At 36.3% G+C, this 57,671-nt stretch carries 49 protein-coding genes and 2 riboswitches (1 of these 51 running past the window's edge); of the genes, 9 read left to right on the top strand and 40 right to left on the bottom strand.

Going from position 1 to position 57,671, the window contains the following annotated elements; genetic code table 11:
- Positions 1-78: 78 nt before the first annotated feature.
- Complete coding sequence (dnaG, locus tag I3217_RS07340) at positions 79-2,037, bottom strand: DNA primase (protein ID WP_435049100.1); 1,959 nt, start codon at positions 2,035-2,037, stop codon at positions 79-81.
- 167 nt (positions 2,038-2,204) lie between these two features.
- On the opposite strand from dnaG, the gene I3217_RS07335 reads away from it, so the two are divergent.
- On the top strand, positions 2,205-4,037 hold the full coding sequence (locus I3217_RS07335) for a Xaa-Pro dipeptidyl-peptidase (protein WP_435049099.1): 1,833 nt from the start codon (positions 2,205-2,207) through the stop codon (positions 4,035-4,037).
- Positions 4,038-4,079: 42 nt separating this feature from the next.
- On the opposite strand, the gene I3217_RS07330 is transcribed toward I3217_RS07335, so the two are convergent.
- The 4 genes from I3217_RS07330 to I3217_RS07315 form a co-directional block, all read right to left on the bottom strand.
- Positions 4,080-5,171 carry a hypothetical protein gene (locus I3217_RS07330; RefSeq protein WP_435049098.1) on the bottom strand — a complete coding sequence of 364 codons (1,092 nt, stop codon included), beginning with the start codon at positions 5,169-5,171 and terminating at the stop codon, positions 4,080-4,082.
- A 94-nt stretch (positions 5,172-5,265) separates the two neighbouring features.
- Positions 5,266-6,012: a hypothetical protein gene (locus tag I3217_RS07325; protein WP_435049097.1), complete on the bottom strand. Its 747-nt coding sequence runs from the start codon at positions 6,010-6,012 to the stop codon at positions 5,266-5,268.
- Entirely contained in the window at positions 5,999-6,574 is a 576-nt protein-coding gene (locus tag I3217_RS07320) for an RNA polymerase sigma factor (protein ID WP_435049096.1), read from the bottom strand. Before I3217_RS07320 ends, I3217_RS07325 begins: the two co-directional genes overlap by 14 nt.
- Before the next feature lie 54 nt (positions 6,575-6,628).
- Complete coding sequence (locus I3217_RS07315) at positions 6,629-7,606, bottom strand: polyprenyl synthetase family protein (protein ID WP_435049095.1); 978 nt, start codon at positions 7,604-7,606, stop codon at positions 6,629-6,631.
- Positions 7,607-7,986: 380 nt separating this feature from the next.
- Here I3217_RS07315 and I3217_RS07310 point away from each other — a divergent pair, with 380 nt between their 5' ends.
- Entirely contained in the window at positions 7,987-8,814 is an 828-nt protein-coding gene (locus tag I3217_RS07310; RefSeq protein ID WP_435049094.1) for a T9SS type A sorting domain-containing protein, read from the top strand.
- A gap of 16 nt (positions 8,815-8,830) precedes the next feature.
- On the opposite strand, the gene I3217_RS07305 is transcribed toward I3217_RS07310, so the two are convergent.
- The 13 genes from I3217_RS07305 to I3217_RS07245 all read right to left on the bottom strand — a co-directional run bounded on the left by I3217_RS07305 (position 8,831) and on the right by I3217_RS07245 (position 23,385).
- Positions 8,831-9,769 (bottom strand): TIGR01212 family radical SAM protein, encoded by a 939-nt coding sequence (locus I3217_RS07305; protein WP_435049093.1) that lies wholly within the window; start codon positions 9,767-9,769, stop codon positions 8,831-8,833.
- 76 nt (positions 9,770-9,845) lie between these two features.
- Positions 9,846-10,886 carry a 23S rRNA (adenine(2503)-C(2))-methyltransferase RlmN gene (gene rlmN / locus I3217_RS07300; protein ID WP_435049092.1) on the bottom strand — a complete coding sequence of 347 codons (1,041 nt, stop codon included), beginning with the start codon at positions 10,884-10,886 and terminating at the stop codon, positions 9,846-9,848.
- A gap of 121 nt (positions 10,887-11,007) precedes the next feature.
- A complete protein-coding gene (queA, locus tag I3217_RS07295) occupies positions 11,008-12,057 on the bottom strand; it encodes a tRNA preQ1(34) S-adenosylmethionine ribosyltransferase-isomerase QueA (RefSeq protein ID WP_435049091.1) in 1,050 nt (349 codons plus the stop codon).
- Between the two features lie 171 nt (positions 12,058-12,228).
- Positions 12,229-13,464, bottom strand: coding sequence for a 3-phosphoshikimate 1-carboxyvinyltransferase (locus I3217_RS07290; RefSeq protein ID WP_435049090.1), 1,236 nt, complete (start codon positions 13,462-13,464; stop codon positions 12,229-12,231).
- 6 nt (positions 13,465-13,470) lie between these two features.
- On the bottom strand, positions 13,471-13,797 hold the full coding sequence (locus I3217_RS07285; protein WP_435049089.1) for a nucleotide pyrophosphohydrolase: 327 nt from the start codon (positions 13,795-13,797) through the stop codon (positions 13,471-13,473).
- 128 nt (positions 13,798-13,925) lie between these two features.
- The gene (locus tag I3217_RS07280; protein WP_435049088.1) at positions 13,926-15,962 is read right to left on the bottom strand and encodes a DUF3857 domain-containing protein; all 2,037 of its coding nucleotides are present in this window, start codon (positions 15,960-15,962) and stop codon (positions 13,926-13,928) included.
- Entirely contained in the window at positions 15,962-17,872 is a 1,911-nt protein-coding gene (locus tag I3217_RS07275; RefSeq protein ID WP_435049087.1) for a DUF3857 domain-containing protein, read from the bottom strand. The genes I3217_RS07280 and I3217_RS07275 overlap by 1 nt, the downstream gene beginning before the upstream one ends.
- 65 nt (positions 17,873-17,937) lie before the next feature.
- Positions 17,938-18,390, bottom strand: a complete 453-nt coding sequence (gene dtd, locus I3217_RS07270) for a D-aminoacyl-tRNA deacylase (protein WP_435049086.1) — start codon at positions 18,388-18,390, stop codon at positions 17,938-17,940.
- 5 nt (positions 18,391-18,395) lie between these two features.
- Positions 18,396-19,358 carry a ribosome small subunit-dependent GTPase A gene (rsgA, locus tag I3217_RS07265; protein ID WP_435049085.1) on the bottom strand — a complete coding sequence of 321 codons (963 nt, stop codon included), beginning with the start codon at positions 19,356-19,358 and terminating at the stop codon, positions 18,396-18,398.
- 93 nt (positions 19,359-19,451) lie between these two features.
- On the bottom strand, positions 19,452-20,534 hold the full coding sequence (locus I3217_RS07260; RefSeq protein ID WP_435049084.1) for a chorismate mutase: 1,083 nt from the start codon (positions 20,532-20,534) through the stop codon (positions 19,452-19,454).
- A gap of 11 nt (positions 20,535-20,545) precedes the next feature.
- Positions 20,546-21,397, bottom strand: coding sequence for a prephenate dehydrogenase (locus I3217_RS07255; protein ID WP_435049083.1), 852 nt, complete (start codon positions 21,395-21,397; stop codon positions 20,546-20,548).
- Between the two features lie 6 nt (positions 21,398-21,403).
- Positions 21,404-22,561 carry a pyridoxal phosphate-dependent aminotransferase gene (locus I3217_RS07250; protein WP_435049082.1) on the bottom strand — a complete coding sequence of 386 codons (1,158 nt, stop codon included), beginning with the start codon at positions 22,559-22,561 and terminating at the stop codon, positions 21,404-21,406.
- Positions 22,558-23,385 (bottom strand): prephenate dehydratase, encoded by an 828-nt coding sequence (locus tag I3217_RS07245; protein WP_435049143.1) that lies wholly within the window; start codon positions 23,383-23,385, stop codon positions 22,558-22,560. The genes I3217_RS07250 and I3217_RS07245 overlap by 4 nt, the downstream gene beginning before the upstream one ends.
- A 290-nt stretch (positions 23,386-23,675) precedes the next feature.
- Here I3217_RS07245 and gldA point away from each other — a divergent pair, with 290 nt between their 5' ends.
- The 3 genes from gldA to I3217_RS07230 are packed head-to-tail and all read left to right on the top strand — an operon-like array spanning position 23,676 to position 26,932.
- The gene (gene gldA / locus I3217_RS07240; protein WP_435049081.1) at positions 23,676-24,572 is read left to right on the top strand and encodes a gliding motility-associated ABC transporter ATP-binding subunit GldA; all 897 of its coding nucleotides are present in this window, start codon (positions 23,676-23,678) and stop codon (positions 24,570-24,572) included.
- A 39-nt stretch (positions 24,573-24,611) separates the two neighbouring features.
- Positions 24,612-26,057, top strand: coding sequence for an MBOAT family O-acyltransferase (locus I3217_RS07235; protein WP_435049080.1), 1,446 nt, complete (start codon positions 24,612-24,614; stop codon positions 26,055-26,057).
- Positions 26,058-26,062: 5 nt separating this feature from the next.
- Positions 26,063-26,932, top strand: coding sequence for a hypothetical protein (locus I3217_RS07230; RefSeq protein ID WP_435049079.1), 870 nt, complete (start codon positions 26,063-26,065; stop codon positions 26,930-26,932).
- 329 nt (positions 26,933-27,261) lie between these two features.
- Here I3217_RS07230 and I3217_RS07225 read toward each other — a convergent pair whose 3' ends face one another.
- From I3217_RS07225 to I3217_RS07150, 16 genes are all read right to left on the bottom strand, one after another.
- Entirely contained in the window at positions 27,262-28,011 is a 750-nt protein-coding gene (locus tag I3217_RS07225; RefSeq protein ID WP_435049078.1) for a head GIN domain-containing protein, read from the bottom strand.
- 2 nt (positions 28,012-28,013) lie between these two features.
- Entirely contained in the window at positions 28,014-29,105 is a 1,092-nt protein-coding gene (locus tag I3217_RS07220; protein ID WP_435049077.1) for an acyloxyacyl hydrolase, read from the bottom strand.
- A gap of 33 nt (positions 29,106-29,138) precedes the next feature.
- Positions 29,139-30,095, bottom strand: a complete 957-nt coding sequence (gene metF, locus I3217_RS07215; protein ID WP_435049076.1) for a methylenetetrahydrofolate reductase [NAD(P)H] — start codon at positions 30,093-30,095, stop codon at positions 29,139-29,141.
- Positions 30,096-30,349: 254 nt separating this feature from the next.
- On the bottom strand, positions 30,350-30,598 hold the full coding sequence (locus tag I3217_RS07210) for a hypothetical protein (RefSeq protein ID WP_435049075.1): 249 nt from the start codon (positions 30,596-30,598) through the stop codon (positions 30,350-30,352).
- A gap of 9 nt (positions 30,599-30,607) precedes the next feature.
- Positions 30,608-33,283, bottom strand: a complete 2,676-nt coding sequence (gene metH, locus I3217_RS07205; RefSeq protein ID WP_435049074.1) for a methionine synthase — start codon at positions 33,281-33,283, stop codon at positions 30,608-30,610.
- A gap of 3 nt (positions 33,284-33,286) precedes the next feature.
- On the bottom strand, positions 33,287-34,294 hold the full coding sequence (locus tag I3217_RS07200) for a homocysteine S-methyltransferase family protein (protein WP_435049073.1): 1,008 nt from the start codon (positions 34,292-34,294) through the stop codon (positions 33,287-33,289).
- A 51-nt stretch (positions 34,295-34,345) separates the two neighbouring features.
- Positions 34,346-34,463: riboswitch (SAM riboswitch) on the bottom strand.
- Positions 34,464-34,540: 77 nt separating this feature from the next.
- Entirely contained in the window at positions 34,541-35,434 is an 894-nt protein-coding gene (gene cysM / locus I3217_RS07195) for a cysteine synthase CysM (protein ID WP_435049072.1), read from the bottom strand.
- A complete protein-coding gene (gene epsC, locus I3217_RS07190) occupies positions 35,427-36,197 on the bottom strand; it encodes a serine O-acetyltransferase EpsC (RefSeq protein ID WP_435049071.1) in 771 nt (256 codons plus the stop codon). The genes cysM and epsC overlap by 8 nt, the downstream gene beginning before the upstream one ends.
- Positions 36,198-36,284: 87 nt before the next feature.
- Entirely contained in the window at positions 36,285-37,334 is a 1,050-nt protein-coding gene (locus I3217_RS07185; protein ID WP_435049070.1) for an NAD(P)/FAD-dependent oxidoreductase, read from the bottom strand.
- 37 nt (positions 37,335-37,371) lie between these two features.
- Entirely contained in the window at positions 37,372-38,154 is a 783-nt protein-coding gene (gene cobA, locus I3217_RS07180; protein WP_435049069.1) for a uroporphyrinogen-III C-methyltransferase, read from the bottom strand.
- The gene (locus tag I3217_RS07175; protein WP_435049068.1) at positions 38,141-40,246 is read right to left on the bottom strand and encodes a HEPN domain-containing protein; all 2,106 of its coding nucleotides are present in this window, start codon (positions 40,244-40,246) and stop codon (positions 38,141-38,143) included. Before I3217_RS07175 ends, cobA begins: the two co-directional genes overlap by 14 nt.
- Before the next feature lie 12 nt (positions 40,247-40,258).
- Entirely contained in the window at positions 40,259-40,885 is a 627-nt protein-coding gene (locus I3217_RS07170) for a phosphoadenosine phosphosulfate reductase family protein (RefSeq protein ID WP_435049067.1), read from the bottom strand.
- 112 nt (positions 40,886-40,997) lie between these two features.
- The gene (locus I3217_RS07165) at positions 40,998-41,405 is read right to left on the bottom strand and encodes an RrF2 family transcriptional regulator (protein WP_435049066.1); all 408 of its coding nucleotides are present in this window, start codon (positions 41,403-41,405) and stop codon (positions 40,998-41,000) included.
- A 26-nt stretch (positions 41,406-41,431) separates the two neighbouring features.
- Positions 41,432-42,598, bottom strand: a complete 1,167-nt coding sequence (locus I3217_RS07160) for a trans-sulfuration enzyme family protein (protein ID WP_435049065.1) — start codon at positions 42,596-42,598, stop codon at positions 41,432-41,434.
- A 7-nt stretch (positions 42,599-42,605) separates the two neighbouring features.
- Positions 42,606-46,004, bottom strand: coding sequence for a bifunctional aspartate kinase/homoserine dehydrogenase I (gene thrA / locus I3217_RS07155; RefSeq protein ID WP_435049064.1), 3,399 nt, complete (start codon positions 46,002-46,004; stop codon positions 42,606-42,608).
- Positions 46,005-46,362: 358 nt separating this feature from the next.
- A riboswitch (SAM riboswitch) is annotated at positions 46,363-46,486 on the bottom strand.
- Positions 46,487-46,574: 88 nt separating this feature from the next.
- Positions 46,575-48,128 (bottom strand): hypothetical protein, encoded by a 1,554-nt coding sequence (locus I3217_RS07150; protein ID WP_435049063.1) that lies wholly within the window; start codon positions 48,126-48,128, stop codon positions 46,575-46,577.
- A 148-nt stretch (positions 48,129-48,276) separates the two neighbouring features.
- Between I3217_RS07150 and I3217_RS07145 the strand changes: the two genes are divergently transcribed.
- The 4 genes from I3217_RS07145 to leuB are packed head-to-tail and all read left to right on the top strand — an operon-like array spanning position 48,277 to position 52,650.
- Positions 48,277-49,452 (top strand): 2-isopropylmalate synthase, encoded by a 1,176-nt coding sequence (locus I3217_RS07145; protein WP_435049062.1) that lies wholly within the window; start codon positions 48,277-48,279, stop codon positions 49,450-49,452.
- Between the two features lie 57 nt (positions 49,453-49,509).
- Positions 49,510-50,883: a 3-isopropylmalate dehydratase large subunit gene (leuC, locus tag I3217_RS07140; protein WP_435049061.1), complete on the top strand. Its 1,374-nt coding sequence runs from the start codon at positions 49,510-49,512 to the stop codon at positions 50,881-50,883.
- Between the two features lie 9 nt (positions 50,884-50,892).
- The gene (gene leuD, locus I3217_RS07135; RefSeq protein WP_435049060.1) at positions 50,893-51,498 is read left to right on the top strand and encodes a 3-isopropylmalate dehydratase small subunit; all 606 of its coding nucleotides are present in this window, start codon (positions 50,893-50,895) and stop codon (positions 51,496-51,498) included.
- Positions 51,499-51,531: 33 nt separating this feature from the next.
- Entirely contained in the window at positions 51,532-52,650 is a 1,119-nt protein-coding gene (gene leuB / locus I3217_RS07130; protein WP_435049059.1) for a 3-isopropylmalate dehydrogenase, read from the top strand.
- 88 nt (positions 52,651-52,738) lie between these two features.
- On the opposite strand, the gene azu is transcribed toward leuB, so the two are convergent.
- The 6 genes in view from azu to proB are tightly spaced (at most 34 nt apart) and all read right to left on the bottom strand, a layout consistent with a single transcriptional unit that may run on beyond the window.
- The gene (azu, locus tag I3217_RS07125; protein ID WP_435049058.1) at positions 52,739-53,347 is read right to left on the bottom strand and encodes an azurin; all 609 of its coding nucleotides are present in this window, start codon (positions 53,345-53,347) and stop codon (positions 52,739-52,741) included.
- A gap of 18 nt (positions 53,348-53,365) precedes the next feature.
- The gene (argH, locus tag I3217_RS07120) at positions 53,366-54,643 is read right to left on the bottom strand and encodes an argininosuccinate lyase (protein ID WP_435049057.1); all 1,278 of its coding nucleotides are present in this window, start codon (positions 54,641-54,643) and stop codon (positions 53,366-53,368) included.
- 34 nt (positions 54,644-54,677) lie between these two features.
- Positions 54,678-55,745, bottom strand: coding sequence for a M20 family metallo-hydrolase (locus I3217_RS07115; protein WP_435049056.1), 1,068 nt, complete (start codon positions 55,743-55,745; stop codon positions 54,678-54,680).
- Between the two features lies 1 nt (position 55,746).
- On the bottom strand, positions 55,747-56,529 hold the full coding sequence (argB, locus tag I3217_RS07110) for an acetylglutamate kinase (protein ID WP_435049055.1): 783 nt from the start codon (positions 56,527-56,529) through the stop codon (positions 55,747-55,749).
- The gene (locus I3217_RS07105) at positions 56,522-57,460 is read right to left on the bottom strand and encodes an acetylornithine carbamoyltransferase (RefSeq protein ID WP_435049054.1); all 939 of its coding nucleotides are present in this window, start codon (positions 57,458-57,460) and stop codon (positions 56,522-56,524) included. Before I3217_RS07105 ends, argB begins: the two co-directional genes overlap by 8 nt.
- A gap of 10 nt (positions 57,461-57,470) precedes the next feature.
- Positions 57,471-57,671, bottom strand: partial view of a glutamate 5-kinase gene (gene proB / locus I3217_RS07100; RefSeq protein ID WP_435049053.1) — the final stretch only. The gene runs 564 nt beyond the window's last position; 201 of the gene's 765 nt are visible here — the last part of the coding sequence; the start codon falls outside the window, past its right edge — the gene reads right to left on this strand; it ends in the stop codon at positions 57,471-57,473.

Raw genomic sequence — 57,671 nt, 5'->3', positions numbered from 1 at the left:
TAAAAACAATTCCAATAGTATAATATTGGTAAATTCTTTTGCGCTAAAACAACCTTAATAAACTAAAACCCCCTTTGCTTATAATACACGATTCAGTTTTCGAGACAAGAGCATTTTTAAACCAGAATAGTCTTTAACCTCTTCCAGTATATTGCGATTCGTATCGGCAATCTGGGATATTGTAGCCTGTTGAAACTCTAAAACTTTCTGGTCTATTAAAAAACAACGTAAACTTAAAATGGTTTCACTAACCAATTGAGCTACGCTATCGGTCTTTGCTTTAGGATAAATTTCCATACGATTCCAGTCATGCAAATCGTAACGTTCATCCTCCATTAAAATACTGGTAATTTCCTGAGACAATTGGGTATCTACAGCATTTACAAACTGGTCTAAAACAAAATCAGGGTTTTGATTTAATGTATTAATAATAGTGTAATACAGTGTTTTAAACGTTTCATTAGAAAACTGCATCTCGTCTTCCTGTAAATCCAGAAATATTTTTTCGAACACCTTAGCCTGTTGTACTACAGGTTCTAAATCGAGTTCGCCTCTCTCGTTTTCTTTTAAAATTAAATCTTCAAACTCTTCTTCTCTATCTCCGTAAAGTAAAAGCAGTTCTATTATTTTGCGTTCCAGTAAATACTGCCTGTTTACTTTAGCTACGGGTTCTTCATTTTTAACAACCTCAAAAGCACGCTGTGGCTTCTCTTCATTTTTTCCCGATTTCCCGGCATCCTTCTCTCCTAATTGCGCCAGAGAACTAAACAAAACCGATTCGCTTATATCCATAATACGGGCACATTCCTGTAAATACACCTCCTGTTTAATACGGTCTGGAATCTTCGATATACTCTGAATAATATCGCGAATGGTCTCTGCCTTTTTTATAGGATCATTCTTGGAATCTTCGACTAATAAAGAGGCTTTAAACTGAATAAAGTCCTTGGCATTGTTTGCCAGATATTCCCGTAATTCCTCTTCTGTATTATTCTTAGCAAAACTATCCGGGTCTTCTCCCTGCGGGAAAGAACATACTTTTACGTTCATACCCTGTTCCAGAATAAGATCGATTCCTCGTATAGATGCTCGCATACCAGCAGCATCACCATCAAATAAAACGGTAATATTTTTGGTAAGCCGGTTAATCAGTCTGATTTGTTCTGTAGTTAAAGCTGTACCAGATGATGCCACGACATTTGTTACTCCCGTTTGATGAAACTGAATAACATCGGTATAACCTTCTACTAAAAAACAGTTATCTTCTTTTGCTATGCTTTGTTTAGCATGGTAAATGCCATAAAGCACCTTACTCTTGTAGTAAATTTCACTTTCCGGAGAATTAACATATTTCGCAGCTTTTTTATCATTAGTCAGAATACGTCCGCCAAATCCTAAAATCCGTCCACTCATACTTTGTATCGGGAACATAACACGCCCTTTAAAGCGATCGAAATACTTTTCTCCTTTAACAATAGTTAGCCCCGTTTTTTCCAGAAACTCCAGTTTATACCCTTTCTTTAAAGCTTCGTCGCTAAAAGCCTGCCACTCATCCAGGGCATACCCTAATCCAAAAGTCTTAATGGTTTCCGGTGTAAAACCACGTTCTTTAAAATAACTTAAGCCTATGGCCTGACCGGCATCGGTTTTATGGAGAATTTTCTGAAAATACGTATTAGCAAATTCACTGACCAGATACAAACTTTCCCGTGTATCGGCCTTTTCCTTTTGTTCGTTGGTTTGCTCGGTTTCTTCAATTTCAATACCATATTTTCTGGCCAGATATTTTATTGCTTCCGGATAGGTAAAGTGCTCGTGCTCCATTAAAAAGGCCACAACATTCCCTCCTTTTCCACTTGAAAAATCTTTCCAGATTTGTTTCACCGGCGATACCATAAAACTCGGAGAACGCTCGTCGCTAAACGGACTTAAACCTTTAAAATTACTACCTGATTTTTTTAATTGTACAAAATCGCCAATAACTTCTTCCAGTCGGGCTGTTTCGAACACGTGATCTATGGTAGCTTTTGAAATCAATATCTCTGAAATTTTAAGTTTAAAAAGTGTTTACAAATATAGATAAACCTAGGATATCTAAAATCATTTCAACAAGTCTTAACAGGAATAAATTGTACAGCTTTTGGATAATATTTTCCTGCTATCTAAATAAGAAAACTGTAATTTAGGCTTTTATCCAATTTTACATGAAATCAAAACTTTCTTCAATTGTATTCCTCTCATTTTTATCTCTGGGAATATATTCAACACACGCACAAAAACAAGTCACTCCCATATTCAAAGATGGAGAAGCTCAAATTGTACCGGAATTCAGCAACCCTGAATCCTGGATTAGACATGATCTCTGGGTTGAGACCGAATTTGACACCGATGGAGATGGTAAACCAGACCGGATGCATGTAGATGTTACCCGCCCACAACAAACCGAAACGGAAGGTTTAAAACTGCCCGTTGTTTACGAATCCAGTCCATATTACGCCGGTGTTGCTGGTAACGACCCAAATACATTCTGGGATGTACACCACGAACTTGGAGAACTAGGAAAAGGACATATAAATCCGATAGTAAAACGTACAGGAGAACGCCCTGTCATTTCCAACTCTCAAATTAAAACCTGGGTTCCAAGAGGTTATATTGTAATTCACTCCTCGTCTCCCGGCACCGGGCTTTCGGATGGATCACCCACAGTTGGTGGCGACAACGAATCTCTGGCTCCTAAAGCAGTAATCGACTGGCTAAACGGTCGCGCAAAAGGCTATACCTCAAGAGATGGAAATGAAACCGTTAAGGCCTACTGGACAACTGGAAAAGTGGGTATGACAGGAACATCGTATAATGGCACGCTACCATTAGCAGCTGCCACTACGGGTGTGGAAGGTCTGGAGGCTATTATCCCGATTGCGCCTAACACATCTTATTATCACTACTACAGATCTAACGGTTTAGTTCGTTCTCCCGGCGGCTATTTAGGTGAAGACATTGATGTATTATACGATTTTATTCATAGCGGAGACGAGTCTAAACGCGCCTACAGTAACAAAGTCATCCGTGACACTGAAATGAAAAACGGACAGGATAGAATAACCGGAGATTACAACGACTTCTGGGCCGGACGTGATTATTTAAATGATATGAAACCTATGAAAGCAGCCTTACTTATGTCTCATGGTTTTAACGACTGGAATGTTATGCCGGAGCACAGTTACCGCATTTATAAAGCTGCTAAAGATAAAGGTCTGGACGTGCAGATTTATTACCATCAATTAGGACATGGAGGACCTCCTCCGGTTTCTATGATGAACCGCTGGTTTACACATTATCTATTTGGTATAGATAATGGTGTAGGCAAAGATCCTAAAGCCTGGATTGTAAGAGAGGATGACGATCGTCTAAAACCAACAGCCTATGCCGATTATCCAAACCCGGAGGCAAAACCCGTGACCTTACACTTACAGGCCGGTGGAGTAACTGCAGGTGGATTATCCACAAAAAAGGACAAAACAAATACTAAAGAGACTTTAGTAGACGATTACACGTTTTCTGGAGATTCTTTAGCAAAATCTGTAAATTCTAAACACAGGTTATTATATGTAACACCTGTACTTAAAGAAGATGTTCACCTTTCGGGGCTGGCTAATATAACCGTTAACTTATCCAGCAGTAAACCGGCAGCAAATCTTTCTGTTTGGTTAGTTTCGCTTCCATGGAATACCAGCAAAGATGCCAAGATTACCGACAACATTATTACACGTGGCTGGGCTGACCCTCAAAATTACAGATCAATCAGAGAAAGTGAACCTTTAGAACCTAGTAAATTCTACAGTCTTTCATTTGATTTACAACCAGACGACCAAATTATTAAAAAAGGTCAACAGATTGGTTTAATGATTTTCTCGAGTGACAACCAGTTTACACTACTACCGAAACCAGGGACAGCCCTAACTATAGATTTAGATAATACCTCCCTGACTTTGCCTGTAGTTGGAGGCAAGAAAGCGCTTTCCAAGGCAACTAATTAATAGCAACTAAAAAGGCTTCAATTAAATTGAAGCCTTTTTTAATTAATCCATATCGAAACGAATTCCTAAAGAAATATTATTCTGATCGAATTCCTGATGTCTGAATATCGGCGACAAGTCGTATTTAAAATACAAGCCAACATCACCCCATCCCATATAAGCACTTAGCCCATACACAAAACTATTCACGGCATCAAAATCCTTATACTTTTTCTTTTCTTTATTACCGTCTTCGTAGTATTTTACTTTTTGAAGCGATGCTATATTAAAACCGCCATATCCACCAATTCCCATTTTAAATTTCTTTTCGGTTGAATATCGAAAATAAGTATCGTGTTCAATTTTCTTGGAAGGTCCAAACTCGAAATGAACAGGAAACACAAGATTTGTTGTTCGAAATTTTGATTTTCTAACATCAAAGGGAAATGCTTCTAAAGCTACCACATCGCCATTCTCTACAAAATATTCATTATTTTTTATATCAAATTTATTCCACTGAAATGACACTCCGTATTTAAGTCGCAAGGCATTGTTATCTTCGAATACACGAGTTTTCCAGGCCCAACCTAATTCGACAAATCCGGACCCTCCCAGTTTATAAGGCGAATCACCTAACTGCTCGCCTTCAATAAGCGCGTTATTAAAACCTATACCAAAAACTAAATCACTGGTAGTCCGTTTATCGTACACGGGAATGCACGCTTTTTCGCGGCCTATATTAATAGTCTTCTCTCGAACTACCGTTTCGCTATCGTAATCCTTTCCTAATTTTATAACAATTTTGCCTTCATCATCAAAGGTATAGTCTTCGTTGTTACGCGTTAGCAATTCTATTTTATTATCTAAAATAGCCACGCGATTTTCAATATTTAAAGCATGCTTTTTTGATGCTTCCTTTTTTAGAATTTCACCTTCTTCAACTGTTATATGTCCTTCATCAACTTTAGTATTAATACGTTCTACGTCTTCTCTTAACAACGCCTTTTCTTCTGCGCGAATCTCTTCCTTTTGAAGCTTTAAAGCCTCTACTTTTTGCACATTTACGCTATCGTTTTGCGAATTGTTTTGCGCCTGCACTTCTTTAAAACACAAAAATATTAATAGAAATAAGACTGTTCTGGTAATTGTTTTCATGATGTTCGTTTTTTGATTAATTATGATGATTGATTGATTGATTGATTGATTGATTGATTGATTGATTGATTGATTGATTGATTGATTGATGATTTTATCTGTTGCGTTCTACCACTGCAGTTTTAACTTTGCCAAATCCGTTTACAATAACATTCAGGACTTTTTCTCTGAAACTTCGCTCTATATCCATTTCTACACCTTCCAGCAAATCATCGGAATTTACAATTTCCGACTTTGGAATGACTTTAGTTTTCTTTATTTGAATTTCCTGTTCTGCTTCTGCCAATAAGCCTTCAAGATACGCATCGGTAAGCTCTGCATCAGATTTCAGTTCTCCTGTACTTGTGGAATCAATATTATTTATCAGCTCATTTTCGGTGTCTACAACAACTAAAGCTTCTGAGCTTTCAGCTGTATTTTTTCCTAAATTTCCAGTTTTTACATTAGTTTTCTTTGTGGAGAGCGTTTTCGCCAGATTTGCTCCTTTTTTAGTTTGCTCTTCAGGTTTAGTTATAATACCCTCCTTCCGTACCGATGCAGGCATCTTTTCTTCTGAATCTGTATCTCCCACAGGATTTATAACGTTAGTAACAGAATTTTCAATCTTTATAGGATTATCATTACTAAGTTCACGCTGACTTCCTTTTAAATAAAACTGACCGATTAAAAGTACCCCAACTATATTGGCCGCTATACCCAGATACCAGAAACGCTTTCCTGATTTGCTATTCTCCTGGACATCCAAAGCTTGTTCCAAAGTCTCCCACGATTGTTTTGAAGGAGCTATAGTACGCTCTTCAAGTCTCTGCTTCATATATTTCTCTAATCTACCTTGCTCCATAACTAGTCGAATTTAATGTGTTTAACCGTTGCTGCAATACTTGTCTGGCTTTAAACAACTGCGATTTAGAAGTCCCTTCAGAAATGTTTAATAATTCAGCAATTTCGCTATGCTTATACCCTTCTATGGCGTACATAACAAAAACCATTTTGTAGCCTTCCGGCAAATCATCTATCAGATTTTGAATAGCTTCTACCGATAAATTTTCATCAGACACTTGTTCAGAAATCACCGTATCGCTGTGATAGTCTTCTGTAAAAGCAATAGATTTTTGCTGTCTTAAATAGGAAATAGATTCCCGAACCATAATTTTTCTCACCCAACCTTCGAAGGCTCCCTGATGCTGAAACGTGTTAATTTGAGTAAACACTTTAAAAAAACCATTTAGCATAACTTCTTCTGCCTGCTGAAGATCTTTTATATAATACCGACAAACACTTAGCATTTTAGGCGCATGCATATCAAACAAAGTCTGCTGGGCCTTGCGATTATTTTGAGCTGCTTTTTTAATCAGCAACTTCTGGTTGTTATGCAACTGAATAACTTTCAAAAGCGGTTTCATTTGGTCTTCTATTTATAAAGACGAGAAAACTTGAAGAAAGGTTGCCTGAAGAAATTATTTTTTTCTTTCAATAACGTAATTCACCATTAAGATTAGTGAATTTTTATATTCCGATTCCGGGTAAGATTCCAGTATTTTCAAGGCTTCTTCCTGAAATGCTTTCATTTTTGAAACTGCGTAATCTAAACCGCCATTTTCCTTTACAAAAGCAATAACCTCCTTTACACGCTTTGCATCTTTATTATGGTTTTTAATAGAGTTTATTAACCATTTATTCTCTTTTTTAGAGACTTTATTGAGCACATGAATTAAGGGGAGTGTCATTTTTTGCTCTTTAATATCGATACCCGTCGGCTTCCCTATTTTGTCGTCTCCATAATCGAATAAATCGTCTTTAATCTGAAAAGCCATTCCAATAAGTTCTCCAAACTTACGCATGGTTTCCACATGCTGAGAATCCGGCTTTACAGAAGCTGCACCAAGACTACAACAGGCTGCTATTAAAGTTGCAGTTTTCTGACGGATAATTTCATAATACACGGCTTCGGTAATATCGAGGCGTCTGGCTTTTTCAATTTGCAACAATTCACCTTCACTCATTTCGCGAACTGCTACAGAAATGATTTTTAGCAAATCAAAATCGCCGTTATCAATAGACAGTAATAAACCTTTTGAGAGCAGGTAATCGCCAACCAAAACAGCTATCTTATTTTTCCAAAGTGCATTTATAGAGAAAAAACCGCGTCTTCGGTTACTGTCATCAACCACATCGTCATGCACTAGAGTTGCTGTATGTATAAGTTCGATAACAGAGGCTCCACGGTAAGTACGTTCACTTATCTCCCCGTTAGACACCATTTTAGATACCAGAAAAACAAACATTGGTCGCATTTGTTTTCCTTTTCGATTTACAATATAATGTGTAATTCGGTTAAGTAAAGCCACCTTGGAAGACATGGAAAGCAAGAACTTTTGTTCAAAAAGTTCCATTTCGTAAGCTATGGGTTGCTTTATTTGCTCTACTATTTTCAACTAAAACTTTAGGGATTAATTAGCTATACAAACCTAATAAAAATACATCTTAAAAACTATTTTTATTATTTATGCCCTACTCTCCTTCTTTTAATTCTTATACTCGAAATTTTTATCAGATTTAAAGGTCTAAATTCGCCGTCGAACAGGAATCCAGTAACATTAATCACCCACAAAACAACCTGTTAAACATTTAAAATCCAATAATTTCAAAAAAATTTATTTGTAACTTTAGTTTAATACTTATTTACTAAACCAGTGAATTTTTAAAAATAAGTTGTTCTCCAAAACTGAAGGTCTTAGAAGTATATAAATAGTAGCCTATTAAAAAAATCAACGCTGAACCTGATTCATCGATGTTTAATTTAAATCTTTTGGCCATGAAAACTCCTTCTACATCCTCTATAAAAATCCCTTTTTTAATTATGCTACTATCCGTTTTGCCCGGAATAACAAACCTTATAAATGCTCAGATTATTTATACCGATATTGAACCTGATTTCACGAGTATAAGCCATGACACTTCCTTTGCGATAGACATGGATAATGATGGGGTTATAAATTTCAATTTCAAATCGACACCAGAATCTTATCTCTTTATGGATTTAAAAAATTACCAATCCAATGCAATAAAATCGGAACAACTTGGCTGGATAGGGCTTGTACAGGTTTTAGAAGCCGGAGTATCTGTAAAAACTACACAATCGCCTTTTAATTGGAATAGCTGGACCGGAGTTTTATTTATTGGCTGTTATATTTCTTATGCCCAGTGTACCGGTAACAACTGGAGCAATCAAACAGATAAGTACATTGGTGTTCGTTTTAAAATTGATGATCAGTGGCATTATGGATGGATAAGATTGGATGTTTCGGACAATAAAAACTGGACTATAAAAGACTATGCTTATAATGCTACTCCAGAAGAAGATTTGCTAACTGGAGTTACAACCTTTTTAAATACAGACGATTTAGAGTTACTGAAACAAATTAAACTTGTAACAACAAACAAAAAAATAACCGCTTTAAACTTAACAGAAAACATGAATGTGTCTTTATACAGCATTACAGGAAGCCATCTTTTAACAGCAACTTTAAATCCTTCCGAAAATATAATTCCGATTACAGCCTTTGCTTCTGGAATTTATATTGTGAAGTTAGAAAATATGAATAACGGACTAAGTTCTGTTAGGAAAATTATTCTGAAGTAACAGATATTTTCCAATATCAGGAGTTGAAATATTTACCCTGCCAGGTATCGCGTTCTTTTAATCGCTTATTGACTTTGTCCACAAATTCAAAATTTTTTAAATTCCAATTTGGGGCAATTAAAAATTCTTTTGGTGACTGACTAATAAAGCGTTCCAAAATAATTTCAGGGCGAAGTATTTCAATAAAGTCGACTACTAATTCAATATAATCTTCAACAGCATATAAATCAATCTGGTCCAAACCTTTTAAATACCGCTCTCCCATAATTGAACCTTTAACCAATTGCAACTGGTGCAATTTTAAAAAATTGAGAGGTAGTTTAGACATTTCGTGGGCATGCTGTAAAATATCTGCTTTAGATTCTCCGGGAAGTCCTAAAATTAAGTGCGCCCCAACATTAATCCCAGCCTCGTGGGTTTTAACTATAGCATCAATTCCCGTAAAATAATCATGCCCCCGGTTAATTTTTTCCAATGTCACGTCTTTGGTAGATTCTATTCCGTATTCAACAGTTACGTAATACTGTTTATTTAAATCAGAAAGGTAATTCAGAAGTTCGTCGCTAATACAATCTGGTCGCGTACCAATTACTATACCCACAATTTTAGGATGAGACAAAGCTTCTTCGTACCGCACTTTCAGTACATCTAAGCTCTCGTACGTATTGCTGTAAGCCTGAAAATAGGCTAAGTATTTTTGAGTTTTATATTTATCGGAAAAGAAACTGATTCCAGTATCAATCTGGCTGGTAATAGAATTATTATCGCTGCAATACGAAGGATTAAAGGTTGAATTATTACAAAACGTGCAACCTCCTCTGCCTTTGCTCCCATCTCGATTTGGGCATGAAAATCCAGCATCAACAGACACTTTTTGCACGCGCTCTTTAAACAGATTTCGAATATAAGTACTGTAGTCGTTATAACGTTTTGTATGCCCCCATAAATAGTCCATTAGCCCTATGCTTTAAATTGTAATGCATTTAAACAAAAATAAGACCAAGCTGACTTTAAAACCGTATTATTTCTACCTAACTCTTATTCGCCAGTTGTCCACAGGCTGCATCTATATCCTTTCCTCTTGAGCGACGAATGGTTACCGTAATACTATTGGCTTCAAGTTGCTTTACGTACATATCGATAGCTTCTGAATTTGCCTGTTGAAATTCGCCATCATCGATAGGGTTATACTCAATTAAATTGACCTTGCTTGGAGCAAATTTACAGAATTGCACTAAGGCATCCACATCTTTACGTTTATCGTTTATCCCCTTCCAGACCACGTATTCGTAAGTAATTCTGCTTTTCGTTTTACTGTACCAGTATTCCAAGGCACTTCTTAAATCGGCCAGTGGGAAAGTGGCATTAAACGGCATTATAGAAGTTCTCACCTCATCGATTGCCGAATGTAAAGAAACCGCTAACTTAAATTTCACCTCATCATCGGCCATTTTCCGAATCATTTTTGGCACCCCGGAAGTTGAAACTGTAATACGTCTGGGAGACATTCCCAAACCTTCGTCATCGGTAATTTTATCGATGGCTTTAAGCACATTATTGTAGTTCATAAGCGGTTCTCCCATACCCATAAATACAATATTACTAAGCGGACGATCGTGGTACAATCTACTTTCATTATCGATAGCCACAACCTGATCATAAATTTCATCGGGGTTCAAGTTCCGCATGCGCTTTAATCTTGCTGTAGCACAAAAACGGCAGTCTAAACTGCAGCCCACCTGGCTGGAAACACAGGCAGTCGTTCTGGATTTTGTAGGAATTAAAACGGACTCAACCACCAGGCCATCGTGCAACTGCACAGCATTTTTAACCGTACCATCGCTACTGCGCTGCATGGTATCAACTTTAATATGATTGATAACAAAATGGTCTTCCAGCATCTGTCTCGTAGGTTTCGACACATTTGTCATATCTTCAAAACTATGTGCTCCTTTACTCCACAACCATTCATAAACCTGATTGCCTCGAAAGGCTTTATCGCCCTGAGTCACGAAAAAATCGCGAAGCTGATCTTTGGTTAACGCCCGAATATCCTTTTTCTTATCTCCCATAACACTGCAAAAGTAATGAAATTGTAAATAGATTTATGCCTATAACAAAGACATAAACACATTAGGTATATAAAAAAAGCCTTGATAAACAAGGCTTTGAAATATTTTAAATGCTATGCTTTTAAATAATTAACATCGCATCTCCATAGCTATAGAACTTGTACCCTTCTTTAACAGCTTCGTCGTAGGCACGCTTAATAAAATCGTGACCTGCAAATGCAGAAACCATCATTAGTAAAGTCGATTTAGGTGTATGGAAATTTGTAATCATACAGTTTGCTATACTAAAATCGTAAGGCGGGAAAATAAATTTATTGGTCCAGCCATTAAATTCATTTAAAGTCCCCTGAGAGGATACCGAACTTTCAATAGCACGCATACAGGTTGTACCTACAGCACAAACACGTCTTTTATTTTTAATCCCGGTATTAATAGTATTTACAGCTTTTTCATCTATAATTACCTCTTCACTATCCATTTTGTGTTTAGATAAATCCTCAACCTCTACAGGGTTAAACGTTCCTAAACCAACGTGAAGGGTAACATCTGCAAAATTAATTCCTTTTATTTCTAAACGTTTTAATAAATGCTTAGAGAAGTGTAAACCTGCCGTTGGTGCAGCTACAGCTCCTTCATTTTTAGCAAATATAGTCTGATAACGCTCTTCATCTTCCGGCTCTACATCTCTTTTTATGTATTTTGGAAGCGGAGTTTCTCCTAATATTTTAAGTTTATTTCTAAACTCTTTATAAGAACCATCGTATAAGAAACGTAATGTACGTCCTCTGGAGGTTGTATTATCTATAACTTCGGCAACCAGCGTATCGTCGTCTCCAAAATACAATTTATTACCAATTCTTATTTTACGAGCAGGGTCTACTAAAACATCCCAAAGGCGTTGTTCTTCGTTTAACTCTCTCAATAAAAACACTTCAATACGCGCACCTGTTTTTTCCTTATTACCAAATAAACGCGCAGGGAATACTTTGGTATTATTAAGAATCATAACGTCATCTTCGTCAAAATAGTCGATAAGGTCTTTGAATTGTTTATGCTCTATGGTTTGATTTTTTCTATCCAATACCATTAAGCGTGCCTCATCCCTGTTTTCTGCCGGGTATTCTGCCAATAATTCGTCAGGTAGTTTAAAATTAAAGTGTGATAATTTCATGTTTTGATATTTTTATTAAAAAAATGATGATCAGGTCTATAACAACATCACATCATTAGCTTCAAGCAAGGTGCAAATATACAACCTCAGCATAGGGGTTGTCAAGTAATTAGATGATTATTATTAAATCTGCGCATAAATTAACGCTATTATTTTACCTGTTTCTTAAAATTAATACGACTTTAATACAAAACCTATAGATTCCAGATCTTTCCAAAACTCAGGGTAAGACTTAGAAACCACTTCGGCATCATTTACATACATCGGTACCCGTAAAGCCAACGGCGCAAATGCCATCGCCATACGATGATCGTTATACGTATCGATAGCTATATTTTCAAAAATCTCTGTAGCCGGTTCTAATTTTAGTGTTTTATCAGTAACATAAACCTGACCTCCTAACTTTTCAATTTCAGTTTTCAATGCTTCCAGTCGGTCGGTCTCCTTAATTTTTAGTGTATGCAAGCCCGATAAATCGCAGGCTATACCCAAACCGAAAGAAGTTACAGCAATGGTTTGTGCAATATCCGGAGCATTAACCAGGTCTAAAGTAATTACAGTATCCTTAGTAATTTCCTTGATTTTGGTTAAGGTCACACTATTGTTATTAAATACCGTTTCTACCCCAAATTGCTGGTATATTTGCGCTAATACAGAATCTCCTTGCAATGAATCCTGCTTATAAGCCGATAAAGTAATCTTTGTACCAATATCGCTAAGCGCAACTATACTAAAATAATAAGACGCAGAAGACCAGTCACTTTCTACTGTTAAAGTTTTTGCCGGAACTGGTTTTGTTTTAGGCTGCACTGTAATGGTTTGGCCTTCAAAATGTGCATTTATCCCCAGCTGATGCAATAAGTGAAGGGTCATTTTAATATATGGCACCGAGGTTATTTCTCCATCCAGCGTTAATTTAAGTCCGTTTTTTAAAGATGATCCTATTAACAACAATGCTGAAATATACTGACTACTTACATTGGCCTGAAGCGTCACTTCGTTTTGAGTAATCGCTTTACCTGAAATTTTTATTGGCGGATACCCTTCATTTTCAACGTAAGTTATTTCTGCACCTAAACTACACAAGGCATCTACAAGAATTTTTATAGGACGTTCTTTCATACGCTTCGAACCGGTTAGCGTTACCGATTTTCCCTCCATACTGGAAAAATATGCAGTTAAAAAACGCATGGTTGTACCGGCATGATGAATATCGACAAGTGCTTCGTTCGATTTTAAAGCCTGTTGCATCACCTGAGTATCATCAGAATTTGATAAATTTTCTAAGGTAATTTCAGGAAACAAAGCCTGTAAAATTAACAATCGATTCGATTCACTCTTCGAACCAGTGATGGTAATTTGTAGAGGTTCTTGTAAAACTTTAGAGTGTTCTAAACTTATGTTCATGCCAGGTTATTTTAATTTTTCGTTATTGTGATGTCTGTCGTGATCCCGTTTGGTTTTTTTATCCATTTTCTTATCGAAAGCTTCCTGCAGGTTAATTCCTGTCTGGTTTGCCAGACACAACACTACAAAAACCACATCTGCCAGTTCTTCACCCAGATCCTTATTTTTATCACTTTCTTTTTCACTCTGCTCCCCGTATCGACGTGCTATTATTCTAGCCACCTCGCCAACTTCTTCGGTTAATTGTGCCATGTTTGTAAGCTCGTTAAAATAGCGAACACCATGTTCTTTTATCCAGGTATCTACGGCCTGTTGTGCATTTTCAATATTCATTTATATCCAGATTATAAAAACATCGTCAATTCTCTTTGCCTGAAAAAAGCCTAAAGAACTGACGACTTGTTATTACATTCCGTAAAATTACTATTTTATTTAAAAGCTAAGCTCTAAAAACGTGTTTCTTATTCAGTCCCAGCCGGTCCGTCTTTTACCAACACTATTTTTTCGGTTTCCTTATCGACTATCATACCATAGAAATCTTTAAAATCTTTATAATGTCCTGCCATGACAAAGGATTCGCTGACTTCAAAATCAGCCTTAAGTACAATTCTATTACCATCCTGACTTATTAAATATTTATAATCTCCTTGGCTGGTATTGAAACTTACTTGTGCACTTTCCGGCAGATATTCCACTTTATAACCTTCTGGAAGAGAAAGCGATATTTGGTAAGTGTGCTTTTTAGGGTGATTAAACTCTAAAGGATACAGGCGTTCCTCCTGCTTAAACACGTTCTCTGTGGTAGCAAAAAACAGCATTGGGGCTATATAAAGTTTATCTCCGATAGCCTCGATTGCATTTTCTAATTTAAAACTATAAGTATATTGTAGATTAGGGTTATTCAACTCGGTTTCATTCTTTACAGTAAGATCTGAAATTTCAATTTCGCCTTTACCCTGTTCCAAAGCCTGAATTCTTTCCTCCAGACTCATATTACTATAATTTTTTCTAAAGTTCTTTGCTCCCACATTTTTTTCTAAAACCCTTACGCGTCCTTCGGCCCCGTAACTTTCATTAAAACTTACCTGAGCCATATAAATTTTTTGATCAGCCGCAGGATGCATCAAATCGATCCAGGCAGAACTTCCATGTTCCCGAATTATTCGCCCCTGCCAGTTCATAGCTCTGTTCGGCAAGATATTTCGCATAGCATAAGGATCGGTTGCATCTAATAAAACCAACTGGTTTGGAAGTTCTACAGCTGCTATCACATAGTTGAATCCCTCTCGTGTTGGAAACAATGGTATCCCGTTACTTTTAGTGCTAATTAAAACCGGATTTGCTTTTACACCGGCATAACGCAACATAGACGTAAGCATCAGGTTAATATCGCCTACATTCCCTGAACCTTCTTTGTAAGCTTTTCGAACTCCAACTTCGGCATAATCTCCCAAATATTCATTCCAGGCTACTTTAGACTTCACAAAATTGTAAATCAAATCAATACGCTTATTAACATCGCTTATTCCAGATACTAAGGCATCGATATCTTTTTCAAAATACCCTGTTTTAGACAGCTGTCCTCCGAAATTCTCATGATCGTAAATGGTTTTAGAAACACTCTCCCAATCGGTCGAGTAATTTTTAATTTCATGATCTGGTCCTTTATACATGGCATATTCCCAGTCCACTTTACACCTGTAAACCTCCATATTATCCACGAAAGGTTCTTGCTTTAATGCAGGGATATTTTCTAAATTTGCTTCGTAAACAATCTCCTTAAAATCCCACTTAGAAACTTTATAACTCGTTCTGGGACTATTAGGATCTGGTATAGTATTACCCGATCTGTTATTTACCATTTCTGACCGGTTAACTGTAGATGTGTTTAATACTGGCTGGTAAATAGCCTTAGGATTAACATATTTATTAAAGTGAAAATATTCCGGAATATTCACTTTTAAATCTAACTTCTTTACAGGAATATCGTACTGCAAAACGACATCGTCTATAGAAATATAAGGCGATTCTTTTCTGTATTGATACTCGACTACACATCCATCAGAAATATTTGGCATAGTAAATTTAAGCTGATTCCAATACTTATTGGTACGTTCTTTAAATACACTTCCTTTATCTAATTTATCTTTTGCCAACTTACCATCTTTAAGATAGTAAGTATAGCCTTTTAAACTCCCTAATTCTTCCCCTTCTGAACTTCCTGTATCATAAAACGGCACCGCCTCTGTAGCATAATCCACACCTTCTTTATCGTAAATTTTTATACGTTTTTGGACTTCGGTTACCACTACAAACCCTTTATTGGGTAAATATTGAAAATATACATTTTCGTTAGCATATAATATAGTAGCATGTGCCTCAGGATCCAATGCATTTGATGTTTCCTGAAGTTCTTCTTCTGAGACTTTCCCGAATTTATAGTCCTGGGAATAAAGACTTCCTGCAATTAAAAAAATAAGTAGGTTAGTTAATTTCATTATTGGTTTTGGTTATTTATTAGTAATACATTTTTGGCGTTATCGTGTTTTGCAATGGCAATCCAAAAGTCTCTGTAAGCGTCATAATCCTCTTTAGGATACAGCCCCTTTTTAAATAACAATTGGCGCTTATACTTTAATCTGCCGTCTCCAAGATTTTCCATGGACGCACTGTAAGTTCCAAATTTGGTTTCCAGAAGGACAGGGCTTTGCATGGCCTCTACTTCTAAACCATCTTCTAACTGAAAGATATATTCATCTTCATCAAGAAACCCGCGATCTATCTCTATACTTTGTTTACGGTCTTCGTAACGCGGAGGAATTCCCGTTAACTTATTAAACATATTAGACACAAATAAAATGCGGTTTCCTGTTTTGGATCCGTAATTACTTGCCGACACTTTTACATCCTCTGTAAATTCTACAAGGTCTTTATTATTGGAAAACTTAAAATCTTCTACAACCAAGGCATTTATGTTATCCCAAAGATCTTTAAATCGTAAAACATTGTCTTTTTCTGTAGATTCTTCCAGACCTTTACTGCCTCTGTACTGAGTCCCATACGATTGTACTTTTACCTGGGCTTCTATGCTCCCTGAACTATTTAATAAAATATCTGCTGTAGTCTTTAAAACACTTTCCTCTGCACTATAAGCTGTAGTATGCACAATTTTACCACCTTGCGGAGTAATAACTAGCGCATCTCTATCGTCTGTAAAATTACCGATGTAACCAAATGGAGTTATTTGACTTGTACACTCCAACCAGATAAATTCATCGCCCTGAGGAATGGTTAACACCGCATGATTTCCTTCTGTCCCCGAAAATTCAGAATCAATATTTCGGATGTTCTTATCTCCATAAATTATGGCGTAATACGACGGCACTCCAACCACATCCAATAAAGCTTTAGTATAGTTTGAAAGCCCTTTACAATCGCCATAACTTAATCTATCCACATCCTTGGCTAACATAGGCTTCCATCCACCTATACCAACCTGAACACTTATATAGCGTGTTTTATTCTGAAGGTATTGATATACAATTTTAGCCTTTTCCACATTTGTTTCAGCTGACGCTGTTAATCCTTTTATTTCTGTTATTACCGATTCTGGAAGTTCGCGTGTTCCTTTTAACAAGCTTTGATGCATCCATTTTCCGAAATCTTCCCAGCTGGTATTAACACCCTTTACGCCTTTCATATCGAAGGTTTGCATCGCTACTTTCACCCGAGGTGCATAGGTATAGAAAGCCGGACTGTAAGCTTCAGGCTTTATGGCTTGCAGGTTTTCGGCCACATAATGATAATCACCTACCTTGGAAATACTATAATCTTCCAGATGCTCTTCTTTTACAGAAAGTGGAATTTCTGTTTCATTTATAATGTGATACGTGGATTTTAACACACTGGTATAATGACTTTCCAACGGAGACCAACGCGGAATAAATGCCGTCATTTGATGTTCTACTTCTGAAGTGTACTCAATAGTGTACGGATATTTTACAGGAGCATAATCTAAATACTTTATACGATCGTCGTTATAAATAGAAATCCCATCGGCTCTGGCTACATCCTTAAAATCCTTCTCTTTAAACCGATGAATTTTCTCTCCGGAAGCATCATAAACGGTTACTTCTAAAGTTTTAATTTTTGTTGTCCCGTCGTAAGTCTCGTAGGCATAACTTTTAGAATCTCCAGATTCGTTATAAATGGTAACAATACGATGCTGTTTTACCAACATTTTATTATAGTTAAGAATATGGATTTCCAGATCATTATTCTTAACCAAAGCATTGGCATTTTTTCCTAAAGTAACCTGAAGTAAAGGGTTTGCACTAAAATTGGTTTGCGCAAATAACGGCAAGTTTAGGCATAACAAAATTATGCCCAATATTGGGGTTTTTAACATAAGATAGGTTTAGTTAGTGGGTTAAAACTAGCTTAATTCATATTAAAAACCAATAAAAAAATGAATTACTCCTTGTTTTTAGTATCTATAATTATGGTAACAGGCCCATCGTTAAGTAGCTCTACTTTCATATCGGAACCAAACACTCCTGACTGAACTTCTTTCCCCAACTCCACTTCTAACTGATTTACAAAGCTTTGATATAATGGAATGGCAATATCGGGTTTGGCCGCCTTAATATAACTTGGGCGGTTTCCCTTTTTGGTAGCCGCATGAAGGGTAAACTGACTTACTACTATGGCATCCCCATCATTTTCAATAAGGGATTTATTCATTACGCCATCGGCATCATTAAAAATTCTAAGATTTGCTATTTTTTTAGTCAGCCAGTTAATGTCGTCCTTAGTATCTTCATTAATAATACCTAATAACACTAATAGCCCTGATTTTATTTCGGCTACCTTTTGGCCTTCTATCGTAACACTGGCGTGAGTTACACGTTGAATTACTACTTTCATTTCAATTAAAATTCATCTTGTTCTTTATCCCAGTTATCCGTCCGGTAATGTTCCTCCTCACCTTCAAGAATCTGAACATAGCTGCGATATCTGGAAAAAGCTATCTCGTCATGATCCAAAGCCTCTTTAACTGCACATTTGGGCTCTTCCAGATGCAGACAATTATTAAACTTACAATCCTGTTTTAAGGCAAAAAACTCGGGAAAATAGTCGCCTACTTCCTCTTTTTCCATATCAACCACTCCAAATCCTTTGATACCTGGGGTATCTATAATTTTAGCATCGAAACTTAAATCGAACATTTCAGCAAAAGTAGTTGTATGCTGCCCCTGCATATGCTGAGCAGAAATGGCTTTGGTTTTTAAATCGAGTGTTGGCTCTATAGCATTAACCAAAGTAGACTTACCAACTCCGGAATGTCCGGCAAACATACTTACCTTGCCCTCCATTAAAGCTTTCACTTTTTCGATATTTTTACCGGTTTGTGCAGAAATTCCGATACACTCGTAGCCTATTTTACGATATACCGAAGCCAGGTATTTCACTTCTAAAATGGTATCCTCGTCGTAAGCATCAATTTTATTAAACAAGAGTACGGTTTTAACAGAATATGCCTCGGCAGTTACTAAAAACCGATCTATAAAACTGGTAAGTGTAGGCGGGTTATTGATAGTAATTAACAAAAACACCTGATCTATATTTGAAGCAATGATATGCGTTTGCTTCGACAGATTAACCGATTTTCTAACAATATAATTTTTCCGATCGTGGATATAATGAATAATTCCGGTAGTTACATTATCTAAGGTTTCCACCTCGAAATCCACAATATCTCCAACGGCAATTGGGTTGGTACTTTTTATACCTTTAATACGAAACTTACCTTTTATTCTGCATTCGTAAGTTGCACCTAACTGTGTCTTTACGGTGTACCAGCTTCCTGTCGATTTGTATACTGTTCCTGTCATTACTGCAAAGATGACATAAAAAAAGAAGATTTAAAAGTGAATGCGAGCAATACTAATAAACCTTCTTTTTTAATAATGCAATTGGATTCTTTTTTACCCTTTAATAATCTTTTCCTGATGGTTAATAGATTCCTGGTGAATGGCTTTAAACATTTTTAAAACAAACTCTTCACTTAAACCATGCGTTTCTCCTTCTAAAACCATTTTTCCTAAAATCTCGTTCCAGCGCTTACTTTGCAATACCTGTACGTTTTTCGATTTTTTAAGTTCTCCAATACCTTCGGCTGCTTTCATACGCTTACCAAGTAATTCGATGATCTGGTTATCGCAAACATCAATCTGCGCTCTTAAAAAGTCCAATGACTTATTATATTCGGCTTCCGAAGTCGTTTCTTTTCTAATCTGAAGATCTTTCATAATCTGAATTAAACTTTCCGGAGTTACTTGCTGAGCGGCATCACTCCATGCATTATCTGGATCGAAATGCGTTTCTATCATTAAACCATCAAAATTTAAATCAAGAGCCATTTGCGACACATCGAAAATCATCTCACGATTTCCCGTAATATGCGACGGATCGTTAATTAATGGAATATCAGGGAATTTATTTTGAAACTCGATAGCCATTTGCCACTCCGGATTATTTCTGTATTTCGTTTTTTCGTAAGTCGAAAACCCACGGTGTATAGCTCCAATATTTTTAACGCCGGCTTTGTAAATTCTTTCAATCCCGCCTAACCATAAAGCTAAATCCGGATTTACAGGGTTTTTAATTAACACCGGCTTATCTGTACCTTGAAGCGCATCGGCTATTTCCTGCATAATAAAAGGACTTACCGTAGAGCGTGCACCAATCCACAACATATCTATATCGTGTTCTAAAGCTAATTTTACATGTGCCGCATTTGCAACTTCTGTACACACTTTCATCCCTGTCTCTGCCTTAACTTTTTGCAACCACTTTAAACCTAAAGCACCAACACCTTCAAACATACCCGGACGTGTTCTTGGTTTCCATATACCGGCTCTAAAGTAACTCACGTCTGAATCTTTTAATTCGTGAGCAATTTTTAAAACCTGTTCTTCAGTCTCTGCGCTACAAGGCCCGGCAATTACCAAGGGGTGGTCTAATTGCAAATCGTCCAGCCAAGCTCTCATTTCTTTTGTGTTTTCCATAATGTTACTGTTTAAGCAATTCCTTTTAAAATATCTTTTATGCGATTTGTATTTTTCATCTCATTAAAAATAGCTTCAAAGTCATCTAATTCTAATAATTTTTTAAATTGATTAAGATTGGTTATATATTCTTCCAATGTTTCTATAACATTGCTTTTGTTTTGTTTAAAAATTGGTGTCCACATATCTGGTGAACTTTTAGCCAGACGTACTGTAGATGCAAATCCACTCCCGGCCATATCAAAAATATCGCGTTCATTTCGCTCCTTCTCGATTACGGTTTTTCCTAACATAAACGAACTGATATGAGACAGATGCGATACATATGCAATATGTTTGTCGTGCGACTCCGGATTCATATACCGAATACGCATTCCTAAATCGGCAAAAATACTCAGGGCTTTTTCCTGCAGCTTAAAGGCGGTTTTTTCAACATCGCAAATAATATTCGTCTTTCCGCGAAACAGATCGTTTATCGCTGCCTGAGGTCCTGAAAATTCGGTCCCGGCAATAGGGTGAGCTGCTAAATAATTTCGCCTATTCGGGTGCTGTTCTACCGCTTTGCATATATCCTGTTTTGTAGAACCTACATCTATCACCAAAGCATCATCCTGAATAAGGTCTAAAATTTCAGGTAACATTTTAACCGAAGCATCCACTGGAATCGATAAAATAACAACATCGGCCTGTTTTACTACATTTATATCACCTTTTTCATCTATCAACTGCGATGCTAATGCCTGATTAATATGATCGGGATTTTTATCGACACCTATAATGGTAGTCTCCGGATGAAGTTTTTTAAGGTCTTTCACCATACTTCCTCCTATTAAACCAATACCTATTAACACTACATTTTTCATATGCTTTTAATTTGTAACAGATTGTATTCTACTAATAGCTTCTTCTAAACTTTGTTCGGAAGCACATAAAGAAAATCTAATATAACCGGCACCCTGACTTCCAAAAATGATTCCCGGCGTTATAAATATAGACTTTTCATACAGAATTTCATCTATAAATGCTTCTGCTTCAACCCCCGAAGGCAGCTTGCACCATACAAACATTCCCGAGGTTGCTTTATCGTAAGTACACCCCAGATTATCGGCAAGTTCCCAGACTAATTCACGGCGTTTTTTATACACATTATTCAAACTGGTAAACCACACATCTGTACTTTTTAAAGCTTCTATTGCCCCCTTTTGTATGCCGTAAAACATTCCCGAATCCATATTGCTTTTTACTTTTAATACGGCATTAATATGTTCTGCACTTCCTAACACCATGCCCACACGCCAGCCTGCCATATTAAAGGTTTTACTTAAAGAATTAAGCTCTATACAAACCTCTTTTGCTCCCGAAACACTTAAAATACTTTTAGGCGTATCGTTTAACACAAAACTATACGGATTATCATTTACAATTAAAATCTTATGGCGCTTGGCAAAAGCTACCAGCTCCTGATACATGGATTTAGTTGCATTGGCTCCAGTTGGCATATGAGGGTAATTTACCCACATTAATTTCACCTTACTTAAATCGGTTTGTTCTAAAGCGTCCAGATCGGGCAACCAGTTATTAGCCTCACTTAAATTATACGTCACAGCCTTGGCTTCTACCAGACTGGTAACCGAGGCGTATGTTGGATAACCCGGATTTGGAATTAACACCTCATCTCCCGGATTTAAAAACGCCATGGAAATATGCATTATACCTTCTTTACTTCCCATTAAAGGCAAAATTTCCGACGCTGGATTAAGATCTACATTAAATTGCGTTTTGTAAAATTGCCCCATGGCTTCGCGCAATTCCGGCAGCCCCTGATAACTTTGATACATATGGGCACTAGCATCAGAAAAACTATTAGTAATAGCTTCTACCACGCGCTGCGGCGGCATTAAATCGGGACTTCCTATCCCTAAATTTATTATTGGTTTCCCACTTGCTTTTAATGCATTTACTTCTCTTAACTTTTTAGAAAAGTAATACTCTTCTACGGCTTGTAATCTGTTCGCTACAGAGATCATAATTTTCCGTTTTTATATTCACCTAATACTTTAAATTCTTTGGCCATAATTTCTAAAATCGTTCTGGCTTTCTTATAATTTTCGTAATCGGTAAAAGTAACATTTACAAAAAACGAATATTGCCAAGGTTTTTCTATTATGGGTAACGATTGTATTTTGGTTAAATTCATTCTACAATCGCTCAACACATTTAGCACACTAGCTAAACTACCACGTTTATGATCTAATTCAAATCGCAATGAGGCTTTATTAATTTCTGATTCGTCTAAAACCGAATTTTTAGTTTTTACTATAACAAAACGCGTTTGATTTTCCTTAATCGTCTGGATGCTTTCCGCTAAAATATCTAAACCAAAAATATCTGCAGCCGTTTTACTCGCTATCGCAGCAATCCCTTTTAGGTTATTTTCGGAGATACGCTGTGCAGTTTCCGCCGTATCTTTATCTTCTACCAATTTAATATTGGGATAGTTTTTGAAGAATTTTTTACACTGTAATAACGCCATTGGGTGCGAGTGAACTTCTTTTATATCAGAAATAGTCTGCCCTGGAAGCGCCATTAAATTATGTTGAATATCAAGGTAATGTTCACCTATAATATGCAAATTATACTTATCTATTAACGCGTAATTTGGTAAAATAGATCCCGCTATCGAATTTTCGATTGCCATTACTGCAACATCGCTTTTTTTATTTAGTAAATTATCTACTAAAGTATCAAACGACAAGCATTCGTCTATAACCACAGCATCTCCAAAATATGTTTTAGCTACAATATGGTGAAAAGACCCTTTTATTCCCTGAATTGAAACAGTATTAATCATATAAACAAAAAAAGTCCCGATTTTCATCGAGACTTTATATTAAAATTTATCTTTATAAATTATACATACAACGCCTCGTTTCTTCTGATAAAAAAGAAATAAAACCAGTTAAAATATGTAAAATTTGTGTTTTGCATGTCTTGCATTATATGGCCATAAAATTAGTTATTATTTCCAATAATCAAAGCTATAATTTTATTTTTTTCTCTTTTTTTTCAATTTTAAAGAATTCACCGGATTTAATAAAATAAAAACAGATATTCCTTACTTTTGGACAAACTCTATTTAGTATGTCTATAAAGGTAGAAGGACTTTCGAAAACTTACGGTAATCAAAAAGCGCTGAATAATATTTCGTTTACTATAGATAAACCTGAAATAGTAGGGTTTCTTGGACCAAACGGAGCGGGAAAGTCTACTATGATGAAAATTCTAACCACCTATATAGATGCATCCGAAGGTCTGGCCGAAGTTAATGGCTTCGCCGTAAATACAGCTCCAAAGCAGGTTCAGGAAAGCGTAGGCTATCTTCCGGAACACAATCCACTTTATCTGGACATGTACGTCAAAGAATATCTGACTTTTAATGCCAATATATACAAAGTAGATAAGCAACGCATACAAGAAGTAATAACGCTTACAGGCTTAACACCTGAAGCCCACAAAAAAATAGGGCAATTATCTAAAGGATATCGCCAGCGCGTCGGTTTAGCCAATGCTCTTTTACATGACCCCGAAGTTCTTATTTTAGACGAACCAACAACAGGATTAGACCCTAACCAGCTGGTTTCTATTCGTGAACTAATAAAGTCCATAGGTAAAACCAAAACCGTATTCCTGTCTACTCACATCATGCAGGAAGTTGAGGCCGTTTGCGACCGCGTTATTATAATTAACAAAGGTGAGATTGTAACCGACAAAAAACTTAAGGACCTGCAGGAAGGCAAAGACCAGATTGTTGTGGTTGAATTTGATTACAGAGTAGAGGATGCTTTTTTATTACGATTACCGCATGTAAAATCTGTAAAAAACACTTTTGGTTTTGTTTACGAAATTACATTTGATACTACTTTAGACATGCGACCAACTGTTTTTGATTTTGCTCACGATAACGAACTAAAAATTTTACAGCTTAACCAGAAATTTGAGAATCTGGAGTCCTTGTTTAGAGAATTAACGCAGAATTAATTCTTTCCAAATAATTACCATTAACCTACAATAACTAAAATGCTATTTAACTCCATTGATTTTGCAATATTCTTACCGATAGTTTTCATCCTATACTGGTTTGTAACAAACAAAAACTTAAAACTCCAAAACTTGCTAATAGTTGCTGCAAGCTATTTATTCTATGGATGGTGGGATTGGAGATTCCTCTCTCTAATTATTTTCAGTACATTAGTTGACTATTCAATAGGAAGAAAACTTAAAACTGAAGAAAATCAAACAAAAAGAAAAACTCTCTTATGGACAAGTATCTTAATTAACCTAGGATTCTTAGGATTCTTTAAATATTTCAATTTTTTCCAAGACAACTTTATTTCCGCATTTTCATTTTTCGGTTCAGAAATTAAAGGCTATTCTTTAAACATAATTTTACCTGTTGGAATTAGCTTTTACACCTTTCAAACTTTGAGTTACACCATAGATGTATATAAGAAGAATCTTGAACCAACTACGGACTTTATTGCTTTTTCTGCTTTTGTTAGCTTTTTTCCTCAATTAGTAGCGGGGCCTATTGAAAGAGCTACAAATTTGTTACCTCAATTTTACAAAAAAAGAACTTTTGATTATACAAAGGCTGTTGATGGCATGCGTCAGATATTATGGGGTTTATTTAAAAAAGTAGTAATAGCCGATAACTGTGCCCAATTTGCTAATGAAATTTTTAACAATTCTGAAAATTATTCAGGTAGCACACTCGTATTAGGAGCGATATTCTTTACTTTTCAAATCTACGGAGATTTTTCAGGATATTCAGACATTGCTATAGGAACATCTCGTTTATTTGGCTTTAATTTAATGAAAAATTTTGCTTTCCCTTATTTTTCAAGAAACATAGGTGAATTCTGGAGACGTTGGCATATCTCACTAAACACATGGTTTAGAGATTACCTGTATATTCCACTTGGTGGTAGCCGGGGAGGCACTTGGATGAAAATACGCAATACATTTATAATATTTTTAGTTAGTGGATTCTGGCATGGTGCTAATTGGACTTTTATTATTTGGGGAGCTTTAAATGCTATTTATTTTTTACCATTACTATTAACTAACAATAATCGTAATCATATGGATACTGTAGCAAAAAACTCGCTACTTCCTACATTCCGAGAACTAGTGTTAATTTTAACTACTTTTGGTTTAACAGTTTTAGCTTGGATATTCTTTAGAGCAGAAAACATTGGCCATGCAGTACAATATATTTTAGGGGTTTTCAAAAATCCTGGTTCTTTCATTTTATTTAGCGTCTATTTAAAATACAAGACAATAATTGTTTTACTAGGGGTATTTATAATTATTGAATGGTTGGGCAGAGATGGTGAATACGCTATTGAAAATATTAATAGAATTTCGACACCAATATTCCGTTATTCAATATATCTCACAATAGTTCTATTAATAGTCTGGCTTAATAGTAGTCAACAAGAATTTATTTACTTTCAATTTTAATAAAAATGAAAAGATTTTTAATTAAAACCACTTTTGTATCATTTGCTGTTTTCCTTTGTTTTCTACTTTTAATAATTCTAAAAAGTTATAAAGTAAAAACAATTAATTGGCAATTGCCTAATGACATTCATATTCTTTTTATGGGTGCTTCTCACATTGAAAAAGGAATAAATCCAATTCAATATCCAAATTCTATAAATATAGCAAGTAGCTCTGAAAGATACATGTTTACCTATCTAAAACTCCAGGAGTTATTTCAGGCAAACAAAAAAATTGACACTTTATTTTTACAATTTGCACCAACAGATATTCAAAAAAATACAGATTCAAAATATTATCAGAAAAATGAGATGTCGCACTTTTTACCATTATACTCTCCATATTTTTCTTACCAAGAATGGTATAAATATAAAAATAAACTATTGGAAGTTTTTGAAATAGTTTTACAAAAAACCCAAAAAAATATTCCAATTAATATAAAATCATTTGGTGGTTTTGATTCTTCAGAAAAAAATTTTGATAGAAGTAAAGAACCATACAAAATGAAAAAATGGATAGAAGCTGGACATTCAATTAATTATTTTTATTTAAATGAAATAATAAAATTATGTCAAAACAGTAATGTAAAGTTAATTTTTATTTATATGCCTATGTTTAATAAGGACTATTTCTACGATACCTGTTACTTTTATAATCAGTATAAGACACTTTTCATTAATACCAAATTCCTAGATTACAGTGATTGGGATTGCCCTGATAGTTATCGGGCTGACGAGCATCATCTTAATTTGGTTGGAGCAAATGCATTTACAAAATACTTATATAATAACATAAACAAAGACAACGCAGAATTAACGCATAACACTGGTATATAAAGCATTTGGCTAAAAGCTCTGCTAGGCCAGCATATTCAAAGCTTTATATCGAGAGCTAATAGAAAATCATTTTAAAAAACTAAACATCTCATAATCCATCCGTTAGACTGCTCAAAGTTATGTTAAAGGGACATAGTTTTACACTTTTTTAGGTTGTAATTTGAGACAAAAATCAAATTCATTTATGACCTAACAAATGCTACTTGATTTCATACAAAGTCTTTGATACCTGAAACACCTTTCATAATGTCAACCAACTTAAAATCTTACAATTAAATCAGAAGTTCGAGAGCCTGGAAACACTTTTCAGAAACTTAACTCAAGACTAGTTAGTCAATAAACAGCAATCTTCCTTTATATTTCTCTGTGACGCTAATAAATTCCGGCTTGTTTCTAGCCAATACATTTCCTGTTCCTGAAATTTCTCCGCTTATTGCTATTTGCGGGTTTACTATAATATCATTTGTTCCTTTATGGACAAGTTTCACTTCCTGCGCAATTAAATTTCCGCCTTCAAAACGACCTGCTCCAGCATAAAAACCTACACTCAAAGACTCTGTTTTTCCAGAAATATAAAACATGGAAATGTTATTAGATACCACCTGAAGCTGATTTACATTTAAATCTAAATTAAAATCACCAACATTAAAACTATCGGGACTATTATAGTCTTCAGAATATAAACTTAAATTTTCCAACTCTAAAACTCCGTTTGACTTAACTTCAAATTGAGAAGAATTCCTTATAACACTAACATCTGGTGTTTTAACCAGAACTTTCACAGGATTATAGTTACGAAACAAATTACAGGTATTTTCATTAGTAAGCTTCAACTCCCCATTAACGACTTGCACCTGAATGTCTCCAATAATATTTTCACCTGCTTCTACAGACACCGTTAATTCCTCATCCTGTTGAATGGTTAACTGAATATCCCGACCTACTAATATATTATCGAATTCTGAAACAGCAAAAGTCTCAGAGGTAATATCACCTGTAGTTTTAAAACAATCGTTAGCCTGCTCACTATTACAGCTACTTAAACCCAGTACCACTAAAATAAAAATCAGTTTTTTCATAGTTATAATCGCACCCCTATTCCAAATTCAACACATTCTGCTTTTGCTCCATGGGATTTTAAAGTAACCGCTCCAAACCACTTTTCACCAAAATAACGCTTTAACCCCAACCTCATATAAGTTCTGCCCTCAAAATCGAAAGGATAATATACATAGTATCCCAATTGCGTTATTACCGACATTTTATTTATAAATAATTCGTGCCCCAAAAACAAACCTGCACGTTTATAATCGGCATCCGGATCTGTTCCTCGTTCCGGAAAAGCAGCAACATTATAGGCTATAAGTTCGTTCAGAAACTTCGAAAAAAAGAAATCCCCCCCAAACTGAACGGCACTCTTTCTGCTTAAACGCTTATCTGCATATGCCGAAACCACATAAAACGGAAACTGCCCCATACCAATAATATCACTTTCGTTAATACCCGCTCTAAAGGCTATATTATATTTAATGGGCTCGGTAACTTTATGCTGCTCTACATAATTATACTCCGGATCTTCTTGATCCAGATTGTAAGTAAGTCCTACATTAAACACAATGGAATTTATACTGGCATTTGGAGCTTTTACATTAGCGTTGGAATAATGTATTAATGTAGCTCCAGCCTGCACTCCAAACTTATCAAAAACACGTTCCTTCTTATAATTAAGCATAAAATAGGTACTACTTAAAATAGTAGTACCAAAAGCTGTATTCTTATAATTATTGTACTTATCGTACGGATTGGAATTATAAGCCAGTCCCTGCCCAACTCTTAACATCAGATGTCTTCTTAGGAAATAGAAGTTATAATGCGCATATATCCCTACATTATTCCCTAAGGTTTTATTTTTTAAATTCTGATAACTTAAGGATACACCGTAATCGGGATAATTATAGCCTTGCTGCCAGGCCTCATCTCCGAACGTTTTTTTATTCCACCCAAGAATAAAACCCTCAGGATGCCCTACTATTAAATGTAAAATGTTCTTGTTATGAAGAGCTATATTCCCCCTGAAGTAATTGAAATCGAAATAAGAAAAACTGCTTTTTTCCTGTGCCTGAACAGTAGGACCAAACACAAGAATTAAAAGAAAAATAAAAATTTGCTTCATAAAATGAATTATGAAGCAAAAATAGTAGAATTATTAAAAGATAGCCGACGCAATTGCTTTAATATTGTCGCTTTTTCCCATCGAATAATAGTGTAAAAATGGTACTCCTGCTGCCTTTAACTCTTTAGACTGTTGTATAGCAAATTCAATACCCACTTCGCGTACAGCTTTACTGTCTTTACAGGCTTCTACTGCCTCTATAAGTTCTTCCGGAAGGTCAATTTTAAACACTTGAGGCAAAATATGCAAATGGCGTTTTACCGCTATAGGCTTAATGCCCGGAATAATTGGCACAGTTATACCAATTGCTCTCGCCTTTTCAACAAAATCAAAATATTTTTGATTATCGAAAAACATCTGAGTCACCACATAATCGGCACCTGCATCTACTTTTTCTTTTAAACGCTTTAAATCGGTATTTAAAGAAGGGGCCTCCATGTGTTTTTCAGGATACCCGGCAACACCCACACAAAAATCATAATTATGCTCAACTTTAATTTCATCGTGAAGATACTGCCCGTTATTAAGGTTTGAAATTTGCTGAACCAATTCACTAGCATAAGCATTTCCGCCCTGTGTCGGAATAAAATAAGGTTCATCTTTTCTGGAATCACCCCGTAAAGCCACAACATTATCGATACCCAGATAATGACAATCAACCAACACATATTCGGTTTCTTCTTTTGTAAAACCACCACATAATAAATGTGGAATAGCATCTACTTTATATTTATGCATTATAGAGGCACAAATACCAACGGTCCCCGGGCGCATTCTTGTAATACGCTTATCCAAAAGGCCATTACCTTTATCTACATAAACAAACTCCTCTCTGGAAGTTGTAACATCTATAAAAGGAGGATTAAACTCCATTAACGGATCGATATTATTATACAAATCCTGTATGTTTTTACCTTTTTGTGGCGGAATCACCTCAAACGAAAACATAGTTTTTCCGTTCGCTTTTTTTATGTGATCTGTTACTTTCATTAGTTCTGTAATCCTATATTACAAGAAATAAGCTACTGTTAAAGCAGATACTGTGAGCATTAAAAGCTGTAAGAAGAATTTAACTTCTATACTTAATCGTTTCATCTTTACTTTTTATGCAAACTTCTTATTTCTTTGAGTTTTAATTATTAGAGAAAGTAAAACAAATTGTTAACTTTCTCCAGTTTTTTAACTTATTTAAAAATCGACTATTCTTCCAATCTCGTTGACTTAAAACACATACATCTTAAAAATCAACGCAGACTAACCAACAATTTCTTTACATAGTCGTAATCTTCTTCATATTCCCAGTAAATCCATCGTCCGTCTGTATAATCCGTTAGAATGTATTTTTCACTCACTGATTTTATTCGAGATATTGCAATGACTTTTTTAGAAAACCCTTCTACTTCTACATGTTCCATAGTCTCCTGATTTTCTGAATCGTATCCATGAGAAATCACATGGCTACCTAAAGATAATTCTATAAAGTCGACAGTCATAATCTTAATCTATTCTTCTGCAATATTTGGATGCAACCATTTATCGGCTTTAGCTTTATCTATTCCTTTTCGGTTAGCATAATCGGTTACCTGATCGTCGGTAATTTTCCCTAAACCGAAGTATTTCGCTTCAGGATTTGCAAAATAATACCCCGAAACAGCTGCCGCCGGCCACATCGCTAAACTCTCGGTAAGTTTAACACCAATAATCTTTTCAACATCTAACAGTTCCCAAATGGTTTCCTTTTCTAAATGGTCTGGACACGCCGGATAACCTGGCGCCGGACGAATACCTTTATAACTTTCCTTAATTAAATCGTCGTTGGTTAAATCTTCATCTACAGCATAACCCCAATGCTTCGTTCTAATTTGCTTGTGTAAATATTCGGCGAAAGCTTCAGCAAAACGATCGGCGATAGCTTGCGCCATAATCCCGTTGTAATCATCTCCTTTTGCTCTATAATCGTCAGCTAATTCCTGAGCACCAAAAATCCCAACACAAAACGCACCTATATAATCGGTTTTTCCGCTGTCTTTTGGTGCAATAAAATCAGCTAAAGCATGGTTTGGAATCCCTTCACGCTTACTTAACTGCTGACGCAAGGTTCTGAATACCGCTACTTCTTTTCCTTTCTTCTGAACCGAAATATCATCATCATTAATACTATTCGCCTCAAATAATCCGAATACCGCTTTAGGTTTTAAAAGTTGCTTCGCAATGATTTCTTCTATCATATCCTGAGCTTCCTTGTACATAATTGAAGCCTGCTCACCAACGACTTCATCGGTTAAAATATCCGGGAATTTACCGTGTAAATCCCAACTTCTAAAAAATGGGCTCCAATCGATATAAGGCACTAGTTCTTTCAAACTTAATTGCTTCAACATTTGAACACCTAATTCCTTAGGTTTTACAATTTCTGCTTTATCCCAGTCAATTTTATATTTACGTTTACGTGCTTCTTCGATAGAAATATACGATTTCTCTTTTCCGCGTTTTAAGAACTTTTCACGGAATTCATCATAATCCTTTTTAAGTTTTGCAACGTATTCGTTCGATGTTTTCTTATTTAATAAATCACCAACAACAGTTACTGCACGGGATGCATCATTAACATGCACCACCGCGTTTGTGTATTGCGGATCAATTTTTACGGCTGTATGGGCTTTTGATGTTGTTGCCCCACCAATTAACAAGGGTACATTAAAATTTTCACGTTGCATTTCTTTCGCCAAATACACCATTTCGTCAAGCGACGGTGTAATTAAACCTGAAAGTCCAATAGCATCAACACGTTCTTTAATGGCGGTTTCAATAATTTTTTCTGGTGGCACCATAACCCCTAGATCGATAATTTCGTAGTTGTTACAAGCCAGTACCACACTCACAATATTTTTTCCAATATCGTGAACATCACCCTTTACTGTTGCCATCAACACCTTACCTACAGGCTCTGATTCTTCAGACTTTTCAGCTTCAATAAACGGATTTAAATACGCCACAGCTTTCTTCATAACACGTGCCGATTTTACGACCTGAGGCAAGAACATTTTACCGGCACCAAACAAGTCCCCAACCACATTCATACCAATCATTAAGTGACCTTCTATAACATCGATTGGTTTTTCAGACTCTAATCTGGCAGCTTCAACATCTTCAATAATGAAGGCATCAATACCTTTAACCAAAGCATGGGTAATACGATCCTGAACCGGATTTTCACGCCATGATAAATCGACTGTTTTTTCTGCTTTTGTACCTTTTACCGTTTCAGCGAAGTCTAATAATCGTTCTGTTGCATCATCACGACGATCTAAAATAACGTCTTCAACATGTTCTAATAAATCTTTAGGGATATCGTCGTAAACTTCCAACATGGTCGGATTAACAATTCCCATATTCATTCCCGCCTGAATGGCATGGTATAAAAATACCGAGTGCATCGCTTCACGAACGGTATCGTTTCCTCTGAATGAGAACGACACATTACTCACACCACCACTCACACTTACATTCTCCAAATTCTCACGTACCCAACGTGTAGCTTCAATAAAATCTATCGCATTTTTGCGGTGTTCTTCCATTCCGGTAGCAACCGGAAATATATTTAAGTCGAAAATAATATCTTCAGAGGGAAAGCCTACTTTATTTACCAAAACATCATAGCTTCGTTTGGCAATTTCTATACGACGTTCGTAATTATCAGCCTGACCAACCTCATCAAACGCCATAACGATAACTGCAGCCCCGTAACGTTTAATTTGCTTGGCTTCCCAAATAAATTTTTCTTCACCTTCTTTTAAGGAAATGGAATTTACCACACATTTCCCCTGCACGACCTGTAAACCAGCTTCTATAATTTCCCATTTTGAACTATCAATCATCATGGGAACTCGGGAAATATCGGGTTCAGCGGCAATTAAATTAAGAAAACGCACCATAGATTCCTTGCCATCTATCAATCCGTCATCCATATTAATATCGACAATTTGCGCACCACCATCTACCTGGTGACGTGCAATATCTAAGGCTTCGTCGAATTTTTCTTCTTTAATTAAGCGAAGAAATTTTCGAGACCCTGCTACATTTGTTCGCTCTCCTACATTTATAAAATTACTGTTTTCGTTTAAAACCAATGGTTCTAAACCAGACAGCTTCATATATTTTGTTTGCTTTACTTTCATCGATTAAAGTGTCGCTATTTCAACTGCTTTTCTTGGTTTGTATTTTGCAGCTAAATCTGCAATAACTTTAATATGTTCCGGTGTGGTTCCGCAACATCCACCAATTATGTTTATTAAATTTTTCTTTAAGTATTCTTCAATCTGCTCACCCATTTCTTCAGGAGATTCATCGTATTCTCCAAAAGCATTTGGTAACCCAGCATTAGGGTGTGCCGAAATCGCAAAATCGGTTTTATTAGCAATCGCCTCTAAATGCGGCTGTAATAAATTTGCTCCTAAAGCACAGTTAAACCCAATAGATAATAACGGAATATGAGACACTGAAATTAAAAAAGCTTCTGCTGTTTGCCCAGACAAGGTTCTTCCTGAAGCATCGGTAATCGTCCCGCTTAGCATTACAGGAACATCAATATTACGTTCTTCCTTTACCTCTTCAATAGCAAATAATGCGGCTTTGGCATTTAAGGTATCGAATACAGTTTCTACTAACAATAAATCGGCTCCACCATCTAATAAAGCTTCAACCTGCTGTTTGTACGCAATACGTAATTCATCAAACGTTACAGCACGATATCCAGGATCATTTACATCTGGAGACATACTTGCGGTACGATTTGTTGGTCCGATAGACCCTGCTACAAAACGTGGTTTATGCGGCTCTTTAGTGGTGAACTCATCAGCTACTTCCTTGGCTATTTTCGCCGATTCATAATTCAACTCATACACCAAATCTTCCATCTGATAATCAGCCATAGCGATTGTTGTTCCCGAAAACGTATTGGTCTCAACGATATCGGCTCCTGCTTCAAAATATTTGGCATGAATTTCTTTTATAGCCTGCGGCTGAGTAATAGACAATAAGTCGTTATTTCCCTGTAATGGCGTTGGATAATCTCTAAAACGTTCACCACGAAAATCTGCTTCGGTGAATTTATAACGCTGCAACATGGTACCCATAGCACCATCGAGTACTAAAATGCGTTCCTGTAAAGCTTGTTGTATGTTTGACATGTTTGATGTTTATTATCAATATGTCATCAGGAAAGAAAGGAAATTTTTCTTGGGTTATCTGCCCCTTTGAAAGTGGATTCATCGAGTAGAATGTAGCACCTTCTTTAAATGTGGTAAAGGGTTGCTAAGGCTTCACCGGGTCTATTCCCTCTGCCTTTCGTGATAACGAAATCAATATAATTATGAACTAAGCTGCAAAGTAAAGTAATAATTTTATAATTTCCTCATTATAATCAACATTAATTGCTAATCCTCAAATAACGAAGAAGATAAATACCGATCACCACGATCGCAAATAATCGCCACAACCACACCTTCTTCTAAACCCTCTATAATTTTAAGAGCACTGGCTACAGCCCCTCCACTACTCATGCCTCCGAAAACACCTTCTTCTTTAGCTAATCTTTGTGTCGTTAGTTTGGCATCGGCTTCACTAACCTCAACAACCTGATCGACTTTAGTTTTATCAAATATTTCAGGCAAATAGGCTTCCGGCCATTTTCGTATTCCCGGAATTTTCGCCTCATCTGTTGGCTGAGCACCAACGATAGTAATATTTTTATTTTGTTCTTTTAAAAAAGTAGACACGCCCATAATAGTTCCGGTTGTTCCCATAGCAGAAACGAAATGTGTAATCTCTCCATTTGTTGCCTCCCAGATTTCGGGACCTGTGGTCTTGTAATGTGCTTTCCAGTTATCGGGGTTAGAAAACTGATTTAGTATAAAATACCCTTTTTCTTTATGCAATTTTATAGCCAGATCCCGGGCTCCTTCTATTCCTACCTCAGATGGGGTTAAAATAAGTTCTGCACCATATGCCCGCATGGTTTTTATGCGTTCTTCGGTTGAATTCTCAGGCATAATAAGCACCATGTTTAAGCCCAATAACTGAGCTATTAAAGCCAAAGCTATTCCTGTATTTCCACTAGTAGCTTCAACCAGTGTATCTCCTTTTTTAATATCACCACGTGTTAGAGCTGCATCAATCATATTAAATGCAGGCCTGTCTTTTACACTTCCTCCCGGATTATTACCTTCTAATTTTAAAAACAATCGCACCTTAGGATTATCATGTAAATGTTTTACTTCTACTAAAGGCGTATTTCCAATCTGATCTAAAATGGACTGAGATTTAATCATTATTATTTCGGGATCTTATTTTAAATTCCTTTTGATATGTAAGAATTGAATTCTCCGGAATGGATACAGTAACACATACATTTGCACCAATAATACTATTAGCGCCTATTACGACATCTCCTCCCAAAATTGTAGCATTCGCATAAATAATTACATTATTTTCTATGGTAGGATGGCGCTTTGTAGCTGATAAACTTTTTTTAATCTGAATTCCCCCCAGAGTTACCCCCTGATAAATCTTGACGTTATTTTTAATTACCGAAGTTTCACCTATTACAATTCCTGTAGCATGATCTATAAAAAAGGAATCACCTATTTTAGCCCCGGGATGTATATCCGTCCCTGTAACACCATGAGCATATTCACTCATCATTCTTGGAATAATAGGCAGGTTTAATTCGAATAACTCATGGCTCAATCTGTAAATGGCAATAGCATAAAAGCCGGGATAAGCCAGGTAAACTTCTTCCAGACTTCTGGCTGCCGGATCGTGCTGTTCTATCGCAATCGCATCCAGATCCAACCGCCTGCGAATACTTGGCAATTTAAATTTAAAAGCTTCCCAGATTTTAAAAGCACCTTCCACGTCAAGCTTTCTTGTCATATCTAAAAACAAAGTCTCTAAATGCTGAAGTTCGGAAGCCGGCTCGTCATCGAACAACACATAATACAAATGTTTTGTAAATGTTTCAATTGTATCCTTTATGCGGACATTATATGTTTTGGAAACCAGCTTATCCTGTAATTTGGAGTTTTCGGTCATAATTGCACCTAATAGATTAATATATTATTCAAAGTAAACAACTAATTTACAATCTATTTTTTAAACCATATAATACCCAATGTTAATTTATACGATGGCCTGAACTACGGCTTTCGGAGCTTCCTTACGGGAACCATCAAAACCATCTATTCCACTTACAGTAGTATATTTAAGCACATATTTTTTCCCCGGATTAATAATTTTATAGGCAGACTGGCACATTAAAGTTGCTTCGTGGAAACCACATAATATAAGTTTCAATTTTCCTTCGTAAGTATTTACGTCTCCAATAGCAAAAATTCCTGGTATATTGGTTTGATAATCTACAGTATCTACTTTTATGGCATTCTTTTCTATTTCCAGTCCCCAATTTCCAATTGGGCCTAATTTTGGCGATAATCCAAAAAGCGGAATAAAATAATCGGTTTCAATATTAAATTGTTCATCCCCTTTCGTAACAGTAATCGCTTCTACATGCTCTTTTCCATGCACACCTGTAACCTCTGCAGGAGTTACCATATTAATTTTCCCCAGCAACTTAAGCTCCTGTACTTTCTCTACCGAATCTAAAGCCCCTCTAAACTCATTACGTCTGTGAATCAATGTCACTTCTGAAGCAACATCGGCTAAAAAGATACTCCAGTCTAATGCAGAATCGCCTCCTCCGGAAATTACTACACGCTTATTTCTGAATTTCTCCGGATCTTTAATAAAATAGTCTACCCCTTTTTCTTCATAATTTTCAATACCCTCTATTAAAGGCTTTCTTGGCTCGAAAGATCCTAAACCTCCTGCTATAGCTACCACTGGAGCCTGGTGTTTTGTTCCCTTATTTGTGGTTACAATAAACGAACCGTCTTCCTGCTTTTCGATAGTTTCTGCACGCTCACCTAAAGTAAATCCCGGCTCGAATTGCTTTCCTTGTTCCAGTAAATTATTGGTTAAATCGCCCGCCAACACTTCCGGAAATCCCGGAATATCATAAATTGGTTTTTTAGGATACAACTCTGAACACTGCCCTCCTGGCTGTGGTAAAGCATCTATTAAATGACATTTTAACTTTAACAATCCTGCCTCAAAAACGGTAAATAATCCTGTAGGTCCTGCTCCAATTATTAATATATCTGTCTTTATCATTTTAAATTCAATTTTGCTGTAATAGCTATTTAATAGTTTATTTATGTGAGTTGGATAACTCTAATACTTCTCTTTTAATACGGTCTAAACCTGTCCGTTCTGCAACGACCTCGCCAATAATAATTATGGCTGGCGAACTTAACTGCTTATCCTCAACAACCTGAAGAATCGTTTCTATAGTTCCTATTCCTACAGCTTCGTTTTCACAGGTTCCGTTTTGAATTATAGCTACCGGAAGTTGCTTTTTACCCTCCTGAATATATAGGGCAACAATATTTTCCAGTTTACTCATCCCCATCAAAATCACAACAGTCGCGGTCGATTTTGCCGCCAGAGCAATATCATTCGACACTTTATGGTGCTTCGTTGTTCCTGTAATAACCCAGAAGCTTTCAGATACACCACGTTTTGTTAATGGAATTCCTTGACTGGCTGGCACAGCCAAAGCCGACGATATCCCTGGTACCACATCTACCTGTAAATTAAAAGATTTTGCATAATCAATTTCTTCTGCTCCTCTGCCAAACACAAAAGAATCTCCTCCTTTTAACCGAACCACATGCCCAAAGCTTTTTGCCCGTTGCACGATAAGCTGATTAATCTGCTCCTGCTGATAGGCGTAACATCCCTTGCGTTTCCCTACAAAAATCACTTCCGAAGTGGGTGAAGCGTATTTAAGCAAGTCAACATTTATAAGTGCATCGTACAAAATTACATCGGCAGACGCTATCGCGTTAATTGCCTTAAGTGTAATTAGCTCCGGATCGCCCGGTCCTGCACCTACAACCGTTAATTTTGGTATGTTGTTAGTTGTTTGCATAGACTAATTCATGTGTTCTAAAAACTTCAATGGTGTTAAAGAAAGCTTTGGTTTGATTTAAATATGTGGTTGCAAAAGCCTCGTCTGGCTCATTTTTATTTATTTGATAAATGAAATCTGAAAAACTACCTGCTTCAGGTAACTTAATTTTATTAGTATCTATAAAAGTTTCATCAAACAAATTAATAATATTAGCCTGAGAATTGGTTTTCTTATCTTCTGCCAGCAATAAGGCTTTAGCCCCATTCACCTGCCCTGTATAAGCATAATAAATAGCATCTGACCATTGTCCTGCATTAAACGCCTCTTCTGCCTTTTCTACTTTCTCTTTAGCCTCCAATAATAATGTAGCAACCAAATCTATTACCACTCCCGCACATTCTCCTACTCCAACTTCCTGCTTGTATTCTTCGTTAGTCCCCCAGTCTATAAAATCACTGGCTTGTAAATTATCAGTGTCGGATAAGGCTACTAAAAAATTATAAAAATATTTTTGTCCCTCCTTACGGTCGTAATACTCCAAAAATGATTCTCCCGGATTTCCGTTTTCCTTAAAATCATCCAGAATTAATCGTAAAGCCTGCGGTCCTCGTTTTGAAGGTAACTTAATCACTTTATCGGCAAAGCGCCCTTCTCCATTTCCTAAAACACCACCGCCCAAAAGCACCTGTACAGCGGGAGCAACCAGTTTATCTTTTGTACGTATGGACATGCCCTGAAAACCAATATGCGCCATATTATGTTGTCCACAGGCATTCATACATCCACTTATTTTTATAGTTACTTCCTTATTATCCTGGTACTCCGGATATTCCTGAATCAATACACGCTCCAACTCAGTAGCCATTCCGGTACTACTTGCAATTCCTAAATTACAGGTATCTGTTCCCGGACAGGCAGTTATATCTAAAGTTGAATTATAACCGGCTTCTGTAAACCCTAAGGCTTTTAATTCCTGATAGAAAAACGGTAATAATTCTTCCTTTACGTGTCGAATCAAAATGTTTTGTCTTAATGAAAATCGCAATTCATCTGCAGCATAATCTCTAATTAAAGCTGCCAGTTTCCGAGCTTTATCTGTATAAAAATCGCCAAGCTTTACTTTTATTCCTACAGCAAACAAACCAGATTGTTTTTGAGGAATAACATTCAGTTTTTTCCAGGTATCATACTCCTTTTCATCTTCAATGTTAACCTGTGGAATTTTAAATTCCGGAATGAAAATCTGCTCCTCTGAAACAGCGATATGTACTTCCTGATTTGACAAGGCCTTTTGCTCGGCTTCTACCAGTTCTAAAAACTTATCCAGACCTTCGTCTTTAATTAAGAATTTCATACGCGCTTTCATACGACGCGCGCGTTCACCATGCCTGTCGAAAATGCGCAATACACTTTCTATAAGCGGAATGATTTTATAACTCGGTAAAAACTCGTAAATCACATCGGCATTTCTAGGCTGAGACCCTAAACCGCCACCTAACAACACTTTAAACCCGCGTTCCCCATCTTTAATTTTAGGTATAAAACCAAGATCGTGAATGTAACTTAATGCTGTATCTGCATCGGATGATGAAAACGACATTTTAAACTTTCGTCCCATTTCCTGACAAATCGGATTTCTCAAGAAAAACTCGAATGCTGCATGCGCATAAGGTGTAACATCAAATGGTTCGTTCGGGTCTATACCCGCAGTTTCACTAGCAGTTACATTTCTTACTGTATTCCCGCAAGCTTCCCGCAAAGTAACATCGTCCTGTTCCAGTTTAGCCCATAATTCCGGAGTATCATCCAAACTCACATAATGAATTTGGATATCCTGACGTGTCGTAATATGCAATCGCCCTGTAGAATATTCATCGGAAACATCAGAAATTCTCAACAATTGTTTAGAAGTCACTTTTCCATAAGGCAACTTAATACGAATCATTTGCACGCCTTGCTGACGCTGACCGTAAATACCTCGCGCCAAGCGTAAACTTCGAAATCCTTCATCGGCAATACGTCCCTGGTGGAATAAGCGAATTTTCTTTTCTAATTCGATAATATCCTTCTCTACAACCGGGTTTTCTATTTCTGTTCTAAAACTTTGCATGATTTTTTTCGTTTATTGAAAGTGTATTCCACACTCTCGGTTTTGTAATGCTTTAGTCGGATCGAAATAAAACTGATTTTTAGGCAAATCATGGGCTTCGATATAAGCATCTAAATCCTTGTCTGACCAATAATAAAACGGACTCACTTTTAAAATTCCTTCTTTACTAAAGCTTAAAATATCCTTAGACTTTCGGTATTCTGTTTGTCTTACTCTAATATTGGTAAACCACAATTTTGGATTCTCCTCTTCCAAAGCCCTTCTAAAAGGTTCCAGTTTTACAACTTCGGTAAATAAGGCATGTTGGGGGCTGGTTACTTCCGGGATGCCAATAGTAGCATCTATTTCTGACTTTTCCTGTAAAGGTGTATAACGCTTTACATTTAAGTTATAATCTGTAATTAATTTCTTTGCGTGCTGGTAGGTCTCTGGTGTATTAAATAGCGTGTCGCACCAGATTACTTTGATATTCTCATCCTTCCTGGCGAAAGTGCTTAAAAGCACCGAACTATAAACCCCAAAACTGGTAGTTACTATACGTTCGTCTGTCAGGGCCAAGGCCCAGTCTATAATTTCATCTGGAGTTTTACCTCGTAACTGCTCATTCCAGTAAGCTATGTTTATTGTACTATCCAACATAAGGCATTCTTCTTTTAAACACTATTTCCGTTATTCCTATCGGATTAGTAGATTTTAAAACAAAAGTATATCAAGAATCTAAATAATCCAAACTAAATCGGGAAAACTTTTCTTAAATTAAATCAGCTAAAGACTTGTTATTGAAGATTTCAAGTGTCTGATCCCTAACCTCTATCATTAATTTATGCACGCCACAAAGGGTTTCATCAGGGCAATCATCACACTTTTCATAAAAGTTTAAACTTACGCAAGGTACCATAGCTATAGGTCCTTCTAAAGTGCGCATTACCAGAGACATTTTTATATCTTCCGGTGATTTTAACAGATAATACCCTCCGTTTTTTCCTTTTTTAGAGCCTAAAACCCCCATTTTTCGCAAGGTTAAAAGGATACTTTCTAAAAATTTCTGTGAAATATTCTCACTTTTTGAAATGGCACTTATCTGCACAGGCGTATTAGATTCCTGCCGTGCTAAATAGATAAGTGCCTTAAGTCCGTATTTTGTTTTCTTTGAGAGCATAGAAACAAATATACTTTTTTTTAGATTTAATTCAAGGCCTGATTTAAATCTGCTATAATATCATCAGTATGCTCTAATCCTATCGATATTCTTACCAATCCGTCACTGATTCCTGTTTCCAATCGATCTTCAGTACTCAACTTACTATGTGTTGTCGATGCCGGATGCGTAACTATGGTTCTCGTATCTCCTAAATTAGCCGATAACGACAGTACTTTTATTCGGTTTAAAAATACACGGCCAGCTTCCACCCCTCCTTTTACTTCAAAAGCAATTATATTACCTCCAAGTCTCATTTGCTTTTTGGCCGTTTCGTATTGCGGATGCGATTTCAGAAACGGATATTTCACAAACGATACCTTATCGTGCTGTTCTAAAAACTCGGCTACTTTAACTGCATTTTCGCAATGCTTCTCTACTCTAACCGGTAAGGTTTCTAAACTTTTAGACAATACCCAGGCATTAAAAGGCGATAACGCCGGACCTGTATTTCTTGAAAACAGGTAAATTTCTCTAATTAAGTCAGCGCGTCCTACAGCCACACCACCCAATACACGACCTTGGCCATCGATTAATTTTGTTGCTGAATGCAATACGATATCAGCTCCGAATTTTATAGGATTTTGAATGTAAGGCGTTGCAAAGCAATTATCGATAACCAATAATAAGTTATGTTTTTTAGCTATCGCTCCCAAAACCTCCAGATCTAAAATATCTACCGCTGGATTCGTCGGGCTTTCAGCATACAATATCTTTGTATTTGGTTGAATTAAGCTTTCAATTTTATCTACATCCTTAACATTAAAATAAGAGGTTTCGATATTCCATTTTGGAAGGTATTTGGTAAAAAGCGTATGCGTAGACCCAAACACCGAACTACAGGACACAATATGATCGCCACTGTTTAACAGAGCTGCAAAAGTTGAAAATACTGCTGCCATTCCTGTTGCAAAAGCATATCCGCTCTCAGCCCCTTCCAGTTTGCACATTTTCTCAACAAATTCAGAGGTATTCGGGTTTGTAAACCGGCTATAGATATTTCGTTCCTTCTCCTCGGTAAACGAAGCTCGCATATCTTCTGCATCTTCAAAAACAAAACTTGAACTTAAATATAAAGGTGTAGAATGCTCTAAAAACTGCGAACGTTCTGTTTGCGTACGAATAGCTTCGGTCTCGAAATGATTTTCTTTCATGATCTTCTTAAATATTTTTTTCTGTTAATCGTAATATATCTCCAAACACCCCGCGAGCTGTTACTGCTGCTCCCGCACCGGCTCCCTGAATTACGACTGGCTGATCGCCATATGATTCTGTATAAATTTCAAAAATGGAATCCGATCCTTTTAAAGCTCCTAAAGGAGAACTTTCAGGAACCGAAACCAGCTTTACTTCTAATTTAGCCCCGTTTTCATCGGCTAAATTACCATGTAAATCTCCGATATATCTCAATACATGTCCTGGTTTCTGCTCGGACTTTATGCCTTTGTACAATTCATCCATTTCAGCGAAAGATTGTAAAAAGGTAGCTGCATCAATATCTCGCAAAGGTTCCGGAATTAAATTCTGAATATCGACATCTTCAATCTCGTTATGTAAATCCAGTTCTCTGGCTAAAATTAACAATTTACGTGCTACGTCATTCCCGCACAAATCCTCTCTTGGATCCGGTTCTGTAAATCCTTTATCTACCGCCTCCTGAAGTATTTTTGAAAACGGCTCGTCTTTTACCGAATAATTATTGAATAAATAACTTAAAGATCCGGAAAATACCCCTCTGATTTTAGTAATATTTTCTCCCGATAAATGCAGTAATTTAATGGTATCTATTAAAGGCAAGCCAGCACCTACATTAGTTTCGTATAAATATTTTTTCTGATTTTTATCCAGAGCCTTACGCAAATCACTGTAAAATTTAAAATCTATAGTATTTGCTATTTTATTAGACGACACTAAATCGAAACCATGTTCTACCAGAGGAATATAATGTTCCACAAAAGCCGAACTTGCTGTGTTATCTATAGCGATTAAATTCTCAAGGTGATGCTTTTTAGTGTAAGCTATTAAACTCTCGAAATCGTAAGCTTTTCCTTTTTCGTTGATTGCTTCACGCCAGTTTTCATCAGCTCCGTTTTTATTAAACAGTGCTTTGCGAGAATTTGCAATCGCGAAAATATTAAGTTTAACACCTTTACGCTTTTCAATATCATCGGCGGATGCTATTATCTGATCAATTAAAGTGCCACCTACCAGACCATGCCCAAAAATTGCCAAATTAATTTTTTTAGAAATTCCGAAAATCTCCCCGTGAATAACATTAAGAGCTTTATGCAATTCCGTTTTTCTAACCACCAAACTCACATTCTCCCCTGTTATAGTATTATTGAATAATAACGGAACAATCTGGTTTTTAATTAAGGCATTAAATGGTTTATGAAATGTACTTAAATCCTGACCTACAATAGAAATTACAGCAACATCGTCTATAATTCCAATTTTATTTACATCCTGAACATAGAAATCTGTTTCAAATTCGCGTTCTAAAGCCACTACCGCTTTTGCAGCATTATCGGCATCGACAACCAGTCCCAAACCACGTTCGGAAGAACCTTGAGAAATAATACTTACACTAATATTATTTGCTCCTAAAGTTTTAAATACCCGGGCATCTACCCCAACTTTTCCAAGTAAACCACGACCTTCCAGATTTATTAAGGCTACATTATCTAAAACAGAAAGCGACTTTATACCTTTTGAATCTGTTTTAGCGGTTATTAAGGTCCCCTGATCTTCGCTGTTAAACGTATTTAAAATACGCAAAGCAATATTCTTTTCCAACAACGGGATTATTGTTTTTGCGTGTAAAACTGTCGTTCCGAAGTTTGCGAGTTCGTTCGCTTCTGCAAACGTTAAACGTTCTATCTTTTTGGCATCTGGCACTAAGTCTGGATTAGCAGTATAAATACCGTTTACATGAGTATAGTTCTGTAACTCTTCGGCATCTAAAAAATTTGCCAGTAAAGAGGCAGTGTAATTACTACCGTTTCGTCCTAAGGTTGTAGTATTATTATCCTGATTGGATGCGATAAATCCAGTAACCACATTTACTGTGCCTCCATTATAAGTTTTATAATGTTTTAAGACATTCTCTTTAGATAACTTGGTATTAGGCTGCGCATTTCCAAAAGTGTTATCTGTCTTAATTAATTGTCTGGAGTCTGTAGCATGAGCTTTTACACCGCGTTGTCTTAATAATTCTGAAACCAGTTTTACCGACATTAATTCGCCTTGAGCCAAAACTTCATCCTTAATTTTTTCGCTGTAATCGCCAAGCAATTTTACGCCACCAAATACTTTATCGAGTATAGAAAACTCTTCCGATAAATCAATGGCTGGGTAAGGCGCTATTTGGTAAGCTTTAAAGGCTTCAAGTTCTTTTTTATAAGACTCTCCTGCTTTAGCCTTAGCTAAAATAAGTTCCAGATCGTCTGTAGTATTGCCTCTTGCAGATAACACTACAGTGATTTTTTCATCGTTCTTTACTTTATTTTCTATTATATCAAGAACAGTCTCTAACCCTTCTCCATTCGCCAGAGATTTCCCTCCAAACTTTAAAACTTTCATGCGTTTATATTTTAATTCAGGCTTAAATATGCCTTCTACTATCTTTTCTAATTGATCGAATTCTATTAAAAATGCATCATGACCATGATCTGAATGTATCTCGTTATACGTTACATTAGGATGGCTTAATGCTAATTTCTTTTGTGTTTCGCGGTTTTCTTCAGCTGTAAAAAACAAGTCTGAATCTACCCCAATAATGGCAATATTCGATTTTATAATGTCTAGGACATCTACATCGCCAGGTCTGTCTTTAGTTACATCAATGGTTTTTAGCAACTGGTTCATCAATTTATATGCCGATAGCTGAAAACGCTCCTGTAATTTATTACCATGATGTAATAACCAGCTCTCTACATTAAAAATTTCGAGATCTTCATTTTTACTTCTGTGGAAGCGTTCTTTAAACGATTTAGGTGTTCTGTAACACAACATGGCATGCATACGCGCATCGTGAACCGGATTATTGGAATTAGTTAAAAACTGCTCCTGAATCTGGCAATTAGCAATTAACCAGTCCGTCGATTTCCAGTCGGTAGCAACTACAACCAGGTTCTCTGCCAGCGTCGGATTTAAAACTGCCATTTCCCAGGCTATTCCACCACCAAGCGATCCGCCAATCATGGCAAATAACCTCTCAATTTTTAAGGCTTTAAGGCCTCTTAAAAAAATATTTGCTACGTCGCGGGCTACAAAGTCTTTATAGTTTTCAATAATAAACCCATCGTAGCCGTTACCCGGAATATTAAAGGCTAATACAGTAAACTTTTTAGTATCAATAATTCTATCGTCACCAATTAAATCTTTCCACCAGCCACTTTGCCCGGCCACATCGCTATTTCCGGTTAAAGCATGGTTTACAAGAACTATTGGCGCTTCGTGTAGTGGCTTTCCAAACACCTGATACGACAGTTGAATTGGCAGTTCTGCACCACTAAGAGTTGTATATGAATCGAATTGAATAAATTCTAGATTTTTCATGTCGCTATATCTATTAAAGCTACGAGATTGTGAAACTTAAAATTAATAAATTTGAATAGGATTTCCTGCTACTTTACGGGTATAAAAGGTGTAAAATAAAAGAGATTCCATTTTGAATATTTTAAACATCCAAAACAGACTCTTTTCTTTAAAGCAGCTTTCCTCAGTTTTTAAAACTGAGATTTGAGTTAATTTTTCACAGGTTATTTTTACCTGATTTAAAATGCTTAGCACATTCATTTTTCTTACTTTTTGAGTTAATAAAAAAATTAAAACCAAAAGTCAAAATGCATCTATACAGATGTACTTAATAGAAAAATGTTAAAAAGAAAATATAAAATTACCGCTGTAATTTTGTTTGTTATCTATCTAAATCCCCAATAAATGAATCGGTTTTTAAGTAGAATTTAGCACCTTCTTTATAAGTTAAAGGGTTGCTAAGGTTTCTGCGGGTCTATTCCCTCCACCTTTCTTGATAACATTTCAATATTGTATTGAACTTTGTGAGTGCAAATATTCAATTAGAAAAGTTGATTTTCCAAATTATTTCGTCTTTTTTTTCTGATTTATTTAATTTACAACATCTTGTCGCGCCAAATATTTATCGCGAATGATTTTGCCTACCGGCTCATTTTCTATCTTACTTTCAAGCCATGAAATAATATCCAGATACAAAAAGGCTCGGCGTTCGTAAGGGTGATCTTCATACATTTTTAAGGTATCCCTTAATTTTATAAACGCTTTTTTTATGTCTTGAGGAAACACATCCTGCAAACCCTTTATAAATTTAATCATTTCCTTTTGCACCTCGTGGAGATCATTCATTTTGATTAAAAATTTATAGGTGCTTTTTAACAGGGTTTCTATATGATAGTCTAGACCAGCTTCGTAATGCGCTACTAAATTTAATACTCTGGAAAAACACAATAAATCCTCTCGCATAGACAACGATTTATTGGAAATAATCTTATCCAAATACCCTATGCATTCTTTATTATTACCAGACCCAAAATGCAAACTGGCAAATTTATAATAGAATGTCATAGTATGATGCTCGTCAATTCTATTAGTGTATAGTTTAAGCTCTTTTTCGATTTTTGGAATTAAACTTAAACCTGCATCGAAAGTACCGTCTATAAAATGAAGGTTTAGTTTATTTAAATTAAGGTACAGAAAGGCAAGCGCTTCTACATTTTCGTCTTTATGAAACGTTTTGCTGTTAATCATATCTTCCAAGCGTATCAAGCATTTTTCAAACTTATCTCGTCTTTGCACATAAAATAAAGCCTCAAGCAAATAATTGTTCCCCTTTAAAAAGAACACGGGATTCAGGTTAATCATGTTGGGATTGTCGTAGAACAACTCCACCCATTTAGAAGCGTACTTATAACAGTTTTTAAAATCCTGCATTAAAAAGCTATACCATAAATAGGCTTTATTTAACCAAAGCTTTTCCCGAAATCCCAGTTTGGAAATATCGTATTTTGGTAGTCTTTTATAAAAATAGGTCGAAATTTCCTCGGCTTCAGCTTCATTGCGGGCATATCCCGTCTTTAAAAACAAACCGTAAAGCTGTAAAGATAAATTAGACAATTTACTCGCTATTACATTTAAGGCACTTAATTCCTTAGCCTGGATGGTAAGCTCATCGGCACGTCCGCTTATACTTCGGGTTATGTACTGAGACTCTATTAGCTTTTCGAATTCTACTATTTCGTAAGCCAGATTCTTCTCTTCATTCTGTATGGCTATTTCCTTTGACTTGTCAAGGATTTTCAAACTTTGTTTATATAACCCTTTATGATACAAAATAGAAGCAAAATCCAACTGCTCCCGAATCTGAGATCTGATATTCTGATGCGACGGATTTAATTTTAAACTAATTAAAATTTGTTTATACAAATGCGCCTTAACATTGGCCAGCTGTTGCTTTTTAATATCTCCATGTTTTAGTATAAAATCTTCGTCGTATACCTGTAATTTATCTAAAATATTAAACAGATTTAAAAACTTTGAATCGGCATTTACACCCAATCGTCCCACATAGAGTTTAAACTGTCTTTTTTCAGACTTTGTTAATGACTTTACCAGTAAAAACAAATTATCTTTTTGATCCTTTATCATCAAATAATAAATATTGTAAGTAATTGATTTTTAGACGTCTAAATAATTAAAAATGCTTTTAAACATCGTAAAAATTACGTTATGAGGTCTTTCTTAAACAAAACCAAAATATAAATTCGTAAGACAATAAGAAAATATATTTAGATAAATGTCGCATACTAACATTCAAATATTTGACACGACGCTACGTGATGGCGAGCAGGTCCCGGGTTGTAAGTTAAACAAGGAGCAAAAATTAATAATTGCTGAAAAACTTGACCTTCTGGGAGTTGACGTTATAGAAGCTGGTTTTCCTGTGTCAAGTCCGGGAGATTTTGCTTCTGTCGAAGCTATTTCTAAACTTGTAAAGAACGCTACTGTTTGCGGACTTACAAGATCGGTAGAGAACGACATTAAAGTTGCAGGAGAAGCGTTACGTCATGCTAAAAAATCGAGAATACATACTGGTATCGGAACCTCCGACTCCCATATAAAATACAAGTTTAATTCCAATCGCGATGCTATAATTGAACGTGCTGTTAGAGCCGTGCGCTACGCCAAAACATTTACCGAAGACGTAGAATTTTACGCCGAAGATGCCGGTAGAACAGATAATGATTATTTAGCTCGAGTTTGTGAAGATGTTATAAAAGCTGGTGCAACCGTATTAAACATTCCAGACACTACAGGCTATTGTCTGCCTAACGAATACGGCGCCAAAATAAAATACCTTAAAGAAAACGTAAAAGGCATAGATAAAGCCATTTTATCCTGCCACTGCCATAACGATTTAGGATTGGCAACGGCTAACTCTATTGAAGGTGTTATTAACGGAGCCCGACAAATTGAGTGTACTATAAACGGTATCGGTGAGCGCGCTGGAAACACAGCATTAGAAGAAGTAGTTATGATTTTAAAGCAACATCCGTCTTTAAAATTAGACACTAATATTAACACCTCTTTATTATACGGCATGAGCCAGTTGGTAATTGAACATATGGGTATCCATACTCAGCCAAACAAGGCAATTGTTGGTGCTAATGCATTTGCTCATAGTTCAGGAATTCATCAGGACGGTGTAATTAAAAACCGCGAAACTTACGAAATCATGGACCCTAAAGATGTAGGAGTTACCGAGTCTGCCATAGTTTTAACCGCACGTAGCGGCCGAGCTGCCTTGGCCTACAGAGCAAAAAATATAGGATACGAATTAACAAAACTTCAATTAGATGAAGTGTATGCCAACTTCCTTGATTTTGCAGACAAAAAGAAAGAGGTTAACGATGAGGATATACATGTAATTATTGAAACCAGCAGCGTTTACAAACAAATTATTTCAGCTTAACTAAAAAGCATTAAAGCCTATACAAGGTTTAACCTTGTATAGCAAAACAACATTTAAATGAAAAAAACATTATTCGATAAAGTTTGGGATGCACATGTGGTCGATTCTATTGAAAACGGTCCGCAAATATTGTACATCGATAAACATTTAATACATGAAGTAACAAGTCCGCAAGCATTTAACGAGCTTAAGGATAGAAACATTCCTGTTTTCAGACCGGACCAAATTGTTGCTACAGCAGATCATAATACACCAACTATAAATCAACATTTACCAATACAAGATTCACTTTCTAGACATCAGCTTGAGCAGCTATCAAAAAACTGTACCGAAAACGGAATCACACTATTTGAATTAGGTCACAAATACAATGGAATAGTGCACGTTATGGCTCCCGAATTAGGTATCACACAACCTGGGATGACCATCGTATGTGGAGACAGTCATACCTCTACTCATGGTGCATTTGGAACTATTGCTTTTGGAATAGGTACCAGTCAGGTTGCTCAAGTTTTTGCTAGTCAGTGCTTACTTTTAACAAAACCTAAAAGTCTTCGTGTAACGGTAAATGGCGCTTTAAAACCAGGTGTACTTCCTAAAGATGTTATATTATACATTATCTCTAAAATAGGAACCAATGCCGGAACAGGATATTTCTGTGAATATGCAGGGGATGTTTTTGAAAACATGAGTATGGAAGGCCGTATGACCGTTTGTAACATGAGTATAGAAATGGGTGCCCGTGGCGGTATGATTGCTCCGGACCAGACTACCTTTGATTATGTTGAAGGTCGTGAATTTGCACCTAAAGGCGAAGAATTCGAAAAAATGGTAGCCTATTGGAAAACGCTCCCTACAGACCAAGGTGCAGTATTCGACAAAGAATATACTTTCGATGCAGCAGACATCGAACCTATGGTAACCTATGGAACTAACCCTGGAATGGGAATAAAAATTTCAGAACATATTCCAAATTCAGATGATGCTTCTTTCGAAAAGTCTTTAAAGTATATGGACTTTAAAAAAGGAGAATCTTTAATAAACAAACCTATTAACTACGTCTTTATTGGCAGCTGTACAAATTCAAGAATCGAAGATTTTCGTATTGCGGCCCAATACATAAAAGGAAAACACAAAGCCCCAAATGTTACAGCCTGGTTAGTTCCCGGAAGTAAACTAGTAGAATCTCAGATTATCGAAGAAGGTTTAAAGGATATTTTTACAGCAGCTGGTTTTGAGTTAAGACAACCAGGGTGTTCGGCCTGTCTGGCAATGAACGAAGACAAAATTCCGCAAAACGAATACTGCGTTTCTACTTCAAACAGAAATTTTGAAGGTCGACAAGGACAAGGAGCCAGAACCATTTTAGCTAGTCCGTTAGTGGCTGCAGCAACTGCCGTAGAAGGAAAAATTATTGACATTACTAAATAATTAAACTAAATGGAAAAGTTTACAACATTTCAATCCAGAGCCATTCCATTAGACATAGAAAATATAGATACAGACCAGATTATACCTGCGCGTTTCCTTAAGGCTACAGACAAACAAGGTTTTGGAGATAACGTTTTCAGAGACTGGAGGTTTTCAAAAAACGGTGATTTAAATACAGATTTTGTTTTAAACGACACGACTTACCTAGGAAGTATTCTGGTTGCCGGAGATAATTTTGGTTGTGGCTCGAGTCGCGAACATGCTGCCTGGGCGCTTGCCGGTTATGGTTTTAAAGTTATAGTATCTAGTTTTTTTGCAGATATATTTAAAGGAAATGCCTTAAACAATGGGCTTCTACCGGTACAGGTTTCTGCCGAATTTTTAAAAACTCTTTTTTCGCATATAAAATCTAACCCAGAAACCATAATAAGTGTTAATTTAGAACAGCAAACCATTTCCATAAAAGACACAGACTTTTCGGAAAGTTTCGATATCGATCCCTATAAAAAAACCTGCTTACTCAACGGATATGATGATATTGATTATTTATTAAGCAAAAAAGATGATATTTTAGCTTTTGAAGCTAAAGCAGAAAACATCGCAATAGAAAATTAAACTTGCCGAAAAGCAATTAAAAAATATTAACCTATGAAACTAGATATAGCAGTATTAGCAGGAGACGGAATAGGACCAGAAGTTACTACCCAAGCCATAAAAGTTCTTAAAGCTATTGCTTTGGAATTCGATCATACTTTCAATTTTAAATACGCACCGGTTGGTGCTATCGCCATAGATGAAACCGGAGATCCTTTACCGGAAGCTACTTTGGAATTATGTAAAAGCACCGATGCTTTACTTTTTGGTGCCATTGGCGACCCAAAATATGACAACGATCCATCGGCTAAAGTTCGTCCGGAACAAGGCCTTCTTAAATTGAGAAAAGCCTTGGGCCTTTTTGCGAACATACGCCCGGTAAAAGCATACGACACACTATTAGATAAATCACCTTTAAAGAAAGACATTATTAAAGGAACAGATATCAGTATTTATCGCGAGTTAACAGGAGGCATCTACTTCGGACAAAAATCTACCAGTGAAGATGGTAATTCTGCCTCTGATTTATGTGAATATTCTAGAGAAGAAATTGAACGCATCGCACATTTGGCTTTTAAAAACGCACAATCCAGACGCAAAAAATTAACTTTAGTAGATAAAGCCAATGTATTGGAAACATCGCGTTTATGGCGTAAAGTAGTTAAGGAAGTAGCAGAAGAGTACAAAGACGTTGAATTAGATTTTCTTTTCGTGGATAATGCAGCCATGCAGATGATATTAAACCCGAAACAATTTGATGTAATTCTTACAGAAAACATGTTTGGAGACATTATTAGTGATGAAGCCAGTGTTATAGGTGGCTCTATAGGCCTTTTAGCCTCGGCATCGGTTGGCGAAAAGCACGCCATGTTTGAACCTATTCACGGCTCATTCCCTCAGGCTACAGGCAAAGGTATTGCCAACCCGATTGCTTCAATTTTATCGGCAGCTTTACTACTGGATCATTTCGATTTAAATGACGAAGCTGATCTGATAAGAACCGCTGTAGACAAATCCTTAGCGTTACACATTACAACGCCTGATTTAAACAGCAAATACAACAACATTACGACGTCTAAAGTTGGAGATTTTATCGAAGATTTTATTAGCAATCCTAAAGATTCTAATCACAACTTCTCTAACATCCACTTAGGACAATCCACGATAATTTAATCTTAGATTTTTTATATATTATTTGTTTACTAAAAAAGGTCTTATAACTGAGTTATAAGACCTTTTTAATTTGTAGTATTTTAAAATATTACTCTACAATAAATTTTCCTTTCATAAGCGCGTAATGCCCTGGAAAACTACACAAAAACTCGTAAGTTCCTGGTGCTGGAGCCGGAAATTCGATAACATCGGTTTCCCCTCCTCCTAATAATTTAGTATGCGCGATTACATCTTCTGTGCCTTCCGGAACATAATCGGTCGCCGCCGCAGAGGCTGCCAGACCGGCAAATTTAGCCATGTTTACACCTTGCTTTAAAAGTACAAAATTGTGTCCCATGACATTTTTAGCCATTTTCCCGGTATGCATCAAGGTCAGTTTTACATTCTGTCCTTGTTTTACTTTAATTTCTTTCAAATCGAACATCATTTTATCATCTCCATGAATCATAATATCAGCCACCATTACAGCTGTTTCACTGCTTTCTACTGCAGTTGAGTCTGCAGTGACACTTTCAGTCATACTTGCATCAGTCTCAGAATGAGTTTCCAATTCGGAACTAGAGTTTGTAGTTGTTTCTTCCATAGTAGCTTCAGGCGTTGTTTCATAGGAAAAAGGCTTTTTCTTTTCTTCCTTTCCTCCACAATTCAGAAATAAAAAAGAAGACAAAACTACTACGGCTAAATTTGAATATTTCATAATAGCGGGTTTTAATGGTTATTCTTTAGGAAATTTACGACTTATTTCAGTTAATCCCAAATTATGAATACTTCCAAGATGCGTATGTTTCTTAGATGTATCTGGCGTATATGTCCCGGCTTCTACTTCGCCTCCAATCTTTTTATAAGCGTCTCTAAACGACATTCCATCTACTACTAAGGTATTTATATTATCTACTGTAAACAGGAATTTGTATTTATCATCCTCCAGATTAATATCCTTAACTTTAATCTGAGCAATAGAAAAACTAAAAATATCTAACACGACTTTTATGTCTTCAAAAGCCTGAATCACATTTTCCTTTAACAGCTGATAATCCCTATGGTATCCACTTGGTAGATTATTGGTTATAAGTACCATTTCTGATTGCAGGGCTTGTATCTTATTACACTTTCCACGAATTAATTCGAATACATCTGGATTCTTTTTATGAGGCATTATACTACTTCCTGTAGTTAATTCGTCCGGAAATGAGATAAATCCGAAGTTCTGACTCATATACAGACAAACGTCCATTGCAAAGCGTGCCAGGGTATTTCCCAGACTTCCTAAAGAAGCTGCAATGGTCCGTTCGCTTTTACCACGACTCATTTGCGCCGCAACCACATTATATTTTAACGTAGCAAATTCCATTTCATTCGTAGTAAATTCGCGATCTATTGGGAACGAACTTCCATAACCAGCAGCCGACCCTAACGGATTTTGATCTACTATTTTAGACGCCGCATCCAACATATACACATCGTCAATTAACAATTCTGCATAAGCTGAAAACCATAAACCAAAAGACGATGGCATAGCCACCTGTAAATGCGTATAGCCTGGCAACAGGTTGTCTTTATAGGTTTCTGCTAATTCTAAAAGCGTGTCGAATAAAACTTTTGTTTTCGCCTTTACTTCTTTTAATTCTTCTTTGTAATACAACTGAAGTGCCACTAAAACCTGATCGTTTCTCGACCTGGCTGTATGTATTTTTTTACCGACTTCGCCTAAAGTTTTTGTCAGCTCATATTCTATTTTCGAATGCACATCTTCAAACTGCTCATCAATAACAAATTCGCCTGCTTCAATTTCATTCGCTAAAAGATCTAAACCGCCAAGTAATTGCTCTAATTCTATTGTGGTTAAAATCCCAATCTTATGAAGCATTTTTGCGTGCGCTTTAGATGCTATCACATCGTATTTCGCAATATGAATATCTATTTCTCTATCGTTCCCAACAGTAAACTGTTCTATTTTTTTATCGATTGATATGCCTTTATCCCAAAGTTTCATCTTCTATAATTTATTTGTTAATTCTCTAAATCGTTTAAACAATCACACGATTCAACAATTCTATATAAATCTCTATTCCTTCTTCTATTTCATGCAGATAAATAAATTCATCGGCCGAATGCGAACGCGTACTATCTCCTGGCCCTAATTTTAACGACGGACAACTTAACACCGCCTGATCTGATAAAGTTGGCGACCCGTATGTTGTTCTTCCCATAGCCACTCCTTCTTTAACCAATGGATGATCTAAAGGAATACATGACGAATTCAAGCGCAGACTTCTTGGTTTAATGCTTGTACAAGGCGATTGCGTTTGTAAAATTTCAGCAATTTCAGCATTGCTATAGGCATCATTTACACGAACATCAATTACTAAATCGACATGCCCTGGCACGACATTATGTTGCGACCCCGCATTAATTTGTGTTACTGTTAATTTTACATTTCCTAAAGCTTCAGACGTCTTTTCAAACTTAAAATCTTTAAACCATTGTAAGACTTCAATCGTGTTATAAATTGAATTATTATCGTTTGGATGCGCGGCGTGACTCGGTGTTCCGGCAACAACTGCATCGAATACCACCAAACCTTTTTCGGCAACAGCCAGATTCATTAAAGTTGGCTCACCTACTATCGCCACATCCACTTTAGGAATGATTGACAGCATACTATTTAAACCGTTTGGACCACTACTTTCTTCTTCCGCGGAAGCGACAATAACTAAATTATATTTTAAATCTTCCGCATTATAAAAATGAGTAAAGGCTGCTATTAACGACACCAAACAACCTCCGGCATCATTACTTCCTAAACCGTATAATTTACCGTCTTCAACAATGGCTTTAAACGGATCTTTAGTATAAGCACTGTTAGGCTTTACCGTGTCGTGATGTGAGTTTAACAATAAGGTTGGCTTACTCTCATCGAAATATTTATTGACAGCCCAAACGTTATTTTGGGTGCGCTTATAATCTATATTATAACGCTTAAACCAATCTTCTATATGTAATGCGGTCTGATCTTCTTCTGAAGAAAAGGACTGAGTTTTTATCAATTGCTTTAATAGATTTATCGCCTCTTCTTTTAATTCCTTTGGGGTCATTCTAAAGTGTTATTGTTGTAAAATTATCATTTTCCTGGGTTAACATTGTAGTGTTTCCCATATTAATATTCGCTACGCCATGGTTTAAAGCATCGAAACAGTTTTCTAATTTTGGCAGCATACCATCGGCAATAATACCTTGCTCTAATAATTCACCATATAACTTGGTGTCTATGTGTTTAATAACAGAATTCTTATCGTTGATATCTTTTAAAACGCCATTCAATTCAAAACAATAGTAAATAGATGTCTCGTATAATGCGCTCATGCCAATAGCTATTTGCGAGGTAATGGTATCGGCATTAGTGTTTAACAACTGTCCTTTACCATCGTGGGTAATGGCACAAAATACTGGAGTAAAATTAGCTTCAATTAATTTATTAACTGAATGATAAGCCACCGATTTTACATCCCCCACAAAACCGAAATCAACCTCTTTTACAGGGCGTTTATCTGAAGTAATACTGTTAGCATCTGCTCCTGTTAAACCAATAGCATCAACATTCAACGCTTGCAACTGGGCTACAATATTTTTATTCACTAATCCGCCATAAACCATGGTTATCACCTCTAATGTTTCTGCATCTGTAATACGACGCCCGTTAACCATTTGCGATTCTATACCCAGTTTTGAAGCGATATGCGTGGCGCGTTTTCCACCTCCATGCACTAAAATTTTCTTCCCTTCTAATCCTGAAAACAATTTTAAAAAATCAGCTAAAGCTGAAGCATCTTCAATAATATTTCCTCCTATTTTTACTATGGATAGTTTTTCTTTAGGCATTTTCTAATATTTTCTTTAAAACTAATTGCGCTGCATAGGTCCTGTTATTGGCCTGCTGAATCACAATGGAACTTTCGCTATCTAACACCGCATCTTCAACAATCACATTACGTCTTACCGGTAAACAATGCATAAATTTAGCATCACCAATTTTTTCCTTAGTAATCATCCAATTCGGGTCTGTATTAATTACTTTTCCGTAGTCTTCATAACTACTCCAGTTTTTCACATAAACAAAATCGGCATCTTTTAAGGCTTCTTCCTGATTATGAATTACAGGGGTATCGCCAACAATGTCAGGACTTAAATTATACCCCTCAGGATTGGTAATTACAAAATCGACATCCATTTTCTGCATGGCCTGAGTAAAACTATTCGCTACGGCATGAGGCAAAGCCTTAACATGAGGCGCCCAGCTTAACACCACTTTTGGTCTGTCTTTTTTCTTGTATTCTGAAATAGTAATAGCATCGGTTAATGCCTGTAGTGGATGCCCCGTTGCACTTTCCATATTAACTAAAGGTACAGAGGCATACTTTTTAAAAGCGTTTAGAACTTCTTCACTTTCATCTTTAGCCTTATCAGTTAATGTTGGGAACGCACGAACTGCAATGACATCGCAATATTGAGAAACCACCGCAGCAGCTTCCTTAATATGCTCGGCTGTATTACCGTTCATGACAGTACTATCTCCAAACTCAATACCCCAGGCATCTCCTGAAACATTCATTACAATAGGATTCATCCCTAAGTTTAAGGCTGCTTTTTGAGTACTTAACCGTGTTCGTAAACTTGAATTAAAGAATAATAACCCAAGGGTTTTATTGCGTCCTAAATCAAGATGTTTTAACGGATCTTTTTTTAACTCTTTAGCGTCCTCAATCCAGGAATTGATGTCATCTATATCATGTATGGAGGTGTAATGTTTCATGTTTCTTATTTTATTTGATTCTTGTAAACGGCACTTTATTTTCGAAGGCATTTAATATAAAATTGTCTTCCAGCCCGTTTACAATCCATGTTTCTATATTTGATTTTTTGGCTACGGCAGCAGCTTCTATTTTTGATTGCATTCCTCCGCTTCCGTGTGATGATTTTGAATTAACAACTTCACTCTGCAACGCTTCAAAATCTTCAACTAG

Origin of the sequence: Formosa sp. S-31 (genome assembly GCF_051172795.1) — a bacterium.
Taxonomy (GTDB): Bacteria; Bacteroidota; Bacteroidia; order Flavobacteriales; family Flavobacteriaceae; genus Formosa.
The sequence above is the reverse complement of the archived record's forward strand: the minus strand, read 5'-3'. Positions and strand labels throughout refer to the sequence as shown.

What these genes read in the sequence shown, in the direction of transcription:
- I3217_RS07335 (WP_435049099.1), top strand. Translation starts at nt 2,205, where the DNA reads ATGAAATCAAAACTTTCTTCAATTGTATTCCTCTCATTTTTATCTCTG.
- I3217_RS07330 (WP_435049098.1), bottom strand. Translation starts at nt 5,171, where the DNA reads ATGAAAACAATTACCAGAACAGTCTTATTTCTATTAATATTTTTGTGT.
- I3217_RS07325 (WP_435049097.1), bottom strand. Translation starts at nt 6,012, where the DNA reads ATGGAGCAAGGTAGATTAGAGAAATATATGAAGCAGAGACTTGAAGAG.
- I3217_RS07320 (WP_435049096.1), bottom strand. Translation starts at nt 6,574, where the DNA reads ATGAAACCGCTTTTGAAAGTTATTCAGTTGCATAACAACCAGAAGTTG.
- I3217_RS07310 (WP_435049094.1), top strand. Translation starts at nt 7,987, where the DNA reads ATGAAAACTCCTTCTACATCCTCTATAAAAATCCCTTTTTTAATTATG.
- I3217_RS07305 (WP_435049093.1), bottom strand. Translation starts at nt 9,769, where the DNA reads ATGGACTATTTATGGGGGCATACAAAACGTTATAACGACTACAGTACT.
- rlmN (WP_435049092.1), bottom strand. Translation starts at nt 10,886, where the DNA reads ATGGGAGATAAGAAAAAGGATATTCGGGCGTTAACCAAAGATCAGCTT.
- queA (WP_435049091.1), bottom strand. Translation starts at nt 12,057, where the DNA reads ATGAAATTATCACACTTTAATTTTAAACTACCTGACGAATTATTGGCA.
- I3217_RS07290 (WP_435049090.1), bottom strand. Translation starts at nt 13,464, where the DNA reads ATGAACATAAGTTTAGAACACTCTAAAGTTTTACAAGAACCTCTACAA.
- I3217_RS07285 (WP_435049089.1), bottom strand. Translation starts at nt 13,797, where the DNA reads ATGAATATTGAAAATGCACAACAGGCCGTAGATACCTGGATAAAAGAA.
- I3217_RS07280 (WP_435049088.1), bottom strand. Translation starts at nt 15,962, where the DNA reads ATGAAATTAACTAACCTACTTATTTTTTTAATTGCAGGAAGTCTTTAT.
- I3217_RS07275 (WP_435049087.1), bottom strand. Translation starts at nt 17,872, where the DNA reads ATGTTAAAAACCCCAATATTGGGCATAATTTTGTTATGCCTAAACTTG.
- dtd (WP_435049086.1), bottom strand. Translation starts at nt 18,390, where the DNA reads ATGAAAGTAGTAATTCAACGTGTAACTCACGCCAGTGTTACGATAGAA.
- rsgA (WP_435049085.1), bottom strand. Translation starts at nt 19,358, where the DNA reads ATGACAGGAACAGTATACAAATCGACAGGAAGCTGGTACACCGTAAAG.
- I3217_RS07260 (WP_435049084.1), bottom strand. Translation starts at nt 20,534, where the DNA reads ATGGAAAACACAAAAGAAATGAGAGCTTGGCTGGACGATTTGCAATTA.
- I3217_RS07255 (WP_435049083.1), bottom strand. Translation starts at nt 21,397, where the DNA reads ATGAAAAATGTAGTGTTAATAGGTATTGGTTTAATAGGAGGAAGTATG.
- I3217_RS07250 (WP_435049082.1), bottom strand. Translation starts at nt 22,561, where the DNA reads ATGATCTCTGTAGCGAACAGATTACAAGCCGTAGAAGAGTATTACTTT.
- I3217_RS07245 (WP_435049143.1), bottom strand. Translation starts at nt 23,385, where the DNA reads ATGATTAATACTGTTTCAATTCAGGGAATAAAAGGGTCTTTTCACCAT.
- gldA (WP_435049081.1), top strand. Translation starts at nt 23,676, where the DNA reads ATGTCTATAAAGGTAGAAGGACTTTCGAAAACTTACGGTAATCAAAAA.
- I3217_RS07235 (WP_435049080.1), top strand. Translation starts at nt 24,612, where the DNA reads ATGCTATTTAACTCCATTGATTTTGCAATATTCTTACCGATAGTTTTC.
- I3217_RS07230 (WP_435049079.1), top strand. Translation starts at nt 26,063, where the DNA reads ATGAAAAGATTTTTAATTAAAACCACTTTTGTATCATTTGCTGTTTTC.
- I3217_RS07225 (WP_435049078.1), bottom strand. Translation starts at nt 28,011, where the DNA reads ATGAAAAAACTGATTTTTATTTTAGTGGTACTGGGTTTAAGTAGCTGT.
- I3217_RS07220 (WP_435049077.1), bottom strand. Translation starts at nt 29,105, where the DNA reads ATGAAGCAAATTTTTATTTTTCTTTTAATTCTTGTGTTTGGTCCTACT.
- metF (WP_435049076.1), bottom strand. Translation starts at nt 30,095, where the DNA reads ATGAAAGTAACAGATCACATAAAAAAAGCGAACGGAAAAACTATGTTT.
- I3217_RS07210 (WP_435049075.1), bottom strand. Translation starts at nt 30,598, where the DNA reads ATGACTGTCGACTTTATAGAATTATCTTTAGGTAGCCATGTGATTTCT.
- metH (WP_435049074.1), bottom strand. Translation starts at nt 33,283, where the DNA reads ATGAAAGTAAAGCAAACAAAATATATGAAGCTGTCTGGTTTAGAACCA.
- I3217_RS07200 (WP_435049073.1), bottom strand. Translation starts at nt 34,294, where the DNA reads ATGTCAAACATACAACAAGCTTTACAGGAACGCATTTTAGTACTCGAT.
- cysM (WP_435049072.1), bottom strand. Translation starts at nt 35,434, where the DNA reads ATGATTAAATCTCAGTCCATTTTAGATCAGATTGGAAATACGCCTTTA.
- epsC (WP_435049071.1), bottom strand. Translation starts at nt 36,197, where the DNA reads ATGACCGAAAACTCCAAATTACAGGATAAGCTGGTTTCCAAAACATAT.
- I3217_RS07185 (WP_435049070.1), bottom strand. Translation starts at nt 37,334, where the DNA reads ATGATAAAGACAGATATATTAATAATTGGAGCAGGACCTACAGGATTA.
- cobA (WP_435049069.1), bottom strand. Translation starts at nt 38,154, where the DNA reads ATGCAAACAACTAACAACATACCAAAATTAACGGTTGTAGGTGCAGGA.
- I3217_RS07175 (WP_435049068.1), bottom strand. Translation starts at nt 40,246, where the DNA reads ATGCAAAGTTTTAGAACAGAAATAGAAAACCCGGTTGTAGAGAAGGAT.
- I3217_RS07170 (WP_435049067.1), bottom strand. Translation starts at nt 40,885, where the DNA reads ATGTTGGATAGTACAATAAACATAGCTTACTGGAATGAGCAGTTACGA.
- I3217_RS07165 (WP_435049066.1), bottom strand. Translation starts at nt 41,405, where the DNA reads ATGCTCTCAAAGAAAACAAAATACGGACTTAAGGCACTTATCTATTTA.
- I3217_RS07160 (WP_435049065.1), bottom strand. Translation starts at nt 42,598, where the DNA reads ATGAAAGAAAATCATTTCGAGACCGAAGCTATTCGTACGCAAACAGAA.
- thrA (WP_435049064.1), bottom strand. Translation starts at nt 46,004, where the DNA reads ATGAAAAATCTAGAATTTATTCAATTCGATTCATATACAACTCTTAGT.
- I3217_RS07150 (WP_435049063.1), bottom strand. Translation starts at nt 48,128, where the DNA reads ATGATAAAGGATCAAAAAGATAATTTGTTTTTACTGGTAAAGTCATTA.
- I3217_RS07145 (WP_435049062.1), top strand. Translation starts at nt 48,277, where the DNA reads ATGTCGCATACTAACATTCAAATATTTGACACGACGCTACGTGATGGC.
- leuC (WP_435049061.1), top strand. Translation starts at nt 49,510, where the DNA reads ATGAAAAAAACATTATTCGATAAAGTTTGGGATGCACATGTGGTCGAT.
- leuD (WP_435049060.1), top strand. Translation starts at nt 50,893, where the DNA reads ATGGAAAAGTTTACAACATTTCAATCCAGAGCCATTCCATTAGACATA.
- leuB (WP_435049059.1), top strand. Translation starts at nt 51,532, where the DNA reads ATGAAACTAGATATAGCAGTATTAGCAGGAGACGGAATAGGACCAGAA.
- azu (WP_435049058.1), bottom strand. Translation starts at nt 53,347, where the DNA reads ATGAAATATTCAAATTTAGCCGTAGTAGTTTTGTCTTCTTTTTTATTT.
- argH (WP_435049057.1), bottom strand. Translation starts at nt 54,643, where the DNA reads ATGAAACTTTGGGATAAAGGCATATCAATCGATAAAAAAATAGAACAG.
- I3217_RS07115 (WP_435049056.1), bottom strand. Translation starts at nt 55,745, where the DNA reads ATGACCCCAAAGGAATTAAAAGAAGAGGCGATAAATCTATTAAAGCAA.
- argB (WP_435049055.1), bottom strand. Translation starts at nt 56,529, where the DNA reads ATGCCTAAAGAAAAACTATCCATAGTAAAAATAGGAGGAAATATTATT.
- I3217_RS07105 (WP_435049054.1), bottom strand. Translation starts at nt 57,460, where the DNA reads ATGAAACATTACACCTCCATACATGATATAGATGACATCAATTCCTGG.